Genomic DNA, 56,216 nt, shown 5'->3' with positions numbered 1-56,216 from the left:
GTCGATGAAGCTCGTGACGAAGCCGCGCCGGTTCGACGGCGCGGACTCGGCGAGGAGCGTGGTCGCCCCCGCGCCCTCACCACCGGCGGCGAACCCCTGCACGAGCCGCACCACCACGAGGAGGATCGGCGCCAGCAGCCCGACGCTCTGGTACGTCGGCAGGATGCCCATCACCGCGGTCGCGCCGCTCGTGATGAGGATGACCGTCGCGAGGGTCGTCTTCCGGCCCACGCGGTCGCCGAGCGATCCCCAGAAGAGGCCGCCGAGCGGGCGCATCACGAACCCGGCGCCGAACACGGCGAAGGCCGAGAGGAGCGCGACCTGCGGGTCCCCCTGCTTGAAGAAGTACAGCGAGATGACCGTTGCCAGGGTGCCGTAGAGGCCGAAGTCGAACCACTCCACGAAGTGGCCGACGCCGGCGGCCACGATGACCTTCCGCATGCTCCTGCGGCGGGCGTCGTCGCCGAACACGTCCGGGACAGGGGTGTCGGCGGCGTCGGCGCTCGTGCGCGTCTGGGTTCCGTCGCTCATGGGGAGACCTCACACTTCGTTGTCGAGAGTTGGTTGACGATAGCACTTACCGGGCAGACTTTGCCACACAGTGGGAATAGATTACCACAAAGTGATACCGTCACCGTCATGCAGTCCCGTGAACAGCACCACGACGTCGTGGTCGTCGGAGGTGGCCTCGCCGGTGTGAGCGCCGCCGTCGCCGCCGCCCGCCTCGGCTCCACCGTCGCCCTCGTCACCAACCGACCGGTCCTCGGTGGCAACTCCTCGAGCGAGATCCGCGTCTGGGTCGTCGGCGCAACCGCCCACGGCACGCAGCGCTTCGCCCGCGAGACCGGGATCATGGGCGAGCTGTTCCTCGAGAACCAGTACCGGAACCCGCAGGGCAACGCGATCTACTGGGACCAGGTCGTGCTCGACCTCGTGCGTGCCGAACCCAACGTCCACCTGCACCTCAACACCGACGTGCGGACGGTGACGACGACGGACGACGGGACCGGAGCACCGCGGATCGCGTCCGTCACCGGCTGGACGATGGGCTCCGAGATCGAGACGACGTTCACCGCCCCGGTGTTCCTCGACTGCACGGGGGACGGGCTCGTCGGTGCCCTCGCCGGGGCCTCGTACCGGATCGGGCGCGAGGGACGCGACGAACACGGCGAGGAGTGGGCGCCCGAGCAGCCGGACGACGAACTGCTCGGCAGCTCGATCTTCTTCTCCACGCACGACACCGGCCGCCCCGAGAAGTTCGTGCCGCCGTCGATCGCGAAGGACCTCAGCACGACGCCGATCCTGGCGAACCGGGCGATCAAGACGGGCGACAACGGCTGCAACTACTGGTGGATCGAGTGGGGCGGCGAGCTCGACACCGTCACGGAGAACGAACGCATCCGCGACGAGCTCTGGGGCGTCGTCTACGGCATCTGGGACCACATCAAGAACTCCGGAGCGTTCGACGCCGACTCCCTCACGCTCGACTGGGTCGGCGCGATCCCGGGCAAGCGGGAGTACCGCCGGTTCGTGGGCGACCACACCCTCACCCAGCAGGACCTCCTGTCACAGCGGACCTTCCCGGACACGGTCGCGTTCGGCGGCTGGTCGATCGACCTGCACCCGGTCGAGGGCGTCTACGCCGAGACCGCCGGCGCACAGCAGCGGTACACGGACGGCACGTACGACATCCCCTTCCGCTCCCTCTACTCGGCGGACGTCGCGAACCTGCTCTTCGCCGGCCGGAACATCTCCGCGTCCCACGTCGCGTTCGGTTCGACCCGCGTGATGGCCACCTGCGCCGCGCAGGGCCAGGCGGCCGGGACCGCCGCGCACCTCGCCGCCCGGCACGGGGTCACGCCACGTGAGCTCGGCACCGACCACGTCGCGATGCTGCAGCAGACGCTCCTCCGCGAGGACGCACCACTCATCGGCGTCCGCGCGCACGATGGGGCGGACCTCGCTCAGCGCGCCCGGATCAGCGCGAGCAGCGAGCTGGTCCGACTCGACACCACCCCGTGGGCGACCGAGGACACCTTCGCGCTCGACCGCGACGCGGCGCTCGTCGTGCCGGTGGACCCGGCGCTGGGCTCCGTCGCCCTCCGGACCGTCGCCGACCACGACACCGACGTCACGATCGAGCTCTGGACGACCGGCAAGCCACAGAACTACGCCCCGATCGACCGGGTGTCGACGCACACCGCGAGCGTCCCCGCCGGCGTGGGCGAGGCGGTCGTCGACCTCGTGTTCCGGCCGGACGAGCCGTGCAACGCCGTGCTGGTCGTGCGCCGGTCCCCGGGCGTCCGCCTGGTCCTCACCGACGGGCACCCGTACGGCGTCCTCGCGCTCCGCGCCCGCACCGCCGACGACGACCGGTTCGACGACCACATCCCCGAGGAGGCCGACCAGCCGGTCACCGACTGGGAGGCGCGGGCACTACGTGGACGCTCCTTCGCGTTCACCGCAGCCGACGCGTCGGACGCGTGGCGCGCCTCCCGGATCACCGACGGCTACCAGCGCCCCTTCGGCGGCCCGCACCTGTGGTCGTCGGAACCGGGCGACGGCGCGGCGACCCTCACCCTCGACTGGACGGAGCCCGTCGACCTCCGTCAGGTCCGCATCGTCTGGAACGACGACGTCGACGCCGACCTCATCAACCTGCACCACCACCGCACGCCGTGGGAGGCGGTCCCGACGCTCGCCCGCGACTACCGGATCGAGGCGTGCGTCGACGGATCCTGGCAGGAACTCGCGAGCGTCACGGACAACCGTCACCGGCACCGCGTGCACGACGTCCCAGCGACGCGGACCGCCTCGCTGCGCATCGTCGTCACCGCGACGAACGGTGCGCCCTTCACGTCGGCGAGCGCCGTGAAGGTCTACTGACCCACCCGCACCACCTGCAGCACCACCACGATCAAGGGAGATCGCAATGCGCCTGCGAACACTGACCATCGCGACGGCTGTCGCGCTGTCGCTCACCACCATCGGGGTCGCCGGCCCGCCGGCCCTCGCGACGGGCACCGCGGTCGCTGCCGGCACCGCGAGCATCCGGGCGAACCCGGGGAACCCGACGTCGCCGACCGCCACCGCGCACACCGTGTCGGTCAACGGCACCGCGGTGCCGGTCAAGGCCGAATCCGTGAGCGGCACCTCGCACGACGTCGCGATGTTCGCCAAGGGGACGGGCACCGCGACGATCAGCGTCACGATGCCCGGTCTCGCCGCGTCGGCCACCCCGGTCGTCACGCCCCGGACGCTCCGGATCGCCACGACCCGAGCCGGTGACACCGTGACCTTCACGATCCGCGACGCGCACCCGCTCGTCATCGAGACGCCGGGTGTCCGCGCCTTGTTCCTCTTCGTCACACCGTCGGAGACCGCGGTGCCGTCTGCCTCGGACCCAGACGTGCTGTACTTCGGCCCCGGCGAGCACGACGCCGGCGTGATCCGTCCGGAGTCGGGCCAGACGGTCTACCTCGCGCCGGGCGCCCTCGTGCACGGTCGCATCGACGGGGACGGGGTGACCGGGGTGCACGTGCTCGGGCGTGGGATCCTCGACGCCGGCTCGGACACGTCACGGACCGACAAGACGATGGCCATCCGCTTCCACGACAGCTCGGACATCACGGTGTCCGGCATCGGCGTCCGCAACGCCCAGTGGTGGCAGACGCTGTACATCCGGTCCTCGGGCATCCACGTGTCCTGGCTGAACCTGATGGGCACGCTCATCAACAACGACGGCATCGACACCGACGGCGTGCAGGACATGACCGTCGAGCACAACTTCGTGATGAGCGGCGACGACGGCTTCGGCTGGCACGCCCTCGACGCCGCGACGAACGGCGAACCCGAGACCCGCGGGTTGCACGCGACCGACACCACGTTCTGGAACGTCACCGGCGGGAACCCCGTCCGGTTCGGCTCGTCCATGGAGACCGAGGTCTTCACCGACGTCTCCATCACGCAGTCGTACGTGCTCCGGGCGAAGGAGGTCGCGCTGAAGTTCGACGTCCAGGACTGGGCGACGGTCTCGGACGTCACCGTCGACGGCTTCTATGTGGAGTCCCAGCCGGTCGGCGGGCAGGCCATCGTGCTGCAGGTGCTCAAGGGGCCGTACTCGAACGACACCGGCTACCGCGACGAGCGGGGCCGGATCACGGGCATCACGATCCGCGACTTCACCGACGTCACGGCCGACCGCGTGACACTGTCCGGGTGGGACGCGACGCACGGGGTGTCGGACGTGGCCTTCGAGGACGTCGTGCTCGGCGGCGCGGCCCTCACCGCGGCCCAGGTGCGGACGAACCAGTTCGTCAGCGGTGTCACGGTGTCCTGATCGACTCCACGGGACAGAATGGGCGGATGGCCACCACCCCTCCGAACCAGAGCATCGAGCGCGCCGCGGCGGTCCTCGGCGCGCTCGGTGCCGCCGACGGGCCGATGCGTGCCTCCGACATCGCGCGGGCGATCGACCTCGGGACGTCGACGACGGGGCGACTGCTCGCCACGCTCGAGTCGCTCGAGTACGTGCACCGCGACCCCGAGTCGCAGGGGTACTCCGTCGGACGGGCCGTCCTCGAGCTCGCCAGCCAGGGACTCAACCACAACCCCGTCCACCGAGAGAGCCGGGCCGCTGCGCAGGAGCTCGCGCACCGGATCGGGCTCACCGCCAACGTCGGCGTGCAGGACGACGCGGCCTGCATCTACCTCTGCCACTTCGAGGGATCGCTCGCCCCCAAGTCGCACACGATGATCGGCATGCGGCAGCCGCTGCACGCCTCGGCGCTCGGCAAGGCGCTCATGCTCGACCTGTCACAGGCCGAGCGGGAGGCGCTGCTCGGCCTCGACCTCGCCCGCTACACCGACCACACGATCACGTCGCACGACGCGCTCACGGCGGACCTCGATGCGTCGGCGAAACGCGGCTGGTGCGTCGAGAACCAAGAGGTCGCCCTCGGACGCTTCTGCATCGCGGCGCCGATCCGGAACGCGTCGGGCCGGATCGTGGCGGCGCTGTCGATCTCCGGGCGGGTGACGCAGCTGCGGGACCGGGACACCGCGTCCCTCGCCGAGGACCTCATCGAGGTGGCCGACCGCATCAGCGTCGGCCTGGGCATGATCAGCGCGGTCGCGCACTGACGGACGCCCGGACGGACGGGAGGGACGGTGCGGGACCGACCCGCGTCTCCTGGCCGCCAGGCGGTCGCGCCTGCCGTGCTCGTCGCGTCAGGCGCGCGACGGCAGCAGGTGGATCGCTTCCATCGCGAGCTCGGCGGCGATCGGGTCCTTCGCGACGACAGCGGCCTTGAGCTTCTCGAGCTCGGGCAGGACGACGTCGGCCGGGATCAACTCGGCGAGTTCCGGTACCCGCAGCTTGAAGGCGAGGCCGTCCGTGGTCGACCGGCAGAGCTGCTCGAGTGACGGGTTGCCGCAGGCGTCGACCCACGTCGCGTAGATACTCGCCCCCTCGCGCGCGACCTCGTCCTGCTTGCCCGATCCGGTCCGTGCGATCACGTCGTCGAGCATCTTCACGACCCGCTTCCGCTGCGCCTCGGTCAGGCGGGGCACCGCCAGCCGAACGACACCGCCGTAGATCACGCCGAGGGTCTGGTACGCGTCGAGGAGCTCGTCCTTGGTCGGGGCGGCGACGCGGGTGTACCGGTTCGGGGCCATCTCGATGAGTCCGGCGCGGGCGAGTTCGGCGAGGGCCTCGCGGATGGGGGTGCGGGAGACGCCGAGCCAGGCGATGAGGTCGTCGTCGTTGAGCCGCTCGCCCGGCTCCAGGGTGCCGTCCATGATCGCGTCCCGGATCTTGTCCTGCACGGTGTCGCGGAGGAGCTTCCGCTCGGCGGTGGGCTGCGTCGAAGGAACTGGCATGCGTCCAGCGTGTCACATGTGATGGGCCGGACGCGACAGGCGCGACGGCCACCAGGCTCGGCGTCCGAGGTCGTACGCCAGAGCGGGGACGAGCAGCGAGCGGACGACGATCGTGTCGAGGAGCACGCCGAACGCGACCACGAACGCGATCTGCACGAGGAACAGGATCGGGATCACGCCGAGCGCCGCGAACGTCGCCGCGAGGACGATCCCAGCCGAGGTGATCACCCCGCCGGTGACACCGAGTCCGCGGAGGACGCCTTCGCGGGGACCGTGCGCCAGGGCCTCCTCGCGGACCCGTGTCATGAGGAAGATGTTGTAGTCGACGCCGAGCGCCACGAGGAACACGAACGAGTACAGCGGGACGCTCGGGTCAGCACCGGGGAAGTGGAACACGTGGTCGAAGACGAGGGCGCCGACACCGAGCGCCGCGGCGAAGGACACGATCACGCTGCCGATCAGCACGAGCGGCGCCACGATGCTCCGGAGCAGCAGCATCAGGATGAGCAGGATGACGGCGAGCACCACGGGGATGATGAGGGTGCGGTCCCGGATGCCGGTGTCGTTCGTGTCGACGGCGGTCGCTGTGACCCCTCCGACGATCGCGCCGGGGTCGACCCGCTCGACCGCCGTGCGGAGGGCACGCACGGTCTGCTCGGCCGCGTCGGAGTCGGCCGGGTCGGACAGGGTGGCCTCGAGCAGGACGTCCCCGCGGGACACGGTGGGCGTCGCGCCCGAGGCACCGCCCGCGCTGCCGCTCGTCGTCACCGGGACGGTGCCGGAGGGCGAGTCCTTCGCGGCCGCCACGACGCTGTCCACGCCGTCCACCCCGGTGATCGCGCTCGCCAGCTCGTCGGTCTTCGACGCGGCGCCGATGACCTGCGCGGGGCTCCCCGATCCGCCCGGGAAGTGCTCCGCGAGCACCTCCTGACCGTCGCGGGCCTGGGAGCTCCCGATCACCAGGTCGCTCTGCGGGACCCCGTCCGCCTCGAGGCCGACGAGTCCGGTGCCCATCGCGAGGAGCCCGACGGTGCACACGATCCAGACCACCCGGGACCGACGCGCCACGAGTCGACCCACGCGTGCCCAGATTCCGCGGGCCTCCGGTCCGGTGAGGACGGGGTGTCCGCTGCCGTACTGCGGACGGAGCGGCCAGAACGCCGCACGCCGGAACGCGAGCAGGAGCGCGGGCAGCAGGGTGAGCGCGGCGAGGAGGCTGAACGCGATGCCGATGGCCGCGACCGGTCCGAGGGCCTTGTTCGAGTTGAGGTCCGAGAGCAGCAGGCACAGCACACCGACGATGACCGTGCCGCCCGAGGCGAGGATCGGCTCGAGGCTCCCTCGCAGGGCTGCCCTCGTCGCGTCCCACCCGGTGCGGTGGTCGCGTAGCGCCTCGCGGAAGCGTGCGGTGTAGAGGAGTGCGTAGTCGGTCGCGGCGCCGATGACGAGGATGGAGAGGATCCCCTGCACCTGGCCGTTGACCGTCACGATGTCGGCCTTTGCGAGCCACCAGACGACGAGGATGGACGCGCAAAGGGCGAAGGTCGCGGTGCCGAGCACGAGGATCGGCAGGAGCGGTGACCGGTACACGATGATGAGGATCACGAAGACCGCCGCGAGCGCCACCCCGAGCAGCAGACCGTCGATGCCCGCGAAGGCCTCGGTCAGGTCGGCGGTGAAGCCCGCCGGACCCGTGACGTAGGCCTGCACCCCGGACGGCAGGGCGTCCTCGACGTCGGCGCGCACGGCCTCGACGGCGTCACCCGTGTCGGCGCTCTGGGTCAGCGTGGCGACGATCTCGACGGCATCCCCGTCCTCGCTCGGGATCACCGGGCTGACTCCCTGCACGTCCTCGCGGTCCCCGAGCCGCGCGGCCAGGGAGGACGCGGCGCGCTGGTCCGCAGCCGTCAGGCCGCCGTCACGCTCGAGCACGACGATCGCCGGGGCTCCGGACGCCTTCCGGAACTCCGAGGCGCGTTCCTGCACCTTGGTGGCGTCCGCCGAAGCAGGCAGGAACGACGTCTGGTCGTTCGTGGAGACCTCGGAGATCTTGCCGAAGAAGGGACCGCCGACGGAGGCGATGGCGAGCCACGCCACGATGACGAGCGCGGGGAGGACGATGCGGAGGAAGCGAGGCACGTCGGTGAGCGTACTCCAATAGTCAGCATGCTGATTACTAGAGCATGCGGAGAACTGTGATCCGTAGACTCAGACCATGGACGACGCCCCCGACGTATGGCCACTGGGGCGCCTCCTCTCCGCCGCGGCCCGGGCGATCGAACGGGACTGGGACGAGCGACTGCGTGCGATCGGCCTGCCGCATGCCGCGCTCATCGCGATCGACATCCTCGTGCGGACCGGCCCGACCGGCGCGGACACCCTCGCGCGCACGGCACGCGTGCAGCCGCAGACCATGTCCCGCACCCTCGAGCGCATGGAGCGCGACGGCCTGGTCGAGCGCTCGCCGCACCCCGACGATCGACGCCGTCGGGTCGTCACCGTGACGGAGTCCGGGCGCGAGGCATGGGAGACCGCCCGGCACATCGAGCGCGACCTGCTGCCGGACGACCCCGTGCTGCGGGACGCCCTGACCGCGCTGCTCGAGAAGCACCGCCCGAATCGAACACCTAGCGGTTGATATACCACATACGGTAGACTCGCGGAGTCGGTAGCACGGCCGACCCGACCCGCAGGAGACCCGATGTCCGAGCGCCGAGCAGCCCGTCGAGCCGCCGAAGCAGCCGAGGCGGCAGCGGCGGCGGCAGCAGCAGCGATCGCCGACGACGACACGGGCACGGAGACGGGCACCGTGACTCGAGCACCGCAGCGCGGGTTCAGCGACCGTGTCCGCAGCCGCAGCTCGGGCCGCAGCCGGTCGGGTCGGGGCCGGTCCGGCCGGGGCAGGAGCGGCCGGAAGCGCCGCCAGCGCCGCCGGAAGCGCCCGTTCCTCGTGGCTCTCCTCGGCACCGCGGGCACACTCGTCGCCGTCGCCACGGTCCTCGCCGTCGTCGCCGGCATCTTCATCGCCGGACTCCTCCGCAGCTACGACGCCGACGTCATCGCCGACCCCTTCCCGACCGGCGCGCGCCCGGCTCCGACCGCAGGAGCGCAGAACATCCTGCTCATCGGGTCGGACTCCCGCCAGAACGCCGATCCCGACGGCGACCGGGCTGCCGGTGGCCGCTCGGACACCCTGATGCTCGCGCACGTCCCGGCCGACAAGCGCGCCGTGTACCTCATGTCGATCATGCGTGACTCGTGGGTCGAGGTCCCAGGCCACGGCACCGCGAAGATCAACGCGGCGTACTCGTGGGGCGGGGTCCCGCTGACGGTACAGACGGTCGAACGGCTGCTCGACGTCCGCATCGACCACGTCGCCGAGATCGACTTCGCCGGCTTCGCGGGCATGACGGACGCGCTCGGCGGCGTGACGGTGCAGTCGCGGACGGCCTTCTCCGCGCGCGGACACGAGTTCACCGCCGGAGCGAACGAGCTCGACGGCGACGCGGCCCTCGCGTTCGTCCGCGAGCGGTACGCCTTCGCCGACGCCGACCACACCCGCGTGCGGAACCAGCAGGCGTTCATGCGCGGCATCGTCGACGGACTCGTCTCGCGTGAGACGCTCACCGACCCCGGGCGCGTGCAGGACTTCGTCCGGGCGACGAGCGAGTACCTGTCGGTGGACGCCGGCCTGACCGCTCGGACGATGGTCGACCTCGGCTGGTCGTTGCGCGACCTCCGCCCGTCGGACCTGCGGACCTTCACGATGCCGACGGCGGGCGGCGGGACCTCGGCGGACGGGCAGTCCTACGTCGCGGTGAACTCCATCGCCGTACGGTCGCTCTCGCAGGCGCTCCGCTCGAACGACATGACCCGGTGGCTGGCCGACAACCCCCAGTAGCCGGACACAGCAGGACGCCCGGTGACCACACGGTCACCGGGCGTCCTGTCGATCGGAGGAACGATCAGGCGGGAAGCTGGAGCTCCTGGCCGGCGTAGATCAGGTTCGCGTCGTCGATGGTCGACGTGTTCGCTGCCCAGAGCTTGTTCCAGCCGCCGTCGATCCGCAGCTTCGTCGCGATGCTGTCGAGCGTCTCGCCCGACACGACCGTGTAGGTCTTGCCGCTCGTCTTGACGGCCGCGGGCTTGCTCGGAGCAGCCGGAGCCGCCTTCGCCGCGGGGGCCTCGGTCGACGGCGCGGTCTGCTGCGGTGCAGCTTGCTGCACCGGCGCCTGCTGCTGCGGGGCAGCCTGCTGGGTCGGGGCGGCGGGAGCCGGAGCGGCGGCCTGCGGAGCTGCGCCGGCCGTGCCGCTCAGCCCGAGCTGGGCGGAGCAGGCGGGCCATGCGCCCCAGCCCTGCGAGGCGAGGACGCGCTCGGCGACGGCGATCTGGGTCGCGCGGCTCGCGGAGGCCGGGTTGCCCGTGCCGCCGTTCGCCTGCCACGTGCCGAGGTTGAACTGGAGGCCACCGTAGTAGCCGTTGCCGGTGTTGATCGCCCAGTTGCCGCCGGACTCACACTGCGCGAGGGCGTCCCAGGTCGAACCGGAGGCTGCGTTCGCGGGCGCCGCCGCGAGGCCGACACCCGTCGCGGCGATGCCTGCGAAGGCGAGGCCGCCGACGATGGTGCGGGTACGAGAAAGCTTCTTCATGGTTGATGCTCCACCGGGACCACGGATCGAGAGCCGATCGCCACTGCCCGTCCCGACCGATCGCGGTCGTGTCGTGGGGTGCGCCGCCGGGGGCAGTGGTCTCGTGCCGGTGGCGCCTCGGTCGGCCACCATAGGAGACTCTTGACCGTTATCAAACCGAGACAAACGGTTCTACCCGTAGGTGCTACGTCCCCCGGGCCGATTCCTGTACGGCGCGATCGCCGCGCACATCGTGATCGCGCTGTACCCGGGTACGGCACCTTGGCAATTCCCTGGCAATGACGGCCTGGAGGCACGTGGCGGCGCCGACCCGCGCCTCCTGGCCGTCGGCGGGTCACCCTCGGGACAGCAGCGTCACCGCTTCCAGGTGGCCGGTCTGCGGGAACATGTCGAGCACCCGCGCGCGCCGCAGGCGCAGCGACGGCATCCGCGCGAGGTCCTTCGCCAGGGTCACCGGGTTGCAGCTCGAGTAGACGACGTGCCGGACGTCGGACTCCTCGAGCCAGGTCGACAGCGTCTCGCCGATCCCGCGCCGCGGCGGGTTGACGACGACGAGCTCGGGGACGGTTCCGGGCCGGGCCCGGAGCGCGTGCTCGGTCGCGTCGTCGGCGGCGAAACGGACGCCCTCGAGACCGGCTTCGCGCGCCGACTGCCCCGCGGACCGCACGGCCTCACGACTGGTCTCGATGCCCGTCACCGCGCGACCAGGGCGGGCGGCGTGCAGCGCGAAGCCACCCACACCGCAATACAGGTCCCACATCGAGGCGGGTGCCACCTCGTCGATCCACGCCGACGCCTGGGCGTACAGCTCGGTCGCCACGTGCGTGTTCGTCTGGAAGAAGCTCTGCGGGCGGAGGTGCATCGTGACGTCGCCGAGCCGCATCGGGAGCGTCTCCTGCTCGGTGAGGACGATCTCCCGGTCCCCCTCGGTGACGGCCTTGTGCTCGGGGAGCAGGTTCGCGGTGACGACGACCGCGTTCGGCAACGCTCGACGGAGCGCGTCGAAGTGCTGCCGGAGCCGCGGCAGCTGGCCCTCGGAACGGAGGACGAACCGCACCATGAGTTCACCGTCGGGCGACTCCGTCACGAGCACGAACTTCAGCTCCCCCCGCCGGGCCGCGACGTCGTACGGGATGAGCCCCGCGTCCGCGATGAACCCGGCGAGGACCGGGAGGGCGCGCTGGATCCCGGGTGTGCAGATGCCGCAGTGCCGCAGGTCCACCCCGCGCTGCCGGTGGTCGAGGATGCCGACCGTCGGCCGCTGGACGGTCCCGCCGACCACCATCTTCGCCTTGTTGCGGTAGGCGGACTCGGGGCTGGTGATCGCCGGCAGCCACTCGACCGAGCCCGGGCCCCCGGCGGCCTCGACTGCGTCGTGCAGGAGTTCGCGCGTGCGGAGTTCCTTGTCGAGGACCTGCTCGGCGTACGGCTGCCCCATGAGCGTGCACGAGCGGCACACCCCGCGGTCGAAGTAGTCGCACTGCATGGCCGAGTCAGGATACGGCAGCGGCCGCGTGTCGGGGTCAGCGCGCCAGCCACTCCGCCCAGGCCGCACGACAGACCCGGTCGGCCCGCGATGCCAGGGCACGCGTCTCGTCGCGCTCGGCGGTGGATGCCGACGCGATCGCGTCGCACCAGGACGACACGGAGCCGTCGCCGAGCCAGCGGTCGTCCGGGTAGAGGTCAGCGATGCTCGAACCGGCGGGACCGACGGCCGGGGTCCCGAGTTCGAGCGCGCGGATCGCGATGCCGGACTGGAAGAACCGCTTGTACGGCACGACGACGGCGTCCGCCGTGACCAGGAGTGCGTCGAGCTGGTCCTCGTCGACGAAGGCGTCGGTGACGGACCACCCGTCGACCTCGGGCCAGCGCCGGCCGATGATCTCGAGCCGGTGCGAGCGGCCGATCGCACGCCCGATCCCGGTGAGCAGGTCGAGGTCGCGGTCGGGCTTGAACTGCCCGAGCACGCGTACCACCGGGCGGTCGTCCGACGTGGGTGCCGCCACGGTGGCCGCTCGCGGCACGACCGGGTGGGGCAGCAGCTCGGGCACGGCGTCCGGGCAGTCCTCACGCAGCGCCGCCGCCGCGGTCTCGCTGTGCACGATCAGGCGGACGTGCCTCGCGAGCGCACCGATCCGGCGCGCGACGACGCCGTACCCACGGGCACGGACCAGCGGATGGGGATCGTGGACGACGAGGGCTGCTTCGACCCGCTGTCCGAGCAGGACACGCAGGACGACGCGATCCAGGTGCCCGAGGACCGGCCACGTGACGATGACCCGCGCCGCGCCACGACCGGCGGCTCGTCGAGCGGCCCACAGCGCGAGGAGGTACCGACGCACCCAGTCGATCCCGGAGCGCCCCGCGACACTGGGCTCGTCGATGTGGGTGACCCACACCCTCGCTCCGGAGGCGCGGAGCGTCGCGGCCAGTCCGCGCGCGTAGTGGTGCAGCGCACCGCCGAGGGTGTTCACGACGATGACGCCGGGTGCCGTCACGAGGCGACTCCGATCGGGCGGGTGGGCACGTCGGCGACGAGCCGTGTCTGCCGACCGTGCAGCCAGGCGTCGGCGGCGAGTCGGCCGTCGCGCTCGGGGAGAGCACCCCGCACCTGGCCGCGGTCCAGGGGGGCCTGCAGCGCGTCGGTGATCGCCCGCGCGAGGCGACGGTCGAGGTCCGGGGCCGACGGCTCCACGACGCCGTGGCCGTGGTCCCGCAGCCAGCCCGCGAGCCCGGTCTGGTCGGTGGTCACGACCGTCAGTCCGGCGGCGAGGGCTTCCTTGATCGGCAGGCCGATCTGTTCCCGCCACCGTCCGTCGGCCACCGAGGGAGCCACGAGCACGGCGGACGAGCGGAGCAGCGCACCGGCGGCGGCATGCGGGAGACGTCCGGTCACCCGCCGCGTCGACGGGGACGACGCGGCCCACTCGGCTGCGAGCGGTTCGAGGGGCCCGGGGCCGATCAGCACGATCCTGGCGCCGGGGACGGCCCGCTCGACGGCGGGCCACGCGTCCATCAGCTCGTGCACGCCCTTCCGCCGCTCCATCACCCCGACGAACACGCACGTGAGCGGCGTCGCGTCGACCGGCGCTTCGTCCGGCCGGGGCAGTTCGAGCGTCGACGACTGCTCGATCGCCGCGACGAGGGGCAGGGACGCGTAGGTGGCGCGTGCGGCGTCGCTCGCGAACGCGATGCGGTCGATGGTCAGCCGCGCGACGGCGCCGACGAGCAGTGCCACCAGTAGCACGACCACGCCCGGCACCCGGCGACGACCGCCCACGAGGGCCTGGAGGTCGTTGTTCTCCATCGCGTACGTGACCACCCGGTGCGGCCGGCGCCGGAGCAGTCCCGCGACGTGGAACCCCGCCGCGAGCAGCGCGTGCTTCGGCCAGAACCGCATCCAGAGTGGTTCCGGGACCTCGAGGGTGGTGGCCGTCGTGGTCGTGAACCGGCGGAGCGCTCCGGTCACGGACACGCGCTCGATGCCCGGCGCGAGGTCCGTGCCGGCGAGGTCGTAGTTCGTGCCGAGGTAGAGCAGTTCGGCGGGTGTGCCGAGTCGGTGCCGCTCGATGTGTGCAGCGCGCAGCTCGGGGACGATCCGCATGCTGTCCACCCGCGCGCTCATGCCGACACCGCCTGCGGGGTCACGACGCCCGCGTGCTCGGCCAGCACCTGCTCGTAGGCGCTGCAGACGCCCGACCACGTGTAGGCCGAGCGCGCGCGGTCGCGAACACTGCCGCGGAGCAGCTCCTGCTCCACCGGGTCGTCGAGCAGGTCGAGCAGCGCGTCGGCGATCGCATCGGGGTCGGGCTGGACGAACCGGACGCCGGTGCCGGCGAGGACCTCGCGGTTGTAGACGCTGTCGCGGGCCACGGTCGGCGCGCCACAGTGCATCGCCTGGACGAGGGCCGGGTTGGTCCCACCGACGCTGTGGCCGTGGAAGTACGCACCGGCCTGCTGCCACAGCGCGAAGAGCCGGTCGTCGTCGGACACGTGGCCGAGCCATGTCACGGCGGGGTGCCGGTCGGCGAGGTCCTGCGCGGCGGTGTCGAGTGCTCCACCGTAGCCCGTCGACCCCACGATGACGACCGGGTGGCGCTCGGCGATGCGTTCCGCGGCGACGAGGAACTCGGCGACCGTGTTCTCCGGCACGAACCGCGCGACCACCAGGGCGAACGGGCGCCCGGCGAGGTGCGCGTCGTCGGGGTGCAGCGGGAGGGCACCGGACTCGGTACCGCCGTAGGGGATCATCACGCCGGAGCGGTCGAACTCGCGGCGCCAGTGGTCGCCGATGGCGTCGGCGTCGAAGACGAGGCGGTCGGCGAAGCGTGCGGTGGCCCGGGCGCCGGTCTTGAACACCGCCTTGGCGAGCCGCCCCCACTTCGCGCGTTCCCACTCGATCCCGTCGACGTTGACCACGGTCGGGATGCCGGCGAGCTTGAGGAGCGGGAGCCAGTAACCGTTGGCGCAGTTCATCACGAGCGCGACGTCGGGCCGGCGCCGGATCGTGTCGAGGACGGCGGTCAGCCCGTACGAGAGCGTCGAGAGCGATCGCGACTCGAGGCCGCGGGTGGTCCGCCGCGTCACGCGGTGGTCGAGCGATGGATCGTCCGCACGCTCCTGCCCCGGGCGGCCGTAGACCGTGACGTCCCAGCCGGCGTCGGCGAGGTGGGCAGCGACGTGGCGCACCGCCGTCTCGAAGCCGCCGTAGTAGGACGGGTACCCGCGGGTCCCGATGATCGCCACACGCTTGGACATGCCCGCTCCCTCGTTCACCTGATGATTGCAATGATATTCTACATTGCAGTACCGGGCAAGGGGAACGGGGTCAGTGGGCTGCGGCGTCCCGGGTCGTGGTCTCGATGCGGTACACGGACGTTGTGGCGGCCAGGAACAGCGTCGTCCCGTCGTCGCCGCCGAAGCAGAGGTTCGCGGTGACCTCGGGGACGGCGATCTCGCCGATCCGGGAACCGTCGGGGTCGAACACGACCACACCCCGGTGCGACGAGGACCAGACGTTGCCGTGCACGTCGACGCGGATGCCGTCCGGGGCCCCCTCGCCGGGCTCCAGTCGCGCGAACACCCGACCGTTCTTGAGCAGCTCGCCCCGAGGGCCGCGTCGGTCGTACGCGCGGATGACCGGTTCGTCGCCCGAGGAGCTCGCGACGTAGAGCACCTGCTCGGACGGGTCGAACGCCAACCCGTTCGGCTCGTCGAGGTCGGTGGCGACGGGCCGGAGATCCTCGCCGTCCGGTCCGCACCGGAACACCCAGTGGTCGCCGTACTCCCGGTCGCCGGGGTGCCCCTCGCGCGGCTGGGTGATGCCGTACGCCGGGTCGGAGAACCACACGCTGCCGTCCCGCGCGACGACGACGTCGTTCGGTGAGTTCAACCGGACGCCGTTCCACGCGTCGACGATCGGGGTGAGCACACCGTCGCGGTCCCGCTCGACCCGCCGGTTCCCGTGCGAGCACTGCACCACACTGCCGTCGCGGTCGAGGGTGCGGCCGTTCGTGAACTCGACCCCGCCCGCGTAGACCGACGTCGTACCGGAGTCGGCGTGCCACTGCAGGATGCGGTCGCCGGGGATGTCCGACCACCGCAGGGTGCGGCTCGCGGGGATCCAGCAGGGTCCCTCGGCCCAGGTGCTGCCCGTCGCGATGCGCTCGAGCGCGCCGGGGTCGGGGACGAGATCGGTGAACGACATGTGCTCTCCTTCGAACACCTCGACCCTATTCGCCCGTGCGGTCGATGATCGCGGTCATCGCCCTCGCGGCACCGTCGGCGTCGCCGCTGGCCACGGCGCGGGCGAGTCGGACGTGCAGGCCGACGTCGTGGACGCCCGGCCGGATCCCGGCGCGGTCGTCGAGGGCCCGGGCGACCACGCGGTGCAACCGTGCGTACATCGCGTTCCCGGACAGCTCGAGTACCAGCCGGTGTATTTCGCGGTCCGCCTGGAGGAACGGAGCAGCGTCGTCCCGACCGGTGGCGGCGGCGAGGCGGTCGGCGGCGGCGAGCAGCGCCTCCAGGTCTGCACGGTGCGACGCGTCGGACGCACGCCCGGCGGCTGCCGCAGCGGCCACCGGCTCGACGGCGCGCCGGAGCGCGCGCAGTTCGCCGAGGACGACACCGCGGTCCGGACCGGCGAGCCGCCACCCGACGACGCGCGGGTCGAGCACGTCCCACTCCGACGGCGGCCGGACCCGGAGGCCGACCCGACGGCCGGCACTGAGCAGACCGAGGCCGACGAGGACGCGGACGGCCTCGCGGACGATGCTGCGGCTCGACCCCGTGCGGGTGACGAACCCGTCGATGCTGTCGCGGTGCCCGGTCGGCAGGGTTCCGTCGACGATCGCGCCACCGAGCCCGTCGAGCACCCGCTCGAAGATCACCGCTGGGAGACCGGGCTGACCACGAGCTCGTCGACCCGCATGGACGTCGGGGCCTCGAGCACGAACGAGACCGTGCGGGCGATGTCCTCCGGCTGCAGCATGACCGCGCGGGCGGCCGCGTCCGGTACCGAGGGACGCTGGTCGAGGAAGTCCGTGGCGACGTCGCCGGGGCACAGGTGGGTCGCTCGGACGCCGTGTCCTGCCTCCTGCTGGTTGAGCGTCCGGACGACGGAGCCGAGCGCGGTCTTCGACGCCGAGTAGGCGACCCCGGCGCCGGGCTGGAAGGACCAGCCCGCGTACGACGACACGACGACGACGATCCCGCCGGACTCGCGCAACGCGGGCAGTGCCGCGTCGACGACCGTGACGACGGCGGTGAGGTTGGTGTCGACGATCGCGCGGAAGTCCGACAGCGACTGGTCGTCCCACCGGCGCTGGGGACTGTTGAGACCGGCGGCGAGGACCAATCCGTCGAGCCGCCCGTGCCGTTCGAGCACGGTGTCCCGGGCGACCGTGACGGCCCCCGCGTCGTTCGCGTCGAGGGGCAGCACGTCCGCCGTGCCGCCGTCGCCGCGGATCGCGGTCGCGACGGCGGCGAGACGGTCCGCCCGGCGGCCGCTGAGCACCACCGTCCAGCCGTCGCGGGCGGCCGCGCGGGCGCTGGCCGCTCCCATGCCGCTGCCGCCGCCGGTGACCCAGAGCACGCGTGCGTCGTTCATGGGGGAATAGTATGCCTATTGCTGCGCGACCGGACCACGGCCGCACCGACGACGGGAGCGACGATGCACCTCGACCTGACCGACCGCGTGGTCGTCGTGACCGGAGCGGCACGCGGCATCGGCGCCACGATCGCCGCACGGTTCCACCAGGAGGGGTGCCGGGTCGTCGCGCTCGACCTGGCGTTCGACGGACTCGACGCGGCCGAGCCCAGCGCACTGCCACTCGACCGGGTCCGCTGCAACGTCGCCGATCCCGACTCCGTCCGGGCCGCCGTAGACGAGGTCGTCGCCCGGCACGGCACGATCGACGTGCTCGTGAACAACGCCGGCATCAACGTCGAGGGCGCCGTCGCCGACCTGCGGTGGGACGACTGGCGCCGCTGCATGGACGTGAACCTCGGAGGGACCTTCCTGATGAGCCAGGCCGTGGCACCCGTGATGCAGGCCGCCGGGCGCGGACGGATCATCAACGCGGCGTCGTTCGCGGCGATCGTGCCGAGCGTCGGGAGCGCTGCCTACGCCGCGTCGAAGTCGGCAGTGGTGGCGTTCACCCGGGTGCTCGCGTCCGAGCTCGGCCCGTGGGACATCACCGTGAACGCGTACGCACCGGGGATGGTGCCGACAGCCATGAACGGGTTCGCCGCGATGCCCGCCGAAGCGCAGGACCGCCTGCTCGACACCCTGTCGCTCCGTCGGTGGGAGACGGCCGACGACGTGGCCGACCTGCTCGTGTTCGTGGCGAGCGATGCAGCCGGGTACGTCACGGGGACGCTGCTGGACGTGTCCGGCGGCAAGTTGGCGACCCAGATCCCGGCGCGGGCACACGGCCGCTGACACACCGTCAGCGCAGCATCCGCTCGAGCAGCACCCGGAGCTCGCGGCGGTCGTCGACCGGCAGCCTGGTCGTCAGTGGGAGCAGCGCGTCTCGGATCGCCGCCTCGAGCGATCGCGCGACGTCCAGCCCGGCATCGGTGATGACGACGTCCACGGCACGGGCGTCCTCGGCGTTCGGCACCCGTCCGAGCAGCCCCTTGGCCGACGCGCGCGCCACCAGTCCGGTCATCGTCGACTTCTCGAGGCCGAGGTACTGCGCGAGGTCGCCGATCCGCATCCGCCGGTCCCGCAGGATCGCGAGCACCCGGAGCTGCGTCAGCGAGAGCCCGGCGTCCGCCGCGATGCCGGTCAGGGCACCCATCGTCCGGAACGCGCTCTCGCCGAGGGCGTCGACGAGCCGCTCGTCCTCCGTCATCTCCTGCATGCCCCGAGCCTACTTGACTCACTTCGTGTTGCGAACTAACTTGTTCGTAACACGAACCTTTCAGGAGGCAGTCATGCACGCAGCCGTCGTCACCGAGTTCGGCCGGTCACCGGTCTGGCAGGAGTTCCCCGACCCCGTGCCGACGGCGGACGAGGTCGTCGTCGACGTGGTCGCCGCCGGACTCCACCCTCGGGTGCGGTCACAGGCCGACGGCTCGCACTACACGAGCGAGGGGGCACTCCCCCTCATCCCGGGCGTCGACGCGGTCGGACGGTTCCCGGACGGGACGCTCCGGTACTTCGCGGTGGCGAGCGACACGCGCGGCACGATGGCCGAGCGGGTCGCCGTGGACCCGCGGGCCAGCGTCGTCCTGCCCGAGGGTGCGGACGCCGTCGCGGTGGCGGCCGGCGCGAACCCCGTGATGTCCTCGTGGGTCGCGCTCCGCCGCAGGATCGACTTCGCTCCGGGCAGTCGCGTCCTCGTCCTCGGTGCGACCGGGGCCTCGGGCTCCGCCGCGGTACAGGTCGCGAAACACCTCGGCGCCGAGCACGTGGTCGCGAGCGGACGCGATGCGACACGACTGTCAGAACTGCCGGCACTCGGAGCCGACCTCGTGGTCCCGCTGGGCGACACCGAAGCGGTCGGTGCGGCGGCGGCGGACGTCGACGTGGTGATCGACTACGTGTGGGGCCAGCCCGCCGCGGACGTCATGCGCGCGCTCGTCACGGCGCGGCAGGACCGCGGACGCCGACTCGACTGGGTGGCAATCGGCTCGACGGCCGGCCAGGAGGCGCGGATCCCCTCCGCAGCGCTCCGTGCGTCCGGCCTGACCATCGTCGGGAGCGGCCAGGGCTCGGTCGGTCGGGCCGCGTTCGTCGCGGAACTCCCGGCGATCGTGCGGGCGATCGCCGACGGCACGGTCCGGGTGGACGCGACGGCGGCGCGCATGGCGGAGGTCGAGGCGGCCTGGGCCGGACAGGTCGGTGGGTCGACGGGCAGAGTGGTGCTCGAAGCCTGATCCTCGATCGACTTCCCTGTCCGGCCACTCAGGAACTCCACATCCCCTTCTCCGTAGGCTGTGAGGGCCCAGTGAGCCGGACTGCAGCCCGACCCCGAGGAGGTGCCCGATGGTCACCGTCCTCGTCGCGTTCGCGATCGTCGCCCTGATCGTCCCCGCCCTGACCCCCGTCCTCGGCCGCCGCGTGTTCTACGTGGCGGCCCTCGCACCGGCAGCAGCCGCGGTCCTGACCGTCGCGCAGACCGGTCCGGCGTTGCACGGCGCGGTCACGGAGCGGTTCACGTGGGTGCCGCAGCTCGACCTCGCGATCGCCCTGCGGATGGACGCCCTGTCGTGGGTCCTCGCCCTCGTGGTGAGCGTCGTCGGTGCCCTCGTGCTCGTGTACTGCGCCTCGTACTTCGCTCGGGACGAACCCGGTCTCGGACGGTTCGCCGGGGTCCTCACCGCCTTCGCCGGCTCGATGTACGGGCTCGTGGTCGCCGACGACGTGATCGTGCTGTTCGTGCTGTGGGAAGCGACGACGGTCTTCTCGTACCTGCTCATCGGGCACGACTCGGTGAAGCGTGCGAGTCGCGCGGCGGCCTTGCAGGCCCTCGTGGTCACCACCGCCGGTGGCCTGGCGATGCTCGCCGGTCTGGTCGTGCTGTCGGTGACCGCCGGCACGACGTCGCTCTCCGGGATCGTCGATGACCCGCCCTCGGGCACGGTCGTCTCGGTGTCCGTCGTGCTCGTCCTGCTCGGCGCGCTGACGAAGTCCGCCATCGTGCCGTTCCACTTCTGGCTCCCCGCGGCGATGGCCGCGCCGACCCCGGTCAGTGCGTACCTGCACGCTGCGGCGATGGTCAAGGCCGGCATCTACCTCGTCGCCAGGCTCGCCCCCGCGTTCGCGCTGCTCGGCGGGTGGCGCGAGACCATCACCGTCCTCGGGGTGCTCGGCATGCTCATCGGGGGCTACCGGGCGCTCCGACAGACCGACATCAAGCTCCTGCTCGCCTACGGCACCGTCGCCCAGCTCGGGTTCCTCGTGCTCGCGGCGGGGTGGGGCGCGCCCGAGGTCGCCCTCGGCGGGGTGGCGCTGCTGGTGGCGCACGCGGCGTTCAAGTCGACCCTGTTCCTCGTCGTGGGCGCGATCGACCACGTGACGGGGACCCGCGACCTAGCCAAGCTGAGCGGCCTCGGACGCCGGATGCCCTGGCTGACCGTCGTCGCGGTGCTCGCCCTGCTGTCGATGGCGGGCATCCCGCCGACGATCGGGTTCGTCGCGAAGGAGGCCGTGCTCACGGGCTTCGTCGACTCGCTGCACGGACCCGACGCCGGGTGGGCGTGGTTCGCGCTCATCGGCGTGACGATCGGCTCGGTGCTCACGGTGGCGTACTCGCTGCGGTTCCTGTGGGGCGCCTTCGCCCGGAAGCCCGGCGTGCCCGACATCGAACCGCACGGGCTGCACGGCCTCGGCGTCGTCCCGTCCGTCCTCGCGCTCACGGGCCTCGCGCTCGGGCTCGCGACGCCCCTCGTGGCGCACGGCATCGAGCCCGCCGCGCACGCCGCCGCGCTCCCGGGCGAGGTCCCGCACCTCGCGCTCTGGCACGGTCTCGAGCCGGCGCTCGGTCTCTCCGCGGTGACGCTCCTCGGCGGGCTCGCGCTGTTCGCCCTGCGTCGCCCGGTCGAGGCGCTCCAGCACCGCCTCGCGGGCACCCCGAGCGCGTCGAGCACCTACCGACACCTCATGCGCGGACTCGACCGGGTGGCGACGGGCCTCACGGCCGGCGTCCAGCGTGGCTCGCTCCCCTACTACTTGACCGTCATCCTGTCGGTGTTCGTCGCCGGGGCGCTCGTCAACCTGGCCATCGGCGGACCGTGGGCGTTCCACGTCCGGTTCGCCGACTCGTGGGGCCAGATACCCGTCGTCCTCGTCATGTCGATCGCGGCGATCGCCGTCCTCACCGCCAGGACCCGGTTCGCCGCGGCGGTGCTGGTCGGAGTGACCGGGTACGGCATGTCCGTGCTGTTCGTGCTGCACGGCGCGGTCGACCTCGCCCTCACCCAGCTCGTCGTCGAGACGGTGACGCTCATCGCGTTCGTGCTCGTGCTGCGGCGGCTCCCCCCGCGGATCGCCACCGCCAACCCGTCCCGCTTCCGGGTCGTCCGTGCGCTCTTCGCGGGTCTCGCCGGCCTGACCCTCGCCGTCGTGGTCGTCGTCGCCGCCTCTGCCCGGACCGCCGAGCCGCTCTGGCCGGACCTGCCGGCGTTGACGAGCTCGTTCGGGCACGGGTTGAACGTCGTGAACGTCGCCCTCGTCGACCTCCGGGGCTGGGACACCCTCGGCGAGCTGACCGTGGTCGTCGCCGCCGCGACGGGCGTCGCGAGCCTGATCTTCGTGCACTCCCGCGAGGACACGCTCCCCCGCCTCCGCGACCTGCCGGCCCGGCTGACCGCCGATCCCGACGAGCGCACGGACGGCGAACCCCGCGCCTGGCTGCCGACGAGCGCCGCGATCCCGACGGGCCGTTCGGCACTGCTCGACGTCGTCGTCCGCCTGCTGTTCCACGGCTTGATCGTCCTGTCGGTGTACCTGCTCTTCGCCGGGCACAACGCGGCGGGCGGTGGGTTCGCCGGCGGACTCGTCGCCGGTATCGCCCTCGCGGCCCGGTACCTCGCGGGCGGTCCGGCCGAGCTCGGTGCGGCGGCCCCGGTCCGAGCCGGACGCCTGCTCGGCCTCGGCGTCGCGACGGCCGCGATCACCGCCCTCGTGCCGATGTTCTTCGGACGAGAAGCGCTCTACTCCGAGTTCTTCGAGGCCACCGTCCCGGTGCTCGGCCACGTCGAGTTCGTCACCGCCACGTTCTTCGACATCGGCGTGTACCTCGTGGTCGTCGGCCTCGTGCTCGACGTCCTCCGCAGCCTCGGCGCCGAGGTCGACCGGCAGCGCCTCGAGGACGCCTCGACCCCCGTGCAGGACATGACCGAAGCCCCCACCCCGGAAGGGAGCGCCACGTGACCGTCACCCTCGTGCTCGTCATCGCGATGGCGGTGCTGTTCTCCTGCGGGGTCTACCTGCTCCTCGAACGCTCCCTGACCAGGATGCTGCTCGGCTTCCTCCTGCTCGGCAACGCCCTCAACCTGCTCCTGCTCGTGATGTCGGGCGCTGCCGGCAAGCCGCCGATCGGCAAGAGCTCCGAGGGCATCACGGACCCGCTCCCGCAGGCGTTCGCCCTCACCGCGATCGTGATCACCTTCGCGGTGAGCGCGTTCCTGCTGGCGCTCATCCACCGCTCCTGGAAGCTGTCCCGTGCCGACGACGTCGAGGTCGACGAAGCCGACGTGGCAATCGGCCGGGAACGCGACGAACCCGCCGACGAAGACCCCGAGACCACCACCGACGCAGAACAGGAGGCGACCCGATGACCTGGCTCGTCCCGCTCCTCGTCCTCGTCCCGCTGCTCGGCGCCGCGGTCGCGCTCGGACTCCTCAACCACCAGAAGCTGCAGCGCGCGATCACCGTCGTGGTCCTCGTCGTCGCCCTGGCCGTCGCCGCGACCCTGATGGTGCTGGTCGACCAGCACGGCACGATCGTCGTGCAGGTCGGCGGGTGGGACGCGCCGTACGGCATCTCGCTCGTGGTCGACCGGCTGAGCGCCCTGCTCCTCACCGTGAGCGCGAGCGTGCTCCTCGTCGTCCTGCTCTTCTCGATCGGCCAGGGGCTGGCGGCCGACGACGGCGAGGCGCCCGTCACGATCTTCTACCCGACGTACCTCGTGCTCGCGGCGGGCGTCCTCGACTCCTTCATCGCCGGCGACCTCTTCAACCTCTACGTGGCGTTCGAGATGCTGCTGGTGGCGAGCTACGTGCTCATCACCCTCGGCGGCAGCGAGCAGCGCGTCCGGGCGGGCACGACCTACATCGTGACGAGCCTCATCGCGTCGGCGATCTTCCTCGCTTCGATCGGGCTCGTCTACGGCGCCACGGGCACGGTGAACATCGCCCAGATCAGCGAGCGGATGGCCGACCTCCCCGAGCACGTGCAGCTGCTGCTCCACACGATGCTGCTCATCGGGTTCGGGATCAAGGCCGCCGTCTTCCCGCTGGCGTTCTGGCTCCCGGACTCCTACCCGACCGCCCCGGCTCCGGTCACGGCGGTGTTCGCGGGTCTGCTGACGAAGGTCGGCATCTACGCGATCATCCGGCTCGAGACGATCATCTTCCCCCGGCCACAGCTCAACACCGTGCTCCTCGTCGTGGCGATCCTGACGATGGTGGTCGGCGTGCTCGGTGCGGTGTCCCAGACCGACGTGAAACGACTCCTGTCCTTCACGCTCATCAGCCACATCGGGTTCATGGTGATGGGCGTCGGCCTCGGTTCGGTCGCCGGGACGGCCGCGGCGGTGTTCTACACGGTCCACCACATCGTCGTGCAGACCACGCTCTTCCTGGTCTCCGGACTGATGGAGCGCGTCGGCGGGACGACCTCGACCCGGTCGCTCGGCGGGCTGCTCAAGGCCGCCCCGCTGCTCGCCGCGCTCTACCTCGTGCCGGCGTTCAACCTCGGTGGCATCCCGCCGTTCTCCGGCTTCATCGGCAAGCTCGGCCTCTTCCGCGCCGCGGCGGTCGACGGCTCGCCCCTCGCGTACGCGACGATCGCCGCCGGGGTCGTGACGAGCCTCCTGACCCTGTACGCGCTCATGCGCGTCTGGGACGCCGCCTTCTGGCGGCCGAAGCCCGCGGCCGAGGCGGCGGCCCCGCATGCGAGCACCGCGGAGCCGCACGCCCACCTGCGGTCGCCGGAACCGGCGCCGCTGACGGTGTCCGAGGAGACGGGCAAGGCGTTCCACCCGGGAGGCTCGGTGACGGTCACCGACGCACCCCACGCGAGTCGCGCCTCCCGTCCGACCACCGCACCGACGGCCACGCAGGCCGGGGTCGGCGAGGCGCCCACACGCGTCAGGCTGCCGCACATGCTCGTCGGCGTGACGACCGTGGCCGTCCTCGGGTCGGTCGCCCTGACCGTCGTCGCCGGACCGCTGTACGGGTACGCCACCCGCGCGGCCGAGTCGTTGGAGTCGCCGGACCGCTACGTGCAGGCCGTGCTCGGAGGTGACCGGTGAGCGACACCCGCCGCATCACGAACGCACGGCGCATCGCCGTCGCGTGGCGCTACGACGTGCCCCTCGTCGCCGGGCTGACCGTGCTGTGGGCGCTGCTCTGGGGCTCGTGGACGCCACTGACCCTGCTGTGCGGCATCGTCGTCGCGCTGCTCGTGACGCAGGCGCTCCCGCTGCCGCCGGTGCCGCTCTCCGCCCGGTTCTCGATCCCGCACGCCGCGTGGTTCCTGCTGGTGTGGTCCGGGCTGGTGGTGCTCGCTTCGTTCCGGGTGGCGTGGGTCGCACTCCGCCCACGCGGGGTCCGGCGGAGTTCGATCACGCTCGTCCAGCTCCACACCACGTCCGAGATGACGTTCACCCTGGCGACGCTCGCGATCTCCCTCGTGCCGGGGTCGTACGTCGCCGACGTCGACCTGCGACGCCGCCGGCTGCTCCTGCACGTCCTGGACACCGAGCGGGTCGAGCAGGTCGAGTCGGCCCGCCGTGAGGCCCTCGGCATCGAGACGCTCGTCATCCGGGCGCTCGGGTCGAAGCAGGACCTCTCCGAACTGTCCGAACCCCTGCCGGAGGTCACGCGATGAGCGCCGCAGTCGTCGTCATGGGGATCGCGATCGGCCTCGTGCTCGCGCTGCTCGGGGCCACCCTCGTGCTCGCCGTCCTCCGCATCGTGCGCGGCCCGACGATCCTCGACCGGATGATCGGCTCGGACATGGTGCTGACGACCGCCCTCGTGGTGATCGGCGCCGCGATGGTGGTCCGGCGCGACCTGACCGCCGTGCCGGTCCTCGTGGTGATCGCGGCGACGAGCGTGTTCGCCACGATCGCGGTGGCCCGTGCGGTCACGCCGTCCTCCGATCCGTCCGACGAGGGGCTGACCGTGACCACGCCCGAGCACGCCGACGAGCAGGAGCGTCCCCAGTGATCGACATCATCCAGGGGTTCATCGACGGCGCCGGGGTGCGCGCGTGGATCGCCGTCGGGCTGCTGCTCGTCGGGGCGGTGCTGTCGCTCGGCGCCGGGGTCGGGATCGTGCGGTTCCCCGATCCGCTCGTCCGGCTGCACGCGATGGCGAAGCCGCAGGTGCTCGGGTTGGCGTTCGCCCTGGCCGCGATCGTCGTCGCCGTGTGGACGTGGACGGCGCTGTGGCTCGTCCTGCCGATCATGGTGTTCCAGCTGTTCCTCGTGCCGGTGTCCACGCACATGATCGCCCGCGCGGGGTTGCGGGCGGACGACTACCGCCACGAGGACCTGCTGGTCGACGACACCGAGTGACTGCGCGCCCGGACGACACCGCACCTCCGGGCCGTCAGCCGGTCACGCGTGTGCGCGACGCGACAGCACGAGGTTCGCCACCGCCGCGAGGACGACGACCGCCGCCGACACGGCCGGCAGCAGCATCGCGGCGTCGACCCCGTGCTGCTGGGCGACGTCGCCCGTGATCGCCGATGCGACGGACTGCCCGACGATGACCGCGGAACCGAGGATCGTCATGGTCGTCGCCGAGCGCCCGACGGGTGAGCGCTCCGACCCGAGGCTGTACTGCGCGACCAGGGTCGGACCGATCCCGATCCCCATCACCGCGAGCACGACCCCCACGGCGACGACCGAACCGGCCTGCGAGAACCACACCGCCCCGCCGAGCAGCACGGCGCCGAACACGAGCCACCGCCACCCGAGGGCGAACCAGCGTGGGAACGCTGCCGACCCGAGGGCGAGCCCCGCGGAGCCGATCCCCATCAGGCCGTAGAGCAGTCCCGCCTGCGAGGGCTCGCCGTGGGTCTCCATGAACGCGGTCAGCGAGGTGAGGGTCGAGCCGAAGAACAGACCGACGCCGAGGATGCCGAGGACCACCACCACGAGCCGCGGCCGCAGGAGCTGACGGGCCGGAGCCTGCTCGAGCACTTCGTGACGGCCGACGACGAGCTTGCCGGTCGGGTGCAGCGCGAACGCCGTGACGAAGACGAAGGTGAGTGCGGAGGCACCGGCGACGGCGACCCACGGCGCGATCGCGCTCGCGAGGATCCCCACGAGGAACGGTCCGATGATGAACACGGTCTCGTCGGCCGCGGACTCGTAGGCCATCGTGCCGCTGAGGACCGTGCCGCGACGCGCGGGGGCCACCCGCTGCCCGATGATCGCGACGAGCCGGGTCCGCGACATCGGGGCGACCTGCGGCGCCGAGGCCCCGATGCAGAACGCGAGCGCGAGCACGGCGACGTCCGGCGCGGTGCCGTCCACCACGAGCGGGAAGACCCCGAGCAGCACGGCGTTCGCCAGGCCGACGGGCACGAGCACGTTCCGCTGGCCGAACCGGTCCGCGGCGGCACCGACCAGTGGGCCGAAGACCGCGGCGCCGATGCCGACCGACGCGGAGTTGACGCCGCCGAGCGCCACGGAGTCGCGGGCGGAGACGACGAGCGTCAGCACGCCGACGACCATCATCGCGAAGGGGAGCCGGGCGACGAACGCTACGGGGAAGTACCAGCGCCCCGCGTGGGCGACGAGCGAGCGGTCGTCGGTGGTCGCGGGCGCGGGCGCTGTGGAGCTGGTGTGGAGCATGGAGGTGTGCCTTCTCGGCCCGGCCGGGGATCTCCTGGGCGGACCCATCGGGTGCCGCCGTTGTCCGTCGGGGTGCCGACGGCCGGTAGATACACACTGCGTGTTGGTGGAGCGGCCCCAGGGTACCAGCGGTAACGGTTCGTCACCCGGGCCCGTGGGCGTGGACGTCCTCCTATCGTGGCCGCCATGGAACAGCGACGCATGGGGCGGACGGGGGCTCCCGTCAGCGCGCTGACCCTGGGGAGCCGAGCCGTGTCGACGATCGCCGAGCGGGACGTGGACGACGCCGTCCGGCTCGTCCACGAGGCCCTCGGGCGCGGCATCACCGCGGTGGACGTGTCCGACGCGGACGGGGCCGGGCTCGCCGAGACCGTCGTCGGCGCCGCACTCGGCGACCGCCGCGACGACGTGTTCCTCGGGGTGCGGTTCGGGGATCCGGTGGATCGGGACCCGTCACACCACGGCAACGGCCGACGGTGGATGTTCCGCGCGGTCGAACGGAGTCTCGAACGGCTCGGTACCGACGTCATCGACCTCTACCAGCCGGCGCACCCGGACCCGGCCACTTCGCTCGACGAGACCCTCGACGCGCTCGCCGACCTGGTCACGCAGGGCAAGATCCGCGCCTTCGGGATCCCGGGCTTCCCGGCCGAGGAGCTCGTCGAGGCGCAGTGGCTCCGCTCGGGCGGGAAGAGTGCCAGCGCGACGCACGCGCCGTACTCGATCCTCACCCGCACGGCGGAGCGGACGACCTTCCCGGTCGCCCGACGGTTCGGGCTCGGGGTGCTCGCGGCCGCACCCCTCGCGGGTGGATGGCTCGCGGGTGCGTACCGGAACGGCACCGTGCAGCCCCGGTCGCCGCGGGCGGTGGAGCAGCCGCACGCGTACGACATCGGCGCCCCGGCGAACCGCCGGAAGCTCGACGTCGCCGACCGCCTGGGGCACCTCGCGGACGAGTCGGGACTGACGCTGCTCGAGCTCGCGGTGGGCTTCGCGCTGACCCATCCGGACGTGTCGAGCGTGGTGATCGGCCCGCGGACGGTCTCGCACGTCGACGCCTACGCGCAGGCGGCCGAGGTGGTGCTCGACGACGAGGTGCTCGACGTCATCGACCGCCTCGTGCCGCCGGGGACGCACGTGCTGGAGGGCGACACCGGAGTGGCGCTGCCGGGGCTCAGCCGGGAGCGACTGCGCGGTCGCGTCCTCACGCACTGACCCGAGGACGTCGGCACGACGAGGGTGTCAGCGGTACGCGATCGCACTGAGCGCCGCGTGCGCGACCATCACCGGCAGCGCCAGTGCGTGCGGGAGCCGGGCGGCCGTGCGCTCGAGCCGACCGAGCACGCCGTCGAGGGCGAGTGACGGGCGGGTGGAGACGGTCCGGCGGGCCGGACGAGTCGTCGTGGTGCGGGCGGTGCGGGGCTGCAGGATCGTGGTCATGGTCGGACCTCCGGGTCGAGAGCCGCTCGTTGCGGCATGTGGTACACAACATATTGGACATCAGTTTGCATGTCAACTGTTATTCCAACTGCCGACGATCGGTTCGATCGTAGGATCTCGACCATGGTGGAGATCCCGCGCCCGAGCCCGACCGACCTGCTCACCATCGGCGAGGTGGTCGCCCGGACCGGGGTCGCCGCGTCGGCCCTGCACTTCTACGAACGCAAGGGCCTCATCCACCCCGAGCGCACCGCCGGTGGCACGCGGCTCTACCCGCGACACGTCGAGCGGCGCATCGCAATCATCCAGGTCGCCAAGCGGCTCGGGATCCCACTCGCCGAGGTCGCGGAGCAGTTCGAGACCCTGCCGTCCGACCGGATGCCGTCACTCCGGGACTGGAACCGCCTGAACGAGCGGTGGCGCGCCCGACTCCGCGCCCGGCAGCTCGAACTCGAGCGCCTGCAGGAGGAGATGACGCAGTGCATCGGCTGCGGCTGCGTGTCGTTGAACGCCTGCCTCGTGATGAACCCGGGTGATCAGCTCGGTGCCGAGGGGCACGGGGCCCGGCGGTTGCTGCCGATCGCGGACGAGGTGCCGGACCGAACCGACTGAGGGACGGGAGGTGGGCCCCACCAGCCGGTACCGGCGCACCGCGCCAGCGGGGTGACGGCCGTGCCTGGAGGGACGGCGCGGGCCCGACCCGCGCCTCCCGTCCGACAGGCGGTCACGCCACGGTCACCGCGTCGCGTCACGCAGGCGGTCGTCGATGCGCGCGAGCGTCGCCAACGTCGTCGCCACTCCCCCGTCGTCGCCCCCGAGCGCCTGCCGGAGCATGCCGGCCCAGTGCTCGTGCAACCGTGCGATGCTGCCCGCGGCGAGCTCGGTCGCGTGCAGTCGCACGGTCCGTGCGTCGTCCGGGTCGGGCCGACGCTCGACCATCCCCTTCGCAACGAGGGAGCCGACCGCGACGCTGAGGTTGCTGCGCTTGAGCGCGGTCGCCTCGGCCACCGCACTCGGCGTCGACCCGGGGTTCCGGTCGATCCAGCGCATCACGAGGGCCTCGGTGCCGGTGAGCGGCACGATGTCGAGCGACCTCGCGCCGTGCGGGTCGATCTCGCGCGAGATGCGGAGGACGACGTCGGCGAGCTCGGCGAGGAGGACGTCGGACGGCACGGATCCCATGCCGTCACCCTACCGACGGCCAGCATGAGTTATGCTTTCATAATCATGACCACGGACACCGGCTCCACCCGCGCGCTCGCCGCGACGCCCACGACCCGGCAGCAGGGCATCACCACCGCCCTGCTGCTCGTGCTCGGCCTCCTGAGCGCCGTCGCTCCCTTCGCGACCGACCTCTACCTGCCGGCCTTCCCGCAGATGACCACCGAACTGCACGCGTCCGCGACGACCGTGCAGCTCACCCTCACCGCGTTCCTCGTCGGCGTGACCGCGGGACAGCTCGTCTTCGGGCCGCTGTCCGACCGGTTCGGCCGGGTCCCGCCGCTCCTCGCCGGTGCGGCGCTCTGCGTGCTCGCGAGCGCCGCTGCCGTGCTCGCGCCGAACGTCGGCGTGCTCGTCGTCGCGCGGCTGTTGCAGGGCCTCGGCGGTGCGGCCGGCATGGTCATCGGTCGCGCGGTGATCTCCGACCTCGCGACGGGGAAGCCGGCGGCGCGGGCGTTCTCGCTCATGATGATCGTGGGCGGGGTCGCCCCGGTCGTCGCGCCGCTGCTCGGTGGCCTCCTCACCGGGCCGATCGGCTGGCGCGGGCTCCTCACGATCGTGCTCGGGCTGTCGGTCCTCATGCTCGTGGCGGTGCTCGCCGTGGTCCGCGAGACGCACCTGCGGTCGCGCCGCGACGCCCTACGGGCCGAACGACGGGCGACAGGCACGACGGGCTCACCGCTTCGGGCGCTCCGCTCCCGGACGTTCGTCGGGTACACCGCGGTGTTCGGCTTCGCGTTCGCCGTGATGATGGCCTACATCTCGGCCTCACCGTTCCTGTACCAGGACATGCTCGGGCTCGGCACGGTCGGCTACGGTCTCGCGTTCGGCTGCAACGCGCTCGCGCTGATGGGCGTGAGCATCCTCTCGGCGAAGCTCACCGCGACCCGCTCGGTCACCGGGGTGCTCGCGCTCGGGATCGTCCTCGTGCTGGCCTCGACCGTCACCTTCGCGCTGCTCGTCGTCACGTCGGCGCCGGTGTTCTGGCTCGCCGTTCCGCTGTTCACCGCCGTGGGGTCACTCGGCCTCGTGCTCGGCAACGCGACGGCCCTCGCACTCGGGGCGGTGCCGCAGGCCGCCGGGAGCGCGTCGGCGGTGCTGGGTGCCCTGCAGTTCGGGCTCGCGGCGCTCGTGTCGCCGCTCGTGAGCATCGGCGGGGAGGGCACGGCAGCGCCGCTCGCGATCGTGATGCTCACTGCCGCGGTCGTCGCCGTGGTGGCACTGCTGGCGGCGCGCGGCCAGCGCGGGGAGCGGTAGCGCGGGTCGCGGTAGCGCGCGGTCGCGCGCGGGGAGGTTTCGCGCTCAGCGACAGTCCACGCGGCGGCCGACCCGTGAGGTGTCGCTCAGCGCGTGACCTCGCGCTGAGTCGCGGCACCGCGGGGCCGCAGGAACGGAATCTTCGGCATCAGCCAGTCGACCCACACCACCCGCACGCCCGGTGCTACCGCGAGCGCCCACAGGATGGATGCGGCGGCGTCCGTCGGGTAGTGCACGGCGTCGATCGACACCGCGAAGAACACCACGACGATCGCCACGACACCGAGCCACAGCGCGAGGCGGTGCCACCGGGTGTCGCGGAGCAGCCAGATCAGCGCGATCACGAACGCGGTGATGTACACGGTGTGCCCGCTCGGGTAGCCCGGGTCCGGCTGCACCGGGAACGGGTGCGGCAGCACGGCGACGTCCGGACGGGCCCGGTGCACGATCTCCTTGACGACCGCGGACGGCACCCACGTGATCGCGATCGTGCCCCCGAACGCCAGCGCCGGGCGCAGGTCACGGGTCCGCCACCAGACCACCGCGACGACGACGACCGTGATCCCGATCGCCGGCGCCGGACTGATGACGTGGTAGACCGCCGTCGTGAACACCCCGAGGGCTCCGGTGTGCAGTTCGTTGAGCGCCTTCGAGAGCCCGAGGTCGACCGTGCCGAGCGTGAACCCGATGATCGTCAGGAGGACGACGGCGACGACGGCGATGGCCACCGACGCGAGCGGCGTGCGGCTCCGGTCGAGGATCCCGTACTCGTCGGACGCTCGGCGGCGGGGGCAGAGATCGTGGTCGGACATCCGCCCATCGTCGCAGGTGCGACGTCCGGGCAGCCCGGAGTTCGGTGTCGGACGATCAGAGGTCGCTCAGCGAACGGCAAGGACCAGCCGCGAGGACTAGACACGAAGGCATGACAACCGTTGCCGAGAACATCGTCGCCACCCTCCGTCAGAACGACGTGGAACGGGTCTACGGTCTCCCCGGGGACTCCCTCAACGGCTTCACCGACGCGCTCCGCAAGGACGGGACGATCCGGTGGGAGCACGTCCGCCACGAGGAGGCCGCCGCGTTCGCCGCCTCCGCCGAGGCCGAGCTGACCGGGAACCTCGCCGTGTGCGCGGGCAGCTGCGGCCCGGGCAACCTGCACCTCGTCAACGGTCTCTACGACGCGAACCGCTCCCGCGTGCCGGTCCTCGCGATCGCCGCGCACATCCCCACCGCGGAGATCGGTTCCGGCTACTTCCAGGAGACCCACCCCCAGGAGCTGTTCCGGGAGTGCTCGGTCTACGTCGAGTACGTCGCCGACCCGTCCCAGATGCCGCGGCTGCTCGAGATCGCGATGCGCGCTGCGGTCGAGAAGCGAGGAGTCGCCGTGCTCGTCATCCCCGGCGACGTGCTCCTCGCCGAGGCCGTCGCGCCCCGCGTCACCACCATCGAGCGCGCCGAACCGCGGATCATCCCCGCGCAGGCCGAGCTGGAGCGCACCGCGCAGCTGCTCAACGGCGCCGACAACGTCACCATCCTCGCCGGCGCCGGCGTCGCGGGCGCCCACGACGAGGTCCTCGCACTCGCCGAGCGCCTGCAGGCCCCGATCGTGCACGCGCTGCGCGGCAAGGAGCACATCGAGTGGGACAACCCCTACGACGTCGGCATGACCGGGCTGCTCGGCTTCGCGTCGGGGTACCGCGCGATGGAGGACGCCGACGTGGTCCTCATGCTCGGCACCGACTTCCCGTACCAGCAGTTCTTCCCCGCCAAGGCCAAGCACGTGCAGGTCGACGTCCGCGGAGAACAGCTCGGCAAGCGGCACCCGGTCGACATCGGCCTGGTCGGCACCGTCAAGGACACCGCGCTCGCCCTCCTCCCGCTGCTCACCCGGTCCCACCCCACGAAGCACCTCGAGGACGCCCGCAAGCACTACGCGAAGACCCGCGCCAAGCTCGACGACCTCGCCGTCCCCGCCGGGAAGCACAAGCCGCTGCACCCGCAGTACGTCGCACGCGTGCTCGACCGGCTCGCCGACCAGGATGCCGTGTTCATCCCCGACGTCGGCTCCCCGGTCGTGTGGGCGTCGCGCTACCTCACGCTGAACGGCCGCCGTCGCCTGATCGGCTCCTTCGTCCACGGCACGATGGCCAACGCGGTCCCGATGGCGATCGGCGCGCAGGCGTCCCACCCGGACCGGCAGGTGATCGCCCTCGCCGGGGACGGCGGCCTCGCGATGCTGCTCGGCGAGCTCATCACCATCGTGCAGAACAAGCTGCACGTGAAGATCGTCGTGTTCGACAACTCGTCCCTGAACTTCGTCGAGCTCGAGATGAAGGCGGCCGGGTTCGTCACCTACGGCACGGAACTGCAGAACCCCGACTTCGCGAACGTCGCCGAGGCGATCGGGATCGCCGGGTTCCGCGTCGACGAGTCCGACCAGCTCGAGGACGCTCTCGCCGCCGCACTGGCCCACGACGGCCCCGCGCTGGTGTCGGTCAAGGCCGACCGCCAGGAACTCTCGATGCCGCCGGCGGTGACCCTCGAGCAGGCGAAGGGCTTCACGCTCTACGCGATCCGTACCGTGCTGTCCGGCCGCGGCGACGAGCTCCTCGACCTCGCCTCGACGAACTTCCGCCAGTTCATCTGACCGACGACGGCGGCGCGGGTCAGGACTCCGCGCCGCCCTCGGCGACGAGGTCTGGCGACGGGTCCAGCGAGGCGCGCACCACGGCGTCGAGCGCGGTGACGATCTGGTCGAGGTCGAGCGAGGGGCCGTCCCCGGCGATGTCCGGGGTGGCCGGGACGTGCACGAACCCGGCGCGGAAGCCCTCGCGGTCGGCGAACGACATGAGCTCGTAGAACACCTGGTTGCACGTGAACGTCCCGGCGGTGTTGGACACCCGAGCGGGGACCCCGGCCGCCTGCACGTCCCGGACGATCCGCTTGATCGGCAGGCCGCTGAACGCCGCCGGAGCGCCGAACGGGTCGATCGGCTCGTCCACCGGCTGGGCGCCCGCGTTGTCCGGGATCCGGGCGTCCACGACGTTGATCGCGACGCGCTCCGGCGTCACCTCGGCCCGCCCGGCGGCGAGCCCGGTGGCGATGACGACGGTGGGGTGGTGCTTCGCGAGCGCCGCCGCGAGCCGGGATCGTTCCTCGGCGAAGACCACCGGGAGCTGTTCGACGACGAGGGTCGCCGGCCCGTCCCACGTGGCGGCGAGCCGTCGAGCGGCCTCCCACGAGGGGTTCACGGCGTCGCCGCCGAACGGTTCGAAGGCGGTCAGCAGGACGGTCGGTTCGGTCGCGTCAGCCACCTCCTCATCGTAGGGACCTGCGGGCCGGGAGGCGCGGGTCGGACCCGACCCGTCCCTCCAGGCACGGCCGTCACCCCGCTGGCGCGGTGCGCCGGTACCGGCTGGTGGGGCCCACCTCCCGTCCGTCGGATGGTCACCATCCGAGCGGCGCACCGTCCTCCAGGAAGACACCCGTCGGACCGTCGGGACCCGCGGCGGCAGCCGCGGCGACCGTCGCCGCACTCACCTCGACCGGACGACCGTGGGGGTTCGGCACACCGCCGAACTCGGTCGCCGTGTACCCGGGCTCGACCGCGACGAAGTGGACCTCCGGCACCGCGCGGGCGTACTGCACGGTGAGCATCGACACCGCTGCCTTGCTCGCGCCGTAGACGATGGCCTGGTACTGGGAGGCCGGCTTCTCCGGGTCGTGGTTGGCCGCGAACGAGCCGAGGGCGCTCGAGATGTTCACGACGATCGGGGCGTCCGATGACCGCAGGAGCGGCAGTGCGGCCTGGGTGGTGCGCACGATGCTGACGGCGTTCGTGTCGAAGACCTCGAGCGCCTCCGGTCCGTCGAGTCCGAGCTTGCCGATGCCCGCGTTGTTCACGAGTACGTCGAGCCCGCCGGCCGCGCCGATGGTCGAGAACGCCGCGGCGACCGAGGCGTCGTCCGTCACGTCGAGCTGCACGGCACGGACCGGGTTCGGCCCCGTGCTGATCTCCTCGGCCACCGCGCGGCCGGTGTCGAGGTCACGGGCGCCGATCCAGACGGAGTGGCCCGCGGCGGCGAGCTGGCGGGCGGTCTCCTTGCCGAGGCCGCGTGTGGCCCCGGTGACGAATGTCGTTGTCATGGGTCCAGCGTCACTCCGGCGAGCGTCGCCGGGCAGTCGTCCCGCTGTCGTAGGACTGCCGGACCCAGGACACCGGGCGCCATGCGTCGCAGACTGGACCCGTGGAACACTCCGAGTTCGGCCGCACCCTCCGGCGACTGCGCGACCACGTCGCACCGGACACCGTCGGTGTCGTCGCGGGGAGCCGGCGACGTGCGTCCGGGCTCCGCCGCGAGGAGCTCGCCGCCCTGGCGGGGATCTCCGCCGACTACCTGACCCGGCTCGAGCAGGGCCGGGCGACCTCGCCGTCCGCGCAGGTGGTCGAGGCGCTGGCCCGCTCGCTCCGGGTCGCGGACGCGGAGCGCGAGCTGCTGTTCCGGCTCGCCGGGCACGCGGCCCCCGGCGCCGACGTCGTCCCCACGCGCATCCCGCCGAGCGTGCAGCGACTGCTCGACCGGTTGTCGGACACCCCGGTCGCGGTGCTCGACGCCGCCGGCACGATCCTCACCGCGAACGGGCCGTACGACGCGCTGATGGGACCGGTCGCCGCACTCCGCGGGCACGAACGGAACACCGCGTGGCGCCACCTCGTCGGTCCGGGCAGCCGGGCGGTGCACTCCGATGCCGAGCAGCGGGCGTTCGAGGCCTCGGTCGTCGCCGAGCTCCGCCTCACTGTCGCCCGGTACCCGCTCGACCGCGGGCTGCGGCAGCTCGTCAGGGACCTCCGTGCCGCGAGCGACCGGTTCGTCGAACTGTGGGACTCCGCCGACGCCGTCGTGCCGCGGAGCTCCGGCCGACGCAAGGTGGTCGAGCACCCGGCCGTGGGCCGGATCGCCCTCGACTGCGACACCCTGCGGATCGCGACCGACGACCTGACGGTGCTCGCGTACACCGCGGAGCCGGGCAGCGCGGATGCCGAGCGGCTGGCGCTGGCGATCGTGCTCGGGACGCAGTCGCTCGTCGGGTGATCCGCTGCAACGACGCCGACGTTCCGTCGTGCATCCACAGGGCTCGGCGTGCGGTCGTCAGCTGTGGAACGCTTGCCGGATGCTCATCGCCTACGTCGATGAATCGTACGATCGGGACTACTACTTCATCGGCGCGGCGATCGCCACGTTCGAGCAGTGGGAAGCCGTCACGGGACGGTTCGCCGAGATCCGTCGTCGAACCGCTCGTGAACACGGCACGGCAGACGACATCGAGTTCCACGGTCACGAACTCATGGGGGGCAACGGCCCCTGGCGTGCGCTCCGTGGCCGACATCGCGAGGCAGCGGGTGTCTCGACCGCCGTGCTCGGAGCGACGGCCGAATGCGGTGTCCGGTACATCTTCCGAGGCGTCGACGTCGCGCGACTCAACGCACGGTTCCGCTACCCCCGGACGCCGCACGCCGTCGTGTTCGGACACCTGCTCGAACAGATCGACGACTACACCGCCCAGGAGGATCCCGACGAGCAGGCGATCGTCGTCGCCGACGAGATCACGACCCAGGCCGACCACCAGCGCGCGTTCTCGGGCTACCAGGAGTTCGGCACGACGGGCGAACGCCGATCGCTGCTCCGCCACATCTCGGCTCCGATCAACTTCGCGTCTTCGCGGCTGAGCGACGGCCTGCAAGCAGTCGATCTCGCCGTGTACGTGCACTTCCGGCGGCAGCGCGTCGACAACCCACATCCGGCCGCCCGCAGGACGCTCGACCGGCAGTGGCGTCAGATCGCTCCCGCGATCGCACACGACCAGAACTGGGTACCGTGACGAACTGCCCGACTCGAGAACGAAGGCCCCGCGAGCGGGGCCTTCGGCTGGCGACGTTCCGGGATCCGGCCCGTCGTGCTTCCATCATATGTGTCGACGCGGAGCAGTGCGAGACGTTCGGCGATCGGTAGGGTGACGCCATGAAGACGACCGTCTGGGCTGCCGTCCGCCTCGCGCTGGCAGCCGCGTCCGTTGCCGGGGTCGTCACCCAGGTCGTGCTGAGTGTGCGGGTCGACTTCAGCCTGGTGAGCGTCTTCAGCTACTTCACGATCCTCGGCAACCTCTACGCCAGCACCGTGTTCGTGATCGGCGCGGTCCGGTTGCTCCGAGGTGTTCCGTCGTCGCGCGGGTGGGAACTGGCACGGGGCGCCGCGGTCGTCTACCTGGCGTTCGTGGGCATCGTGTTCAACACCCTGCTCGCCGGCGCGGACCTCGGCGAGCTCCTGCCGTGGGTGAACGTCGTACACCACATGGTCGTCCCGGCTGCCGTCGTGGTCGACTGGTTCGTGGACCGTCCGCGCCACCGGCAACCGTTCTCGACGGTCTGGGCGGCCGCGATCGTGCCGGCCGTGTACACCGTCTACACGCTGGTCCGCGGCGCGGTCATCGGCTTCTACCCGTACCCGTTCTTCAATCCCGCGCGCGTCGGCGGGTACGGCGGTGTCGCGCTGTACTGCGCCGCGCTGCTCGTCGGCTTCCTGGTGATCGCCGTGCTCGTGCGTGCGTCCGGCAACGCGCTCGCCCGACGGACGGCGGTCGTCGAGTCGCGCTGATCACACGCTCGACGACCGACCGGCATCAGTCCTCGACGTCGAAGACCACGACGCGGTCGCTCGCGCCCTGGATGTAGGCGGCGACCGGCTGGTGCTCCTCGTGGGGCAGGTACCCGGCGAGCGCCGCGCGCTCGCGGAAGCGCACGACGAGCATCCAGTCGAAGCCCCCCTCGAGTCCCTCGGTGCTGATGCTCTCGCCGGACCGAACGGACTCCACCCCGTCGATCCGTGGCAGGTGCTCGCGCACGAGGGTGTCGGCCTGCGCCGATCGATCAGCTGCCTCCCCGTCCCAGGCGACGAGGACCACGTGTGTCGTCCCGCTCATCGTGTCCTCCTAGAAGGCCGGGGTCCCGCCGGCGATGGTGATCGTCGACCCGGACTGGTAGCTCGACTCGGGGCTGATGAGGTGCACGTACGCGGCGGCGAGTTCGGCGGGCTGGCCGGGGCGGCCGAACGGTGACTGCTCCCCGAAGTGCGACACGGTCTCGGCGTCGTCGGAACCCGGCTGGAGCGGCGTCCACACCGGTCCCGGAGCGACGGAGTTCACGCGGATGCCCTTCGGGGCGAGCTGCTGGGCGACGGCCTCGGTGAACAGCTTGATCGCACCCTTCGACACCGCGTAGTCGATCTTGTCCGGCGACGGCGTGCTCGCCTGGATCGAGCCGGTCGTGACGATCGTGGAGCCGGGCTCGAGGTGCGGCACGGCGGCCTTGGTCAGCCAGAACAGCGAGTAGATGTTCGTCTTGAACGTCGAGTCGAAGTGCTCGGTCGTGAGCGTGAGGATGTCGTCGTTGCTGTCCATCCGACCGGCGACCATGACCAGCGTGTCGAGGCCGCCGAACTCGTCGACGGCCTTCTGGACGAGGTCGGCGCAGTACTGCTCGTCGGAGATGTCGCCGGGGAAGAGCACCGCGCGACGCCCTTCGCCCTCGAGCAGGTCGCGGACCTGTTCGGCGTCCTCCTGCTCGTCGGGCAGGTAGGAGAGAACGAGGTCGGCGCCCTCGCGGGAGAGCGCGATGGCGGCGGCACGGCCGATCCCCGAGTCGGCACCGGTGACGATGCCCCGGAAGCCCTTCAGCCGTCCGAGGCCGACGTAGCTGTCCTCACCGTGGTCGGGCTTCGGGTCCATCTTCCACGCGGCGCCGGGGAGCGACTGCTCCTGCTCCGGGTACGGCGGTGCGGGGTAGAGGGTGTTCGGGTCACGCTTGTCGTACTGGCTCATGCGCTCCACGATGCCCCTCGCCCCCTCCGCGGTGGTCCAGGGCGCTGTACCCGTGGCCGCAGCGACAGCGTCTCGAGCGACCGCCTGCAAACCACCCGGGCGACCGCTCCGAAAGCTCTGTGGGCGTCATGAGCGCCCCGCCGGTGCGACGCAGCACCGATCGTCCTGAGAGAGAGGTCGCATCATGACCAGCAACGCAGCAACGAACCGCATCGGGTACGGCTCCACCTGGACCCAGAAGGGCGCCTTCGTCTTCGGGGTCGTCTTCCTCATCGTCGGCATCGCCGGGTTCATCCCCGGTCTGACCATGGACATGGGCTCGATGTCGGTGGCCGGACACGGTTCGATGGCACTCCTGCTCGGGACGTTCCAGGTCTCCGTGCTCCACAACATCGTCCACCTGCTGTTCGGCGTCGTCGGGCTGCTCGCGGCCCGCAGCGCTCGCGGTGCCCGGCTCTACCTGGTCGTCGGCGGCATCGTCTACGCGATCCTGTTCGTCTACGGCCTCTTCACCGCGGGTATGGCCGACCCGGCGAACTTCGTGCCGCTCAACAGCGCCGACAACGTGCTGCACCTGATCCTCGCCGTCGCGATGATCGTGCTCGGCCTGCTCCTGCCGCGCGTCGGGACCCGTCGGGCCTGACCACCGCTCGACGGCTCCCCGCCGAGCGCATCGATGACCGGAGCCGGTCTGGACCACACGATCAGGTGGCCCAGGCCGGCTCCTCGTCGATCGACCCGCGGTCTCGTCAGCGGGCGGGGGCGCTCCCGAGCACGAGGTCCCGTACCTGCGCAGCGGCACCGAGCGCCACGGCGTCGGACCCCAGCGTCGACAGGGCCAGCCGGATCGGCGCCCCGCTGACCGGGGGCTCGAGCGCGATGGCGGCGGTGATCGCCGGCTCGAGCAGGTCCCACGACCGCGCGATCCCACCACCGATGACGATGGTCGTCACGTCGAGGATCCCCGCCGTCAGCAGTGCCGCACGGGCGAGACCCCACCCGGCGGTCTCGAACACCGCGGCGGCGTCGGGGTCCCCGGCGCGCGCGGCGTCGGCGACCTCGCGCGCGGTGACGCGGCGTCCGGAGCGCTCGGCGTAGCGGTCGGCGATGCCCCGGGCTCCGGCGATGGTCTCGAGGTGACCCACCTGCCCGCACGTGCACAGCGCGTCGCCGAAGCCCGGCACGTGACCGATCTCCCCCGCCGCACCCCGGGGTCCGGCGAACAGCGAACCGCCGAGCACGAGCGCCCCGCCGACCCCGGTCCCGAGCGTCATGCCGAGCACGTCCGACTCCCCCGCCACGGCACCGGCGGCGATTTCGCCGAGCAGGAACGCGTTCACGTCGTTGTCGAGCGTCGCGGGGACGCCGAGGGCCGACGTGACCGCGTCCGTCACGCCGTAACCAGCCCAGCCGGTGAACGAGTTGCCGGTCACCAGCACCGTTCCGGTGCTCGCGTCGACGACACCGGCGGCGCCCACCCCCACTCCGGTCACGGAGGCGCGGTGCCGGTCGAGCAGGTCCGTCACGGCGCCGAGGGCAGCCGTCACGATCGCGGCGCCACCCGCGTGCGCGGGTGTCGGCAGGTCGATGCGGTCGATCACCTCGAGCGCCGGGGTCGCGAGGACCACCTTCGTGTTCGTGCCGCCGACGTCGACGCCGGCGACGACCTCGCTCACGCGGTCACCGCCCCGAGGGTGGCGAGGCGCTCGGCCCGGCGTTGCCGCTGCACGACCGGGTCCGGGACGGGCACGGCGGCGAGCAGCCGTCGGGTGTAGTCGGTGGTCGGGTGCACGAGGGTCGCCCCCGTCGCGCCCTGCTCCTCGACGACGCCCTGACGCATCACGACGACCCGCTCGGCGAACTGCTGCACCACGGCGAGGTCGTGCGAGACGAACAGACACGCGAACCCGAGGTCGTCCTGCAGTTCGCGGAGCACCTCGAGCACCGTCTCCTGCACGCTGACGTCGAGCGCACTGGTCGGTTCGTCGGCGACGAGCAACCGCGGGGAGAGCACGAGCGCGCGGGCGAGGGACACACGCTGCCGTTGCCCTCCCGAGAGTTCCCGTGGGGCGCGGGACGCCAGGGTGCGGGGCAGCCGGACGGCGTCGAGCACCTCGTCGACGCGCGTGCGCCGATCGGCGGAGGACATGCCGCGACGGTGCACGGCGAGCGGTTCGGCGATGCACTCGGCGACGGACATCCGGGCGTCGAGCGACGCCACCGGGTCCTGCAGCACGACGCCGATGCCCGATCGGAGCGATCGCCGGTCGCGACCGCGGACCGAGCGGAGGTCCGAGCCGAACAGGTGGACGCTGCCGGACGTCGGCGCGACGAGGCCGAGCGCGACCCGGGCCGCGGTGGACTTGCCGGAGCCGGACTCCCCCACCAGGCCGACCGTCTCGCCGGCGTGCACGGCGATGTCGACGCCCTGCAGCGCGTGCACGGCACGCGCTCCGCGCCCGAAGGTCACCGAGACGTCGCGCAGGTCGACCACCGGGGCCGGGCCGCGCCTCCCGTCCGACACGTCCGCGACCGACGCCGCGGACGCGCCGGACGCACCGGGGGTGACGGCCCTGCTGGGCCCGCCGGCCACGGCCAGCCGCGGGACCGCCGCGAGCAACCGCTTCGTGTAGTCGTGCTCTGGTCGGAGCAGCACGTCCTCGACGGAACCCGTCTCGACGATCGACCCCTGCAGCATGACCGCGACCCGGTCCGCGAAGTCCGCGACGACACCCATGTTGTGGGTGACGAGCAGGACTCCGGTGCCGGTCTCCGCCGCCAGCCGACGCAGGAGCTCGAGGATCTCCGCCTGCACCGTCACGTCGAGCGCCGTCGTCGGCTCGTCGGCGATCAGGAGCTTCGGCGAGTTCGCGATCGCCATCGCGATCACCACGCGCTGGCGCTGGCCACCGGACAGCTGGAAGGGGAACGCCCTCGCGCGCTGCGCCGGCGAGGGGATGCCGACGCGGTCGAGGAGCTCGACGGCGCGGGCTGCGGCGTCCTTCGCCGGGACGTCGCCGTGGTTCCGGACGACCTCGGCGATCTGCGCCCCGATCCGGGTGAGCGGGTCGAGGGCGGTCGCGGGCTCCTGGAAGACCATCGAGACTGTGCTGCCACGGAGCGAACGCAGGGCGGGCTCGGCGGCGCCGACGATCTCGTGCCCGTCGACGACCGCGCTCCCGGTGGCGGTGGCGTTGCCCGAGAGCAGCCCCATCGCGGCGAGGGCGACGGTGGACTTGCCGGAACCGGACTCCCCGACGAGCGCGAGCGTCTCGCCGGGCTCGACGTGCAGGGACACCCCGCGGACGGCGTTGACCGTGCCGGACTCCGTGCGGAAGGTCACCCCGAGGTCGGTGGTGGTCAGGATGGACATCAGCGGCCCCTCACGTCGAAGGCGTCCCGGAGCCCGTCGCCCACGGCGTTGAACGCGCAGACGACGAGGATCACGGCGAGACCCGGTGGCAGGATGAGCCACCACCGCCCCGAGTACGCGGCGGTGAGTCCTGCCGAGAGCATGCCACCCCAGTCCGTCGCGGGCGCCTGCACGCCCAGCCCGAGGTAGGAGACGTAGGCGACGAGCAGGATCGCGTCGGCGACCTGGAAGGTGGCGGCGACGACGATCGTCGACACCGAGTTCGGCAGCAGGTGGCGTCCGATGGCGCGGGCGTGCGAGCCGCCGATCGCCCGGAGCGTGAGCACGTAGTCGCGGTTCTTCAGGGTGAGCGTCTCGGCACGGATGAGTCGGGAGGGCACGAGCCAGGACACGAAGCCGAGGATGACGATGAGTCCCCACACTCCCGGCGTCGTGATCGCCGAGATGACGAGCAGGATGAAGAGCGCCGGGATCGCGATGCCGGCGTCGACGACGCGCATCATCACCGCGTCGACCCAGCCGCCCACGTACCCGGCGATCGAACCCCAGAGGGTGCCGACGACGGTGGCGAGGATCCCCGCTGCGATGCCGACCATGAGCGACACCTTGCCGCCGAACATCAGGCGGCCGAGCACGTCGTGCCCGACGGCGTCGGTGCCGAGCAGGTGTGCGGCACCCGGGGCGAGGTTCGCCTGGGAGAGCTGGGTGTGCGTCTGGTCGGTCGGGTACAGGAAGGGACCGACGAAGCAGAACAGCACGATGACGACGATGACGACGAGGCCGATCACCGCGAGGGTGTTGTGGCGGAAACGACGGACCGCGAGCCGCCAGCCGGTGGCGGCGACGACGACGGGCGCGCCGGGCGCTTCGGGTGCCAGCTGTGCGCTCATGCGCGGCCTGCCTTCACTCGGGGGTCGATGAGGGACTGCGCGACGTCCGCGAGCAACGTGCCCACGACCGTCGCGACGGAGATGACCAGGACACAGCCGAGCAGCGTCGGGTAGTCTGAGGTCTGCGCGGCGTTCCAGAACAGCAGCCCCATGCCGGGGTAGTTGAACAGCTGCTCGGTGACGAGCGCCCCGCCGAACAGCACCGGCAGGTAGTACCCGAGCATCGCGACCACCGGGGTGAGCGAGTTCCGGAAGACGTGCCGACGCAGGATCGCGGCGGTCGAGGCACCGCCGGCGCGGGCGGTGCGGACGTAGTCCTCCTGCAGGTTCTCGAGGGTCGAGGCCCGCATGTACCGGCTGAAGACGGCGATCATGGCGAGGGCCCCGGTGACGACGGGGAGCACGAGCCCGGCCGGGTCCTGGAAGACCTCGGCGAGGGTGTTGCCGCTCGGCGCCTGGGACGGCAGCCACGGCAGCTGCTGGCTGAACACGATGATCAGGACGAGCCCGAGGAAGAACGCGGGCGTCGAGTAGAACACGAACGCCAGGGCGGTGGCCGCGTAGTCGACCGCACCGTTGCGGCGGACTGCCTGCCACATGCCGACCGGGATCGCGAGCACGATGCCGAGCACCGCGGACATCCCGGTGAGGACGAGCGTCTTCGGCAGCCGCTCCGCGATGAGCTGGGCGACCGGCTCGTTGAGCGTGTACGACGTCCCGAGGTCGCCGGCCAGCAGACGGCCGAGGAACCGGAGGTACTGGACGGGCAGCGGCTGGTCGAGCCCCTGCGCCGAGTTGAACGCGGCGATCTGCGCGGGTGTCGCGGAGACGCCGAGGACGCCGCGGGCGGGTCCGCCCGGCAGGGCGTGCAGCAAGCAGAACACGACGATCGTGACGATGAGGATCACCGCGAGCGCCTGCAGGACGCGCCTGGTGAGGTAGAGAGCTGAGATCATGCGGCTTCCGTCGTCGGGATCGGTGCGGTGGGGATTCCTGGAGGCGCGGTGCGGGTCGGACCCGCACCGCGCCTCCCGGGGTGGTCACGGTCTTACTTCGACCACTTCCACTGCGCGGGGTGGAAGTTGGCGAGCGAGTCCTGGTCGAACCCGGTCAGGCCCTTCTTGACGACCGAGATCTGGTAGTCGGGTTCCGGCAGCCAGATCACGGGCAGGTCCTTCGCGAGCGCCGCGCTGTAGTCCTGCACGGCGGTCGGGTCGGGCGACGTGGTCGTCGCGTCGATGAGCTTGTCCACGTCGGCGTTGGAGTACGACCCGAAGTTCGCCGAGCCACCGGTCTGGAAGAGCGACTCGCCGGTCGGGTAGGCCGGGAAGTACCAGCTGCCCGCGGTGCCGAAGAAGGAGAGGTCCCAGTCGCAGCTGGCCTCGTCGCTCGTGCAGGTCGGGGTCTGTGAGAGGACGCTCGACACCGGCGCGGTCTTGATGGTGAAGCCGATGCCGGTCTTCGCGAGCGAGGACTGGATCGCGCTCATCATGTTGTCGGTGACGGTCGAGCCGGACTGCGAGAGGACGTTCATGGTGAACTTCGTGCCCTTCTCGACGCCCTCGCCGCACTGGCTGTCGGACGTGCCCGGGTCGGTGCAGACCATCGTGCCGCCCTGCTCCTCCCAGCCGTGGCTCGTCAGCAGCGCCTTGGCCTTCGCGGTGCTGAACGGGTACGGGTTGTCCTTCTGCGTGCTCGACACGTAGTCGGACTCCTGCGCCTGCGGGATCGGCCCGTAGGTCGATGTGGCGGTGCCGTTGAAGACGACCTTCGACAACGAGGTCTGATCGATCGACATCTGCACGGCCTGGCGGGCGTACAGCTGCTTGAAGACGGCGCCCATGGTCGGGTTGTTGAAGTTGTACGGCATGTACGTGATCGCCCACCCGGTCCAGGGCTCCACGTCGTAGCCCTTCGACGTGAAGGACGACTTCTGGTCCATGTCGGTGGCGTTGATGTAGCCGTAGTCGACCTCGCCGGAGCGGACCGCGTTCACCTCGGCGTCGGCGGAGGTGAAGGGCAGCAGGTTGACGGTCGTGATGGAGGGCTTTTCGCCGCCGTCGTACTTCTTGTTGGCGGTGAGCGTGACCTTGCCGGCGGTGGTGAACGACTGCACACCGTACGGCCCGGAGATCGTCTTCCACAGGTCGTCGCTGGCGTAGTCCGAGATCTTGCCGGCGGCGGTGTTGAGGTACTTCCACACCTGCTTCGCGCCGTCGGTCGTCTCGTCGGCGTTCCCGACCGAGCCGCTCGCGCTCGTCTTGTCCCAGGCGTGCTGCGGGAGCGGGATGATGTGGCTCAGCTGGTTCGCGAGCATCCAGTCCGGGTTGTACGCCTTGTCGAAGGTGATCGTGAAGTGCGTGTCGTCGTCGGCTTTGAACGAAGTCCAGTTGTCCGGCGCCTTGCCCTTCGAGTACGAGCCCCACTCGTCCTTGTTCGCCTTGATCAGGTTGAACCAGAACTCGACGTCACGGCTCGTGATCGGCTTGCCGTCGGACCAGTGCCGATCACCGAGGGTGACGGTGACGCTCTTCGAGTCGCTCGCGAACGTCGCGTCCGTCGCGACCGAACCGGCCTTGTTCCACGCGATCTTGCCGGTGGAGCCGTCGTAGGCGACGAGCGGCTCGTACAGCGATTGCGCGATGGAACCGTTGTTCGTGTTGAGGTGCGCGGCGGTGCCGATCGGCAGGATCCAGTTCGGCGTGAAGTTGGCCGGCAGCGCGTAGTTGATCTCGTCGGAGTTGCTGCCGGACGAAGCGTTGCCGCCCCCGGAGCAGCCGGCGAGCAGCGCGCTCACGGCGATCGCGGCTCCGGTGAGGAGCGCCCAGCGACGGGGCTTGGTCATGTGTGTCTCCTGGTGCGTGGGAGGTGTCGGGGAGTGGAGCACGCGTGCCGATCGGCACGGGGACAGTCAATGACCAAAGGCGTTGGAAAAACAAACATCTCCGTGTAAATAGTTCGTTTCTGCCGTTCCGGCGAAAGGGTGGACCGGTCGATCTGCCGCTTAGGCTCGGCTCTGCGGTCACTCGTCGATCGCGTTTCCGCCGGATTGGAGAAAGTAGTGCCGGACCTCAGTGCCCGCGTCCTGGAGCTCGTCGCGTCCGGGCAGGCCTCCAGCCGGACGGAGATCGCCGCGCTGCTCGGCGCCGCCCCGTCGACCGTGTCCCACGTGGTCGCGCAGCTCCTGTCCCACGGCTTGCTCGCCGAGGAGGGCACCGACGTCTCGACCGGCGGTCGCCCCCGCAAGGTGCTCCGCATCGGCGGGACCGACGAGTACGCGGTCGCCGCGGACGTCGGCGGAGGTCACGCGCGCATCGGCATCGTCCTGCCGGGAGGCGCGCTCGAGTCGGTCGCGAACGTCCCGTTCGCGCTCTCCGACGGCCCGACCGCAGGACTCCAGCGGCTGGCCGCGCTGCTCGAGCGGCTCGCCGACGAGCGCGGTCGCGACGGGCTGCGGGGCGTCGGGCTGAGCCTGCCCGGGCCGGTCGACGTCGAGGCCGGCGTGGTCGACCTGCCGAGCCGGATGCCGGGGTGGAACGGGTTCCCGGTGGCGTCGTGGCTGACCGAGCGGTTCGGGTTGCCGGCGGTGGTCGACAACGACGCGAACTGCATGGCGGCGGGCGAGCAGACCGTGCAGGACCCTGCCCGGCGACAGACCGTCACGATCAAGGCGGGATCGGCGATCGGTGCCGGCATCGTCATCGACGGACGGCTGTACCGCGGTGCGACCGGGTCGGCCGGGGACATCACGCACGTGCGGATCGACGCCGCCGGGGACACCCCGTGCTCGTGCGGCAACACCGGGTGCCTCGAGACCGTGGCCTCCGGTGCCGCCCTCGTCCGGATCCTGTCCTCGGCCGGGGTCGACGTCACCTCGACCGCCGACGTCGTCCGCCTGGCCTCGGACGCGCACCCCGAGGCGACCCGGGCCGTGCGGCTCGCGGGCCGGTACCTCGGCGAGGTCCTGGCCGCGAACGTCAACTTCTTCAACCCGGACGCCGTGTACCTCGGCGGCATCCTCTCCACCCTCGACCCGTTCATCGCCGCCGTGCGGAGCCAGTTGTACGAGAGCTGCCACCCCCTCATGACGCAGCACCTCGTCATCGAGCCGGTCTCGCTCGGCGCCGACGCGGGGCTCGTCGGGGCCGGCCAGTTCGCCCTGCAGCGGGGCCTGGCCGCGTCGCTCGAGGAACTGTCCGCGCCCATCCCGCAGTCCCCCACCAGGAACAGGAACGTCCGTGTCTGAGCCCGTGTCCACCGCCCCCACCACCCGCCGCCCGGTCGTCGCGATCGCCGGTCTCGCCATCGAGACCTCGACGTTCACACCGACGCGCACCCTCGCACCGGCGTTCCACCCGGACCGCGGCGACGAGGTCGTGGCGCGGTACCCGTTCCTCGCGTCGTACGCCGACCGGGCCGACTTCCGCGGCGCGCTCATCGGGCACGCGTTGCCCGGCGGCGTGGTCGACCGCGACTCGTACGAGTCACTGGCGTCGGAGATCGTCTCCCGCTTGGCCGCGATCGGTCCGGTGGACGGGCTCTGGTACGACATCCACGGCGCGATGGTGGTCGAGGGGCTCGACGACGCCGAGACGGACCTGCTCGGACGCATCCGCGAGGTCGTCGGACCGGACGTCGTCGTGTCGGCGTCCATGGACCTGCACGGCAACGTCACGGCGGAGCTCGCGCACCAGGTCGACCTCGTCACCTGCTACCGGATGGCCCCGCACGAGGACGCCCTCGAGACGAAGGAGCGCGCGGTCCGCAACCTGGTCGACGTGCTGACGACCCGACCGGTCGGCGAGCAACGTCCCGTGAAGGCCTGGGTGCCGATCCCCGTCCTGCTCCCCGGCGAGCAGACCTCGACACGCCTCGAGCCCGCTGCCTCGCTGTACGCGCAGGTGCCGCTCGTCGAGCAGTCCGAGGGCGTGCTCGACGCGGCGATCTGGGTCGGCTACGCGTGGGCCGACCAGCCCCGCGACCGTGCGGTCACCGTGGTCACCGGCTGGGACACCGACGCCGTCGCCAGGGGCGCCGAACGCCTCGCGCGGGCCTTCTGGGACGTCCGCGAGGACTTCGTCTTCGTCGCGCCGACGGGCTCGTTCGACGAGTGCCTCGCCGCCGCGCTGGCGCCTGGTGCCGCGAAGCCGTTCTTCGTGTCCGACTCCGGGGACAACCCGACCGCGGGCGGCTCGGGTGACATGACGTGGGGGCTGACGCAGGTGCTCGCGAACCCGGCGTTCGCCGACGCGGACGGCCCCACCGTGATCTACGCGAGCGTCCCCGGCCCCGCGGCTGTGGCAGCCGCGGTGGCGGCCGGCGTCGGTGCGACCGTCACCGTGACGGCGGGAGCGTCGGTCGATGCCGTCCACGCCGGGCCGATCACGATGACCGGACGCGTGCACGCGATCAAGCACGGTGACCGGGACGCCGAGACCGAGGTGGTGCTCCAGGTCGGCAGCGTGTTCGCGATCCTGACGGCGCTCCGGAAGCCGTACCACCACGAGCACGACTTCACGGACCTCGACCTCGCCCCGCGGGACGCCGACGTGGTCATCGTGAAGATCGGGTACCTCGAGCCGGAGCTCTTCGACATGGCCGCCGACTGGATGCTCGCGCTGACGCCGGGCGGCGTCGACCAGGACCTCGAGCGGCTCGGGCACCACAGGATCGTCCGCCCGATGTTCCCCTACGATCGAGTGTTCCCGTCGGCGCCGGACCTCGGCGCCCGGATCATCCCGCCGTCGAACGAACCGCTCGGAGCCATCGCGTGACCACCGCCGCCCCCGTCGCCCTCGAGATCGCCGTCACCTCCCCCGCGGGCGCGATCGTCGCACGGGACGGCGGCGCGGACCGCGTCGAGCTCTGCGTCGGTCTCGAGCTCGGGGGCCTCACGCCGTCCCAGGCGCTCGTCGAGACGACCCACGAGACCGGCATCCCCGCGCACGCGCTCGTCCGGTGTCGGCCCGGCGGGTTCGTGCACACCACCGACGAGGTCGACCTCATGGTCCGCGAGGTGCGCGCCGTCCTGCGGTCCGGGGCAGCCGGTGTCGTGGTCGGTGCGCTGCGACCGGACGGCACGCTCGACGAGACCGCCCTGCGACGCTTCGTCGACGCCGCACGCTCGGTCAGCGCGAGCGCCGAGGTCACCCTGCACCGCGCGATCGACCACGCGGCCGACCCCGTCGCCGCCGCGGGCTCCCTCGCCGACCTCGGGTTCACCCGGGTGCTGACCTCCGGCGCGGCCCCCACGGCGGTGGCCGGAGCCGCGACCATCAGCCGCATGGTCGCGGCCGCCGGACCCGTGCAGGTCATGGCGGGCGCCGGGGTCACCCCGGCCGACGTCCCCGCTCTCGTCGCGACGGGAGCCGCCGCCGTGCACCTCTCGGCGAAGCGGCCCGCGGCCGACAGCGCCCACGCGGGCGTACCGATGGGCGGCGCGGACGACGGGTCCGCGCACTTCGTCACCGACGCCGAGGTGGTGGCGGCGGCCCGCCGGGCCCTCGACGCCTGACCAGCCCGTCACGCGGGAATGGACCGCGGGGCTCCGTGCTTGAGGCCCGCATGACCTCGTCAGCAACGCGCCGCGGGTGGCTCAGCGTCGCATCCGTCGCACTCGGATCGTTCGTCCTCGTCCTGTCCGAGTTCCTCCCGATCGGCCTGCTCCCGGCCATCGCCGCCGACCTCGACGTCGGCGTCGGCACCGCGGGCCTCATGGTCGTCGCGACCGGCCTCGTCGGAGCGGTGGCCGCGCCCGTCGTCACCGTCTGGACGTCGGCGCTCGACCGTCGGGTCGTCCTGATCGCGCTGACGGTGCTGCTCGTCGTCGCGGACGCGCTCGCAGCGGTGGCGCCCTCGTTCTGGGTGCTGCTCGTCGCCCGGATGCTGCTCGGCGTCGGCATCGGCGGCTTCTGGGCGATCGGCGCAGGGATCGCCGGACGCCTCGTCCGCCCCGAGTCCGTGATCCGTGCCACGTCCCTCATCACCGCCGGGGTCTCCGTCGCGACCGTCGTCAGCCTGCCCCTCGGCGCCCTCGTGTCGTCGCTCGCCACCTGGCGGCTCGCGTTCGTGATCGGCGGCGTGCTCGGGCTCGTCGCGCTCGGCCTGCAGCTCGCGATGCTGCCGCGCATCCCCGCCCAGCAGCGCGTCCGGTTCAGCACGCTGGGGTCGCTGCTCGGCGTCTCCCGCGCCCGGGTCGGCTTGATCGGTGCCGCCTTCCTCTTCGCGGCGCAGTTCGCCGCGTACACCTACATCGCGCCGTACCTGCAGGACCTCGTCGGGGTCGGCGCGGACACCGTCACCGTCGCACTCCTCGTCTTCGGCATCGCGGGCATCGTCGGCAACTTCGCCGCCGGGTTCACGCTCAGCCGGAGCGTCCTGGGCACGATCGGCTCGGCGAAGTTCGTCCTCGCCGGCGCGGTCGTCCTCCTCCCGCTGCTCGCACACTCGGTCGTCGGGGTGTTCGTCCTGCTGGTCGTGTGGGGCCTGGTGTGGGGAGCACTGCCGCTCGGCATGCAGACCTGGATGTCCACGGCGTCGCGCGCGGGCTCGGAGACCGGACTCGCGTTGTTCGTGACGACGATCCAGTTGGCGATCGCGGCGGGGTCGGTGCTCGGTGGGGCTGCCGTGTCGTCGTTCGGGCTGGCCGTCGACTTCTGGCTCGCGGGCGGCGTCGCGGTCCTCGGGGCGATCGTGCTCGTCACGCTGGGGGCGCGCCGCTCGAGTGCCGCTCCGGCCGAGGTCACCGCTCCGGCGGGGGCCGCAGCTCCGGCGGAGCCCACCGCGACCGGTTCCGTCGCCGTCGCCTGCCCCTGACGGCACCACCCGCGGTCAGCCGAGCCGGACGACCCGGTCCGCCCCGGCGATGACCGTCGGGTCGTGCGTGGCGTGCACGACGACGACGCCGGACGCAGCCTCGTCGGCGAGCGCGCGGACGACGAGCCGACTCGACTCGGCGTCCACCCCGGTCGTGGGCTCGTCGACGAGGAGCACCCTCGCCTGCTGAGCGAGTCCCAGCGCGACGAGCGTCCGCTGGCGCTGCCCGCCGGACAGCTCGTCGAGCGGCCGATCCGCCAGCGCCGCGATCCCCATCCGGTCGAGCTGCTCGTCGACGACGTCGCGGTCGGCGCGCGCGAGCGGTCGCCACCACGGTCGGCCGGCCCACCGTCCCATGCGGACCGTCGCACGGACGGTGAGCGGGAGCGTGCTCGGCGGGACCGCCTGGGTCACGTAGGCGACGCCGCCCGAAACGCGGCACATGACCGCCCCGGCATCCGGCGTCAGGACCCCGGCGAGCGCGTCGAGCAGCGTCGACTTGCCCGACCCGTTCGGTCCCGTCAGCGCAGTGACCGAACCGGCGGGGAAGCCCGCATCGACCCCGTCGAGGACGATCCGGTCGCCGCGGCGGACGACCAGTCCTGCGACGTCGAGGGCGATGGGGTCGGTCGTCGTGGCCACCTGTGGACTCTATCAGTATCGATAGTCATTTTCATGTAGCGTCTCCCACCGTGACCTGGCTGACCGATCCCCTCTCCGTCGACTTCATGGTCCGAGCCCTCGTGGGCGGCGGGCTGGCGGCGGTGCTCTGCGCGGTCGTCGGCACGTGGGTCCTCGTCCGCGGCATGGCCTTCCTCGGCGAAGCACTGTCGCACGGCATGCTCCCGGGGGTCGCGGTCGCGTCGCTGGCCGGGTTCCCCCTGGCACTCGGAGCAGCCGTCAGCGCCTGCGTCATGGTGCTGGGCGTCGCCGCGCTCCGCCGTCGGGCCCGACTCTCGTACGACACGTCGATCGGGCTGCTCTTCGTCGGCATGCTCGCGCTCGGCGTGATCATCGTCTCCTCCTCGAGATCCTTCGCCACCGACGTCACCGCGATCCTGTTCGGCGACGTCCTCGCCGTCACCCGTGCGGACCTCGCCGGCCTGGCCGTCGCCGTCGTGGTGGCCCTCGGGACCGCAGTGGTGTTCCACCGGTCGTTCACGGCAGCGGCGTTCGACACCCGCAAGGCCGCGACCCTCGGTCTCCGTCCGCGGTTCGCCGAGGTCGTGCTCGTCGGGCTCGTCACGCTCGCGGTCGTCGCCTCCTACCGAGCGGTGGGCACGCTCCTCGTCGTGGGACTGCTGCTCGCACCGGCCGCCGCCGCACGCGCCTGGACCCGACAACTGGGCTCGACGACGGCGCTCGCGGCCGGGATCGGCATCGCGGCCGTGCTCGTCGGACTGCTCGCGTCGTGGCACCTCGGGACCGCCGCCGGTGCGAGCATCGCCGCGGTCGCCGTCGCCGGGGTCGTCCTCTCGCGCGCGGCAGCCGCACTCACCGTCCGGGTCGGGCCCGGTACCGCCCGGACAGCACCACCGACACCAGCACCTCGAGAGGCAGCATGATCCACTCCGACCCTCGCGCCACTGCGCGCTCCCTGCTCACCGCGAGCCTCACCGTCGGACTCGCCGTCACGGCGGCGGGATGCTCGGCCGGGACGATCCCCGGCGGCGTCGACGCGACCACACGCCCGCACGGTTTCGTCGAGGGCGCGACCGAATCCCAGGAACCGCAGCTGCGCCTCCTGGCCGTCTCCGGGACGGGCGAGACGACGCTGCACGACCTGCTCAGCGGCGAGACGACCGCGCTCGACGACGTCGAGGCACCCACACACTCCGCGACCGACGGCAGGTTCCTCGTGACCAGCTCGGGCGACCGCACGACGATCGTGGACGGCGGTGCCTGGACCGTCGACCACGGCGACCACACGCACTACTACGCCGCTCGGCCGCGGGTCGTCGGCACCCTCGCGGGAGGCGGTCCGGTCGAGGTCCACTCGTCGGAGTCGACCACGACGATCGCCTGGCCGGAGCGGGAACGCGCGGTCGTCCTCGACCGCGACGCGCTGGGCCAGGGTTCCCTCGAGGAACGGGCCAGGATCGACGCGCGGGTCCTGCTCCCCGACGGAGACCGCCTCGTCGCCGCGACGGACGACGTCGTCCGCGTGCTCGACGCCGACGGCTCGCCGAGCGGCACCGAGGCTGCGTGCACCGACCCGGCCGGGGGCATCGTGACCCGGGCGGGTTCGGTGGTCGGGTGCTCCGACGGCGCGGTGGTCGTGGACGACGACGGCGCGACGACGGTGCCGTTGCCCGACGGCGCCGAGCGGCCCACCGCCTTCGCCGGGCGGGCGGGACGTCCGACCGTCGCCGGCGTCGCCGGTGACGCCGGCTTCTGGTTGCTCGACGGCCGCGAACGCTCGTGGCGCCTCGTGCCGACCGAGCGCCCGCTCCGGACCGTGACCGCGGTCGACGACGCCGACGAGCACGTGGTCGCCGTCGACGACACCGGCCGGGTCGTGGTGCACACGCTCGCCACCGGAGCGGTCGCCGCGACCGACCCGCTCGTCGCCGGTGCGGCGACTCCCCTGCTGCAGCTCGACGCGAACCGCGCCTACCTGGCCGACCGTGGGACGGGGACCGTGCACGAGATCGACTTCGCCGACGGCGCGCGGGTCGCCCGGACGGTCGACCTCGGCGTGGCCCCGGCGGCGTTCGCGGAGGTCGGGCTGTGACGCGGACACGGGCAGGCTCCGTCGTCGTCACGATCCTCGCGGCGGCGGGTGTCGCCCTCGGCGCCAGCGGGTGCACCGCAGCCCCCGGGCAGGACCGACCGCTCGTCGCCGTCACCACGAACATCCTCGGCGACGTGGTGTCCGAGGTCGTCGGCGACGCCGCGGACGTGATGGTGCTCATGCCCGCAGGTGCTGACCCGCACTCGTTCGAGGTCTCCGCGCAGGAGGCCGTTCAGCTCCGGTCCGCCGACCTCGTGGTGGAGAACGGGCTGGGCCTCGAGGAGGGCGTGACGAGGCACGTCCGGGCCGCGGCCGACGACGGCGTCCCGGTCTTCACGGCCGGTGACGCCGTCGACGCCCTCGAGTGGACGACCGAGGACGACAGCGGTCCGGATCCGCACCTCTGGACCGATCCGGCGCGGATGGCCGACGTCGTCGAGGCGCTCGACGAGGAACTCCGCGTCGTCGGCGTGCGGCCGACGGGCACGGCGGACTACCTCGACGACCTGCACGCACTCGACTCGGAGATGGAGCGCGCCTTCGACACGCTCGCCCCCGGGCGGCGCGCCCTCGTGACGAACCACCACGTCTTCGGGTACCTCGCCGACCGGTACGACTTCCGGGTCGTCGGAGCCGTCATCCCGAGCGGGACGACACTCGCCTCGCCCAGCGCGGCCGACCTCAGGGACCTCGCCGACGCCGTCGAGGAAGCGGGGGTCCCGACCGTCTTCGCCGATGCATCACAGCCAGCCCGCCTGGCGCAGGTGTTGGCCGACGAGGTCGACGTCCACGTCGAGATCCGATCCCTCGCGACCGAGTCGCTCACCGAGGACGGAGTCGCCTCCACGTACCTCGGCATGATGCGGTCCAACGCGGATGCGATCGTCGACGGACTGTCGGTTCGTAATTGAGAATGAGAATCAGTATAGTGTTCTTCATGACGACGATCAAGTCCCCGCGCACCGCGGCACTGCCGGCCGCCCTGCTCAGCGCGGCCGCCCTCGCCCTCACCGGCTGCGCCGCCGACGCTTCCCCCTCCGATCCCACGGGCACCGCGACCGGTCAGGCCGACGACACCCGCATCGCACTCACGTACGACGGCGGCCTCCTCGTCCTCGACGACGACCTGCGCGTGCTCACCGACGACGCCGTCGACGGCTTCACCCGCGTCAACCCCGCCGGTGACGGTCGGCACGTGCTCGTCACGGTGCCGAGCGGGTTCCGGGTCCTCGACACGGCGGCCGACCCCGCCCTCACCGACGCGGTCTTCCCCGCCGACACCGGCGGACACGCGGTCGTGCACGGTGACCACACGGCGCTCTTCGCCGACGGCACCGGACAGGTGACGACCTTCGACAACACCGAGCTCGACGGGGCCGAGCTCCCGGACACCGAGACGACCGAGTCGGAGGCCGCGCACCACGGCGTCGCGATCGTCCTGGAGGACGGCACGCTGCTCACCACCATCGGCGACGAGGAGTCCCGCAGCGGTGTCCGCGCGCTGGACGAGGACGGGAAGGAGACCGCCCGCTCGGAAGAGTGCCCGAACGTGCACGGCGAGGGCGCGGTCGAGGGCGACGTCGCGGTCTTCGGGTGCACCGACGGCGCACTCGTGTACGACGACGGCGCGTTCACGAAGATCGACGCTCCGACCGAGTACGGCCGGACCGGCAACCTGTTCACGACCGACACGTCCTCGATCGCACTGGGCGACTACAACGACGACCCGGACAGCGAGGGGTACCTCCTCCACCAGATCGCCCTGATCGACGCGGCAGCCGGCTCGTACCGGGTCGCCGACGTTCCGGAGGGCGTCGGCTACACGTTCCGCGACCTCGCTCGTGGCCCCGAGGACGAGGCCGTCGTGCTCGGCGACGACGGCGCGCTGCACACCTTCGACACGTCGTCCGGTGAGCTGCTCGACTCGTTCCCGGTCATCGACCCGTGGGAGGGACCGGCCGAGTGGCAGGACGCCCACCCGGCGCTGAAGGTCGTCGGTGACGTCGCGTACGTCACCGACCCGGCCGAGCGGAAGGT

The 56,216-nt window shown here is 71.9% G+C and carries 55 protein-coding genes (1 of these 55 running past the window's edge); 29 read left to right on the top strand and 26 right to left on the bottom strand.

What is annotated here, in order from left to right:
* Positions 1–531: the 5' end (the start) of an MFS transporter gene (locus Q7F20_RS02780; protein WP_305738588.1), read on the bottom strand. It extends 816 nt beyond the left edge of the window; 531 of the gene's 1,347 nt are visible here — the first part of the coding sequence; it begins with the start codon at positions 529–531; the stop codon falls past the left edge of the window.
* Positions 532–639: 108 nt separating this feature from the next.
* Between Q7F20_RS02780 and Q7F20_RS02775 the strand changes: the two genes are divergently transcribed.
* The 3 genes from Q7F20_RS02775 to Q7F20_RS02765 are packed head-to-tail and all read left to right on the top strand — an operon-like array spanning position 640 to position 5,142.
* Complete coding sequence (locus Q7F20_RS02775; RefSeq protein ID WP_305738587.1) at positions 640–2,886, top strand: FAD-dependent oxidoreductase; 2,247 nt, start codon at positions 640–642, stop codon at positions 2,884–2,886.
* A 46-nt stretch (positions 2,887–2,932) separates the two neighbouring features.
* Positions 2,933–4,339 carry a hypothetical protein gene (locus Q7F20_RS02770; RefSeq protein ID WP_305738586.1) on the top strand — a complete coding sequence of 469 codons (1,407 nt, stop codon included), beginning with the start codon at positions 2,933–2,935 and terminating at the stop codon, positions 4,337–4,339.
* A 26-nt stretch (positions 4,340–4,365) separates the two neighbouring features.
* Entirely contained in the window at positions 4,366–5,142 is a 777-nt protein-coding gene (locus Q7F20_RS02765) for an IclR family transcriptional regulator (RefSeq protein ID WP_305738585.1), read from the top strand.
* A gap of 87 nt (positions 5,143–5,229) precedes the next feature.
* On the opposite strand, the gene Q7F20_RS02760 is transcribed toward Q7F20_RS02765, so the two are convergent.
* Both Q7F20_RS02760 and Q7F20_RS02755 read right to left on the bottom strand, forming a co-directional pair.
* A complete protein-coding gene (locus tag Q7F20_RS02760; protein WP_305738584.1) occupies positions 5,230–5,880 on the bottom strand; it encodes a GntR family transcriptional regulator in 651 nt (216 codons plus the stop codon).
* A gap of 12 nt (positions 5,881–5,892) precedes the next feature.
* A complete protein-coding gene (locus Q7F20_RS02755) occupies positions 5,893–8,019 on the bottom strand; it encodes an efflux RND transporter permease subunit (protein ID WP_305738583.1) in 2,127 nt (708 codons plus the stop codon).
* A gap of 76 nt (positions 8,020–8,095) precedes the next feature.
* Here Q7F20_RS02755 and Q7F20_RS02750 point away from each other — a divergent pair, with 76 nt between their 5' ends.
* Positions 8,096–8,518 carry a MarR family winged helix-turn-helix transcriptional regulator gene (locus tag Q7F20_RS02750; RefSeq protein ID WP_305738582.1) on the top strand — a complete coding sequence of 141 codons (423 nt, stop codon included), beginning with the start codon at positions 8,096–8,098 and terminating at the stop codon, positions 8,516–8,518.
* A 63-nt stretch (positions 8,519–8,581) separates the two neighbouring features.
* Complete coding sequence (locus Q7F20_RS02745) at positions 8,582–9,781, top strand: LCP family protein (protein ID WP_305738581.1); 1,200 nt, start codon at positions 8,582–8,584, stop codon at positions 9,779–9,781.
* A gap of 64 nt (positions 9,782–9,845) precedes the next feature.
* On the opposite strand, the gene Q7F20_RS02740 is transcribed toward Q7F20_RS02745, so the two are convergent.
* The 8 genes from Q7F20_RS02740 to Q7F20_RS02705 form a co-directional block, all read right to left on the bottom strand.
* Positions 9,846–10,529 (bottom strand): transglycosylase family protein, encoded by a 684-nt coding sequence (locus Q7F20_RS02740; protein WP_305738580.1) that lies wholly within the window; start codon positions 10,527–10,529, stop codon positions 9,846–9,848.
* A 334-nt stretch (positions 10,530–10,863) separates the two neighbouring features.
* Complete coding sequence (gene rlmC, locus Q7F20_RS02735; protein ID WP_305738579.1) at positions 10,864–12,015, bottom strand: 23S rRNA (uracil(747)-C(5))-methyltransferase RlmC; 1,152 nt, start codon at positions 12,013–12,015, stop codon at positions 10,864–10,866.
* 37 nt (positions 12,016–12,052) lie between these two features.
* Positions 12,053–13,027: a hypothetical protein gene (locus Q7F20_RS02730; protein ID WP_305738578.1), complete on the bottom strand. Its 975-nt coding sequence runs from the start codon at positions 13,025–13,027 to the stop codon at positions 12,053–12,055.
* Positions 13,024–14,154, bottom strand: a complete 1,131-nt coding sequence (locus tag Q7F20_RS02725; RefSeq protein ID WP_305738577.1) for a glycosyltransferase family 4 protein — start codon at positions 14,152–14,154, stop codon at positions 13,024–13,026. The genes Q7F20_RS02730 and Q7F20_RS02725 overlap by 4 nt, the downstream gene beginning before the upstream one ends.
* Entirely contained in the window at positions 14,151–15,287 is a 1,137-nt protein-coding gene (locus Q7F20_RS02720) for a glycosyltransferase (RefSeq protein WP_305738576.1), read from the bottom strand. The genes Q7F20_RS02725 and Q7F20_RS02720 overlap by 4 nt, the downstream gene beginning before the upstream one ends.
* A gap of 70 nt (positions 15,288–15,357) precedes the next feature.
* Positions 15,358–16,236, bottom strand: a complete 879-nt coding sequence (locus Q7F20_RS02715; RefSeq protein ID WP_305738575.1) for an SMP-30/gluconolactonase/LRE family protein — start codon at positions 16,234–16,236, stop codon at positions 15,358–15,360.
* Between the two features lie 25 nt (positions 16,237–16,261).
* A complete protein-coding gene (locus tag Q7F20_RS02710; RefSeq protein ID WP_305738574.1) occupies positions 16,262–16,921 on the bottom strand; it encodes a FadR/GntR family transcriptional regulator in 660 nt (219 codons plus the stop codon).
* Positions 16,918–17,640 (bottom strand): SDR family oxidoreductase, encoded by a 723-nt coding sequence (locus Q7F20_RS02705; protein ID WP_305738573.1) that lies wholly within the window; start codon positions 17,638–17,640, stop codon positions 16,918–16,920. Before Q7F20_RS02705 ends, Q7F20_RS02710 begins: the two co-directional genes overlap by 4 nt.
* A gap of 63 nt (positions 17,641–17,703) precedes the next feature.
* On the opposite strand from Q7F20_RS02705, the gene Q7F20_RS02700 reads away from it, so the two are divergent.
* Positions 17,704–18,474: an SDR family NAD(P)-dependent oxidoreductase gene (locus tag Q7F20_RS02700; RefSeq protein ID WP_305738595.1), complete on the top strand. Its 771-nt coding sequence runs from the start codon at positions 17,704–17,706 to the stop codon at positions 18,472–18,474.
* A 7-nt stretch (positions 18,475–18,481) separates the two neighbouring features.
* Here the strand turns inward: Q7F20_RS02700 and Q7F20_RS02695 are convergent, their stop codons facing one another.
* Positions 18,482–18,898, bottom strand: coding sequence for a MarR family winged helix-turn-helix transcriptional regulator (locus Q7F20_RS02695; protein WP_305738572.1), 417 nt, complete (start codon positions 18,896–18,898; stop codon positions 18,482–18,484).
* Between the two features lie 73 nt (positions 18,899–18,971).
* Between Q7F20_RS02695 and Q7F20_RS02690 the strand changes: the two genes are divergently transcribed.
* The 7 genes from Q7F20_RS02690 (at position 18,972) to mnhG (ending at position 26,287) form a co-directional block, all read left to right on the top strand.
* Positions 18,972–19,916, top strand: a complete 945-nt coding sequence (locus Q7F20_RS02690) for a zinc-binding alcohol dehydrogenase family protein (protein ID WP_305738571.1) — start codon at positions 18,972–18,974, stop codon at positions 19,914–19,916.
* A gap of 109 nt (positions 19,917–20,025) precedes the next feature.
* Positions 20,026–22,914: a Na+/H+ antiporter subunit A gene (locus tag Q7F20_RS02685; protein ID WP_305738570.1), complete on the top strand. Its 2,889-nt coding sequence runs from the start codon at positions 20,026–20,028 to the stop codon at positions 22,912–22,914.
* On the top strand, positions 22,911–23,321 hold the full coding sequence (locus Q7F20_RS02680) for a Na(+)/H(+) antiporter subunit C (protein WP_370871606.1): 411 nt from the start codon (positions 22,911–22,913) through the stop codon (positions 23,319–23,321). The genes Q7F20_RS02685 and Q7F20_RS02680 overlap by 4 nt, the downstream gene beginning before the upstream one ends.
* Positions 23,318–25,018: a Na+/H+ antiporter subunit D gene (locus tag Q7F20_RS02675; RefSeq protein WP_305738569.1), complete on the top strand. Its 1,701-nt coding sequence runs from the start codon at positions 23,318–23,320 to the stop codon at positions 25,016–25,018. Before Q7F20_RS02680 ends, Q7F20_RS02675 begins: the two co-directional genes overlap by 4 nt.
* Positions 25,015–25,596 (top strand): Na+/H+ antiporter subunit E, encoded by a 582-nt coding sequence (locus Q7F20_RS02670; RefSeq protein ID WP_305738568.1) that lies wholly within the window; start codon positions 25,015–25,017, stop codon positions 25,594–25,596. The genes Q7F20_RS02675 and Q7F20_RS02670 overlap by 4 nt, the downstream gene beginning before the upstream one ends.
* A complete protein-coding gene (locus tag Q7F20_RS02665; RefSeq protein WP_305738567.1) occupies positions 25,593–25,937 on the top strand; it encodes a sodium:proton antiporter in 345 nt (114 codons plus the stop codon). The genes Q7F20_RS02670 and Q7F20_RS02665 overlap by 4 nt, the downstream gene beginning before the upstream one ends.
* Positions 25,934–26,287, top strand: a complete 354-nt coding sequence (gene mnhG, locus Q7F20_RS02660; protein ID WP_305738566.1) for a monovalent cation/H(+) antiporter subunit G — start codon at positions 25,934–25,936, stop codon at positions 26,285–26,287. The genes Q7F20_RS02665 and mnhG overlap by 4 nt, the downstream gene beginning before the upstream one ends.
* A 42-nt stretch (positions 26,288–26,329) precedes the next feature.
* Here mnhG and Q7F20_RS02655 read toward each other — a convergent pair whose 3' ends face one another.
* Complete coding sequence (locus tag Q7F20_RS02655; protein WP_305738565.1) at positions 26,330–27,574, bottom strand: MFS transporter; 1,245 nt, start codon at positions 27,572–27,574, stop codon at positions 26,330–26,332.
* A gap of 186 nt (positions 27,575–27,760) precedes the next feature.
* Between Q7F20_RS02655 and Q7F20_RS02650 the strand changes: the two genes are divergently transcribed.
* A complete protein-coding gene (locus Q7F20_RS02650) occupies positions 27,761–28,789 on the top strand; it encodes an aldo/keto reductase (RefSeq protein ID WP_305738564.1) in 1,029 nt (342 codons plus the stop codon).
* Positions 28,790–28,816: 27 nt separating this feature from the next.
* On the opposite strand, the gene Q7F20_RS02645 is transcribed toward Q7F20_RS02650, so the two are convergent.
* A complete protein-coding gene (locus tag Q7F20_RS02645; protein WP_305738563.1) occupies positions 28,817–29,014 on the bottom strand; it encodes a hypothetical protein in 198 nt (65 codons plus the stop codon).
* A 123-nt stretch (positions 29,015–29,137) separates the two neighbouring features.
* On the opposite strand from Q7F20_RS02645, the gene soxR reads away from it, so the two are divergent.
* Positions 29,138–29,626 (top strand): redox-sensitive transcriptional activator SoxR, encoded by a 489-nt coding sequence (soxR, locus tag Q7F20_RS02640; RefSeq protein ID WP_305738562.1) that lies wholly within the window; start codon positions 29,138–29,140, stop codon positions 29,624–29,626.
* Between the two features lie 123 nt (positions 29,627–29,749).
* Here the strand turns inward: soxR and Q7F20_RS02635 are convergent, their stop codons facing one another.
* Positions 29,750–30,196 (bottom strand): MarR family winged helix-turn-helix transcriptional regulator, encoded by a 447-nt coding sequence (locus Q7F20_RS02635; protein ID WP_305738561.1) that lies wholly within the window; start codon positions 30,194–30,196, stop codon positions 29,750–29,752.
* A 45-nt stretch (positions 30,197–30,241) separates the two neighbouring features.
* Here Q7F20_RS02635 and Q7F20_RS02630 point away from each other — a divergent pair, with 45 nt between their 5' ends.
* The gene (locus Q7F20_RS02630) at positions 30,242–31,492 is read left to right on the top strand and encodes a multidrug effflux MFS transporter (RefSeq protein ID WP_305738560.1); all 1,251 of its coding nucleotides are present in this window, start codon (positions 30,242–30,244) and stop codon (positions 31,490–31,492) included.
* A gap of 86 nt (positions 31,493–31,578) precedes the next feature.
* Here the strand turns inward: Q7F20_RS02630 and Q7F20_RS02625 are convergent, their stop codons facing one another.
* Positions 31,579–32,304 carry a phosphatase PAP2 family protein gene (locus Q7F20_RS02625; protein WP_305738559.1) on the bottom strand — a complete coding sequence of 242 codons (726 nt, stop codon included), beginning with the start codon at positions 32,302–32,304 and terminating at the stop codon, positions 31,579–31,581.
* 110 nt (positions 32,305–32,414) lie between these two features.
* Here Q7F20_RS02625 and poxB point away from each other — a divergent pair, with 110 nt between their 5' ends.
* Entirely contained in the window at positions 32,415–34,139 is a 1,725-nt protein-coding gene (poxB, locus tag Q7F20_RS02620; RefSeq protein ID WP_305738558.1) for a ubiquinone-dependent pyruvate dehydrogenase, read from the top strand.
* Between the two features lie 19 nt (positions 34,140–34,158).
* On the opposite strand, the gene pcp is transcribed toward poxB, so the two are convergent.
* Together pcp and Q7F20_RS02610 are read right to left on the bottom strand one after the other, a co-directional pair.
* Entirely contained in the window at positions 34,159–34,806 is a 648-nt protein-coding gene (gene pcp, locus Q7F20_RS02615; RefSeq protein WP_305738557.1) for a pyroglutamyl-peptidase I, read from the bottom strand.
* A gap of 133 nt (positions 34,807–34,939) precedes the next feature.
* Positions 34,940–35,638: an SDR family NAD(P)-dependent oxidoreductase gene (locus Q7F20_RS02610; protein ID WP_305738556.1), complete on the bottom strand. Its 699-nt coding sequence runs from the start codon at positions 35,636–35,638 to the stop codon at positions 34,940–34,942.
* A 101-nt stretch (positions 35,639–35,739) separates the two neighbouring features.
* On the opposite strand from Q7F20_RS02610, the gene Q7F20_RS02605 reads away from it, so the two are divergent.
* The 3 genes from Q7F20_RS02605 (at position 35,740) to Q7F20_RS02595 (ending at position 38,145) form a co-directional block, all read left to right on the top strand.
* Positions 35,740–36,585, top strand: a complete 846-nt coding sequence (locus tag Q7F20_RS02605; RefSeq protein WP_305738555.1) for a helix-turn-helix transcriptional regulator — start codon at positions 35,740–35,742, stop codon at positions 36,583–36,585.
* A gap of 79 nt (positions 36,586–36,664) precedes the next feature.
* Positions 36,665–37,372 carry a DUF3800 domain-containing protein gene (locus Q7F20_RS02600; RefSeq protein ID WP_305738554.1) on the top strand — a complete coding sequence of 236 codons (708 nt, stop codon included), beginning with the start codon at positions 36,665–36,667 and terminating at the stop codon, positions 37,370–37,372.
* 140 nt (positions 37,373–37,512) lie between these two features.
* Positions 37,513–38,145 (top strand): Pr6Pr family membrane protein, encoded by a 633-nt coding sequence (locus Q7F20_RS02595; protein WP_305738553.1) that lies wholly within the window; start codon positions 37,513–37,515, stop codon positions 38,143–38,145.
* A 25-nt stretch (positions 38,146–38,170) separates the two neighbouring features.
* On the opposite strand, the gene Q7F20_RS02590 is transcribed toward Q7F20_RS02595, so the two are convergent.
* Both Q7F20_RS02590 and Q7F20_RS02585 read right to left on the bottom strand, forming a co-directional pair.
* On the bottom strand, positions 38,171–38,470 hold the full coding sequence (locus tag Q7F20_RS02590; protein WP_305738552.1) for a Dabb family protein: 300 nt from the start codon (positions 38,468–38,470) through the stop codon (positions 38,171–38,173).
* Positions 38,471–38,479: 9 nt separating this feature from the next.
* On the bottom strand, positions 38,480–39,367 hold the full coding sequence (locus Q7F20_RS02585) for an SDR family oxidoreductase (protein ID WP_305738551.1): 888 nt from the start codon (positions 39,365–39,367) through the stop codon (positions 38,480–38,482).
* Positions 39,368–39,551: 184 nt separating this feature from the next.
* On the opposite strand from Q7F20_RS02585, the gene Q7F20_RS02580 reads away from it, so the two are divergent.
* The gene (locus Q7F20_RS02580; protein ID WP_305738550.1) at positions 39,552–40,010 is read left to right on the top strand and encodes a DUF4383 domain-containing protein; all 459 of its coding nucleotides are present in this window, start codon (positions 39,552–39,554) and stop codon (positions 40,008–40,010) included.
* 106 nt (positions 40,011–40,116) lie between these two features.
* On the opposite strand, the gene Q7F20_RS02575 is transcribed toward Q7F20_RS02580, so the two are convergent.
* From Q7F20_RS02575 to Q7F20_RS02555, 5 genes are all read right to left on the bottom strand, one after another.
* Positions 40,117–41,043 carry an ROK family protein gene (locus Q7F20_RS02575; RefSeq protein ID WP_305738549.1) on the bottom strand — a complete coding sequence of 309 codons (927 nt, stop codon included), beginning with the start codon at positions 41,041–41,043 and terminating at the stop codon, positions 40,117–40,119.
* A complete protein-coding gene (locus Q7F20_RS02570; RefSeq protein ID WP_305738548.1) occupies positions 41,040–42,740 on the bottom strand; it encodes an ABC transporter ATP-binding protein in 1,701 nt (566 codons plus the stop codon). The genes Q7F20_RS02575 and Q7F20_RS02570 overlap by 4 nt, the downstream gene beginning before the upstream one ends.
* Positions 42,740–43,630 (bottom strand): ABC transporter permease, encoded by an 891-nt coding sequence (locus tag Q7F20_RS02565; RefSeq protein ID WP_305738547.1) that lies wholly within the window; start codon positions 43,628–43,630, stop codon positions 42,740–42,742. The genes Q7F20_RS02570 and Q7F20_RS02565 overlap by 1 nt, the downstream gene beginning before the upstream one ends.
* Positions 43,627–44,586 carry an ABC transporter permease gene (locus Q7F20_RS02560; protein WP_305738546.1) on the bottom strand — a complete coding sequence of 320 codons (960 nt, stop codon included), beginning with the start codon at positions 44,584–44,586 and terminating at the stop codon, positions 43,627–43,629. Before Q7F20_RS02560 ends, Q7F20_RS02565 begins: the two co-directional genes overlap by 4 nt.
* A 92-nt stretch (positions 44,587–44,678) precedes the next feature.
* Positions 44,679–46,475, bottom strand: coding sequence for a peptide ABC transporter substrate-binding protein (locus tag Q7F20_RS02555; protein WP_305738545.1), 1,797 nt, complete (start codon positions 46,473–46,475; stop codon positions 44,679–44,681).
* Between the two features lie 216 nt (positions 46,476–46,691).
* On the opposite strand from Q7F20_RS02555, the gene Q7F20_RS02550 reads away from it, so the two are divergent.
* Genes Q7F20_RS02550 through Q7F20_RS02535 form a run of 4 tightly spaced genes read left to right on the top strand, consistent with a single transcriptional unit; the run spans position 46,692 to position 51,445 of the window.
* A complete protein-coding gene (locus Q7F20_RS02550; RefSeq protein WP_305738544.1) occupies positions 46,692–47,876 on the top strand; it encodes an ROK family protein in 1,185 nt (394 codons plus the stop codon).
* Entirely contained in the window at positions 47,869–49,404 is a 1,536-nt protein-coding gene (locus tag Q7F20_RS02545; RefSeq protein WP_305738543.1) for a M81 family metallopeptidase, read from the top strand. The genes Q7F20_RS02550 and Q7F20_RS02545 overlap by 8 nt, the downstream gene beginning before the upstream one ends.
* Complete coding sequence (locus tag Q7F20_RS02540; RefSeq protein WP_305738542.1) at positions 49,401–50,144, top strand: copper homeostasis protein CutC; 744 nt, start codon at positions 49,401–49,403, stop codon at positions 50,142–50,144. The genes Q7F20_RS02545 and Q7F20_RS02540 overlap by 4 nt, the downstream gene beginning before the upstream one ends.
* Positions 50,145–50,194: 50 nt before the next feature.
* Positions 50,195–51,445 carry an MFS transporter gene (locus Q7F20_RS02535; protein WP_305738541.1) on the top strand — a complete coding sequence of 417 codons (1,251 nt, stop codon included), beginning with the start codon at positions 50,195–50,197 and terminating at the stop codon, positions 51,443–51,445.
* Between the two features lie 15 nt (positions 51,446–51,460).
* Here the strand turns inward: Q7F20_RS02535 and aztA are convergent, their stop codons facing one another.
* Positions 51,461–52,087, bottom strand: a complete 627-nt coding sequence (gene aztA, locus Q7F20_RS02530; protein ID WP_305738540.1) for a zinc ABC transporter ATP-binding protein AztA — start codon at positions 52,085–52,087, stop codon at positions 51,461–51,463.
* 50 nt (positions 52,088–52,137) lie between these two features.
* Between aztA and aztB the strand changes: the two genes are divergently transcribed.
* From aztB to Q7F20_RS02510, 4 genes are all read left to right on the top strand, one after another.
* Positions 52,138–53,010, top strand: coding sequence for a zinc ABC transporter permease AztB (gene aztB / locus Q7F20_RS02525; RefSeq protein WP_305738539.1), 873 nt, complete (start codon positions 52,138–52,140; stop codon positions 53,008–53,010).
* Positions 53,007–54,179, top strand: coding sequence for an ABC transporter (locus tag Q7F20_RS02520; protein ID WP_305738538.1), 1,173 nt, complete (start codon positions 53,007–53,009; stop codon positions 54,177–54,179). Before aztB ends, Q7F20_RS02520 begins: the two co-directional genes overlap by 4 nt.
* On the top strand, positions 54,176–55,090 hold the full coding sequence (locus tag Q7F20_RS02515; protein WP_305738537.1) for a metal ABC transporter substrate-binding protein: 915 nt from the start codon (positions 54,176–54,178) through the stop codon (positions 55,088–55,090). Before Q7F20_RS02520 ends, Q7F20_RS02515 begins: the two co-directional genes overlap by 4 nt.
* A 26-nt stretch (positions 55,091–55,116) precedes the next feature.
* On the top strand, positions 55,117–56,216 hold a 1,100-nt coding region (locus Q7F20_RS02510), incomplete at its 3' end, for a hypothetical protein (protein WP_305738536.1).

This window comes from Curtobacterium sp. A7_M15, from assembly GCF_030705415.1.
Lineage (GTDB): Bacteria > Actinomycetota > Actinomycetes > Actinomycetales > Microbacteriaceae > Curtobacterium.
The sequence above is the reverse complement of the archived record's forward strand: the minus strand, read 5'-3'. Positions and strand labels throughout refer to the sequence as shown.

Excerpts from the sequence above, each read along its gene's own strand:
- Q7F20_RS02775 (WP_305738587.1), top strand. The coding sequence starts at position 640 with ATGCAGTCCCGTGAACAGCACCACGACGTCGTGGTCGTCGGAGGTGGC.
- Q7F20_RS02770 (WP_305738586.1), top strand. The coding sequence starts at position 2,933 with ATGCGCCTGCGAACACTGACCATCGCGACGGCTGTCGCGCTGTCGCTC.
- Q7F20_RS02765 (WP_305738585.1), top strand. The coding sequence starts at position 4,366 with ATGGCCACCACCCCTCCGAACCAGAGCATCGAGCGCGCCGCGGCGGTC.
- Q7F20_RS02760 (WP_305738584.1), bottom strand. The coding sequence starts at position 5,880 with ATGCCAGTTCCTTCGACGCAGCCCACCGCCGAGCGGAAGCTCCTCCGC.
- Q7F20_RS02750 (WP_305738582.1), top strand. The coding sequence starts at position 8,096 with ATGGACGACGCCCCCGACGTATGGCCACTGGGGCGCCTCCTCTCCGCC.
- Q7F20_RS02745 (WP_305738581.1), top strand. The coding sequence starts at position 8,582 with ATGTCCGAGCGCCGAGCAGCCCGTCGAGCCGCCGAAGCAGCCGAGGCG.
- Q7F20_RS02740 (WP_305738580.1), bottom strand. The coding sequence starts at position 10,529 with ATGAAGAAGCTTTCTCGTACCCGCACCATCGTCGGCGGCCTCGCCTTC.
- rlmC (WP_305738579.1), bottom strand. The coding sequence starts at position 12,015 with ATGCAGTGCGACTACTTCGACCGCGGGGTGTGCCGCTCGTGCACGCTC.
- Q7F20_RS02725 (WP_305738577.1), bottom strand. The coding sequence starts at position 14,154 with ATGAGCGCGCGGGTGGACAGCATGCGGATCGTCCCCGAGCTGCGCGCT.
- Q7F20_RS02720 (WP_305738576.1), bottom strand. The coding sequence starts at position 15,287 with ATGTCCAAGCGTGTGGCGATCATCGGGACCCGCGGGTACCCGTCCTAC.
- Q7F20_RS02715 (WP_305738575.1), bottom strand. The coding sequence starts at position 16,236 with ATGTCGTTCACCGATCTCGTCCCCGACCCCGGCGCGCTCGAGCGCATC.
- Q7F20_RS02705 (WP_305738573.1), bottom strand. The coding sequence starts at position 17,640 with ATGAACGACGCACGCGTGCTCTGGGTCACCGGCGGCGGCAGCGGCATG.
- Q7F20_RS02700 (WP_305738595.1), top strand. The coding sequence starts at position 17,704 with ATGCACCTCGACCTGACCGACCGCGTGGTCGTCGTGACCGGAGCGGCA.
- Q7F20_RS02695 (WP_305738572.1), bottom strand. The coding sequence starts at position 18,898 with ATGCAGGAGATGACGGAGGACGAGCGGCTCGTCGACGCCCTCGGCGAG.
- Q7F20_RS02690 (WP_305738571.1), top strand. The coding sequence starts at position 18,972 with ATGCACGCAGCCGTCGTCACCGAGTTCGGCCGGTCACCGGTCTGGCAG.
- Q7F20_RS02685 (WP_305738570.1), top strand. The coding sequence starts at position 20,026 with ATGGTCACCGTCCTCGTCGCGTTCGCGATCGTCGCCCTGATCGTCCCC.
- Q7F20_RS02675 (WP_305738569.1), top strand. The coding sequence starts at position 23,318 with ATGACCTGGCTCGTCCCGCTCCTCGTCCTCGTCCCGCTGCTCGGCGCC.
- Q7F20_RS02665 (WP_305738567.1), top strand. The coding sequence starts at position 25,593 with ATGAGCGCCGCAGTCGTCGTCATGGGGATCGCGATCGGCCTCGTGCTC.
- Q7F20_RS02655 (WP_305738565.1), bottom strand. The coding sequence starts at position 27,574 with ATGCTCCACACCAGCTCCACAGCGCCCGCGCCCGCGACCACCGACGAC.
- Q7F20_RS02650 (WP_305738564.1), top strand. The coding sequence starts at position 27,761 with ATGGAACAGCGACGCATGGGGCGGACGGGGGCTCCCGTCAGCGCGCTG.
- Q7F20_RS02645 (WP_305738563.1), bottom strand. The coding sequence starts at position 29,014 with ATGACCACGATCCTGCAGCCCCGCACCGCCCGCACCACGACGACTCGT.
- soxR (WP_305738562.1), top strand. The coding sequence starts at position 29,138 with ATGGTGGAGATCCCGCGCCCGAGCCCGACCGACCTGCTCACCATCGGC.
- Q7F20_RS02635 (WP_305738561.1), bottom strand. The coding sequence starts at position 30,196 with ATGGGATCCGTGCCGTCCGACGTCCTCCTCGCCGAGCTCGCCGACGTC.
- Q7F20_RS02630 (WP_305738560.1), top strand. The coding sequence starts at position 30,242 with ATGACCACGGACACCGGCTCCACCCGCGCGCTCGCCGCGACGCCCACG.
- Q7F20_RS02625 (WP_305738559.1), bottom strand. The coding sequence starts at position 32,304 with ATGTCCGACCACGATCTCTGCCCCCGCCGCCGAGCGTCCGACGAGTAC.
- poxB (WP_305738558.1), top strand. The coding sequence starts at position 32,415 with ATGACAACCGTTGCCGAGAACATCGTCGCCACCCTCCGTCAGAACGAC.
- Q7F20_RS02610 (WP_305738556.1), bottom strand. The coding sequence starts at position 35,638 with ATGACAACGACATTCGTCACCGGGGCCACACGCGGCCTCGGCAAGGAG.
- Q7F20_RS02600 (WP_305738554.1), top strand. The coding sequence starts at position 36,665 with ATGCTCATCGCCTACGTCGATGAATCGTACGATCGGGACTACTACTTC.
- Q7F20_RS02595 (WP_305738553.1), top strand. The coding sequence starts at position 37,513 with ATGAAGACGACCGTCTGGGCTGCCGTCCGCCTCGCGCTGGCAGCCGCG.
- Q7F20_RS02590 (WP_305738552.1), bottom strand. The coding sequence starts at position 38,470 with ATGAGCGGGACGACACACGTGGTCCTCGTCGCCTGGGACGGGGAGGCA.
- Q7F20_RS02585 (WP_305738551.1), bottom strand. The coding sequence starts at position 39,367 with ATGAGCCAGTACGACAAGCGTGACCCGAACACCCTCTACCCCGCACCG.
- Q7F20_RS02580 (WP_305738550.1), top strand. The coding sequence starts at position 39,552 with ATGACCAGCAACGCAGCAACGAACCGCATCGGGTACGGCTCCACCTGG.
- Q7F20_RS02570 (WP_305738548.1), bottom strand. The coding sequence starts at position 42,740 with ATGTCCATCCTGACCACCACCGACCTCGGGGTGACCTTCCGCACGGAG.
- Q7F20_RS02565 (WP_305738547.1), bottom strand. The coding sequence starts at position 43,630 with ATGAGCGCACAGCTGGCACCCGAAGCGCCCGGCGCGCCCGTCGTCGTC.
- Q7F20_RS02560 (WP_305738546.1), bottom strand. The coding sequence starts at position 44,586 with ATGATCTCAGCTCTCTACCTCACCAGGCGCGTCCTGCAGGCGCTCGCG.
- Q7F20_RS02555 (WP_305738545.1), bottom strand. The coding sequence starts at position 46,475 with ATGACCAAGCCCCGTCGCTGGGCGCTCCTCACCGGAGCCGCGATCGCC.
- Q7F20_RS02535 (WP_305738541.1), top strand. The coding sequence starts at position 50,195 with ATGACCTCGTCAGCAACGCGCCGCGGGTGGCTCAGCGTCGCATCCGTC.
- Q7F20_RS02520 (WP_305738538.1), top strand. The coding sequence starts at position 53,007 with ATGATCCACTCCGACCCTCGCGCCACTGCGCGCTCCCTGCTCACCGCG.